60 protein-coding genes (2 of these 60 running past the window's edge) are annotated in these 56159 nt (G+C 74.4%); 29 read left to right on the top strand and 31 right to left on the bottom strand.

The window, feature by feature from the left end:
- From infB to rimP, 4 genes are all read right to left on the bottom strand, one after another.
- Nucleotides 1-491: the beginning of a translation initiation factor IF-2 gene (gene infB / locus DMP17_RS18675; RefSeq protein ID WP_226365943.1), read on the bottom strand. 2536 nt of this gene lie to the left of the window's left edge; the window shows 491 of its 3027 coding nt (coding positions 1-491); its start codon is at nucleotides 489-491; the stop codon falls past the left edge of the window.
- A 97-nt stretch (nucleotides 492-588) separates the two neighbouring features.
- The gene (locus DMP17_RS18680; protein ID WP_083474617.1) at nucleotides 589-975 is read right to left on the bottom strand and encodes a YlxR family protein; all 387 of its coding nucleotides are present in this window, start codon (nucleotides 973-975) and stop codon (nucleotides 589-591) included.
- A gap of 35 nt (nucleotides 976-1010) precedes the next feature.
- Nucleotides 1011-2054, bottom strand: a complete 1044-nt coding sequence (gene nusA / locus DMP17_RS18685; protein ID WP_226355803.1) for a transcription termination factor NusA — start codon at nucleotides 2052-2054, stop codon at nucleotides 1011-1013.
- Nucleotides 2051-2671, bottom strand: coding sequence for a ribosome maturation factor RimP (gene rimP, locus DMP17_RS18690; protein WP_226355802.1), 621 nt, complete (start codon nucleotides 2669-2671; stop codon nucleotides 2051-2053). Before rimP ends, nusA begins: the two co-directional genes overlap by 4 nt.
- A gap of 322 nt (nucleotides 2672-2993) precedes the next feature.
- Between rimP and DMP17_RS18695 the strand changes: the two genes are divergently transcribed.
- Nucleotides 2994-3539: a hypothetical protein gene (locus tag DMP17_RS18695; protein WP_226355801.1), complete on the top strand. Its 546-nt coding sequence runs from the start codon at nucleotides 2994-2996 to the stop codon at nucleotides 3537-3539.
- On the top strand, nucleotides 3536-4018 hold the full coding sequence (locus tag DMP17_RS18700) for a ferritin-like domain-containing protein (RefSeq protein ID WP_062401114.1): 483 nt from the start codon (nucleotides 3536-3538) through the stop codon (nucleotides 4016-4018). The genes DMP17_RS18695 and DMP17_RS18700 overlap by 4 nt, the downstream gene beginning before the upstream one ends.
- Before the next feature lie 13 nt (nucleotides 4019-4031).
- On the opposite strand, the gene DMP17_RS18705 is transcribed toward DMP17_RS18700, so the two are convergent.
- Nucleotides 4032-5099, bottom strand: coding sequence for an aminotransferase class V-fold PLP-dependent enzyme (locus DMP17_RS18705; RefSeq protein ID WP_337830193.1), 1068 nt, complete (start codon nucleotides 5097-5099; stop codon nucleotides 4032-4034).
- Between the two features lie 37 nt (nucleotides 5100-5136).
- Between DMP17_RS18705 and DMP17_RS18710 the strand changes: the two genes are divergently transcribed.
- Both DMP17_RS18710 and DMP17_RS18715 read left to right on the top strand, forming a co-directional pair.
- Nucleotides 5137-5547 carry a secondary thiamine-phosphate synthase enzyme YjbQ gene (locus DMP17_RS18710; protein ID WP_226355798.1) on the top strand — a complete coding sequence of 137 codons (411 nt, stop codon included), beginning with the start codon at nucleotides 5137-5139 and terminating at the stop codon, nucleotides 5545-5547.
- A 95-nt stretch (nucleotides 5548-5642) separates the two neighbouring features.
- Nucleotides 5643-6419, top strand: coding sequence for a hypothetical protein (locus DMP17_RS18715; RefSeq protein WP_337830194.1), 777 nt, complete (start codon nucleotides 5643-5645; stop codon nucleotides 6417-6419).
- A gap of 62 nt (nucleotides 6420-6481) precedes the next feature.
- Here DMP17_RS18715 and DMP17_RS18720 read toward each other — a convergent pair whose 3' ends face one another.
- Nucleotides 6482-8227: a proline--tRNA ligase gene (locus DMP17_RS18720; protein WP_337830195.1), complete on the bottom strand. Its 1746-nt coding sequence runs from the start codon at nucleotides 8225-8227 to the stop codon at nucleotides 6482-6484.
- 65 nt (nucleotides 8228-8292) lie between these two features.
- Between DMP17_RS18720 and DMP17_RS18725 the strand changes: the two genes are divergently transcribed.
- Nucleotides 8293-8715 (top strand): PPOX class F420-dependent oxidoreductase, encoded by a 423-nt coding sequence (locus tag DMP17_RS18725; protein WP_060711411.1) that lies wholly within the window; start codon nucleotides 8293-8295, stop codon nucleotides 8713-8715.
- A 45-nt stretch (nucleotides 8716-8760) separates the two neighbouring features.
- Here DMP17_RS18725 and metX read toward each other — a convergent pair whose 3' ends face one another.
- Complete coding sequence (metX, locus tag DMP17_RS18730; RefSeq protein WP_226356682.1) at nucleotides 8761-9897, bottom strand: homoserine O-acetyltransferase MetX; 1137 nt, start codon at nucleotides 9895-9897, stop codon at nucleotides 8761-8763.
- 25 nt (nucleotides 9898-9922) lie between these two features.
- Complete coding sequence (locus DMP17_RS18735; RefSeq protein WP_226355794.1) at nucleotides 9923-11233, bottom strand: bifunctional o-acetylhomoserine/o-acetylserine sulfhydrylase; 1311 nt, start codon at nucleotides 11231-11233, stop codon at nucleotides 9923-9925.
- Between the two features lie 277 nt (nucleotides 11234-11510).
- On the opposite strand from DMP17_RS18735, the gene yaaA reads away from it, so the two are divergent.
- The 4 genes from yaaA to DMP17_RS18755 all read left to right on the top strand — a co-directional run bounded on the left by yaaA (nucleotide 11511) and on the right by DMP17_RS18755 (nucleotide 15982).
- Nucleotides 11511-12260 carry a peroxide stress protein YaaA gene (gene yaaA, locus DMP17_RS18740; RefSeq protein ID WP_337830196.1) on the top strand — a complete coding sequence of 250 codons (750 nt, stop codon included), beginning with the start codon at nucleotides 11511-11513 and terminating at the stop codon, nucleotides 12258-12260.
- 38 nt (nucleotides 12261-12298) lie between these two features.
- The gene (locus tag DMP17_RS18745; RefSeq protein WP_226355792.1) at nucleotides 12299-12769 is read left to right on the top strand and encodes a hypothetical protein; all 471 of its coding nucleotides are present in this window, start codon (nucleotides 12299-12301) and stop codon (nucleotides 12767-12769) included.
- A 247-nt stretch (nucleotides 12770-13016) separates the two neighbouring features.
- Nucleotides 13017-13943, top strand: a complete 927-nt coding sequence (locus tag DMP17_RS18750; RefSeq protein ID WP_337832698.1) for an RIO1 family regulatory kinase/ATPase domain-containing protein — start codon at nucleotides 13017-13019, stop codon at nucleotides 13941-13943.
- A gap of 248 nt (nucleotides 13944-14191) precedes the next feature.
- A complete protein-coding gene (locus DMP17_RS18755; RefSeq protein ID WP_443217894.1) occupies nucleotides 14192-15982 on the top strand; it encodes a DEAD/DEAH box helicase in 1791 nt (596 codons plus the stop codon).
- Between the two features lie 45 nt (nucleotides 15983-16027).
- Here the strand turns inward: DMP17_RS18755 and DMP17_RS18760 are convergent, their stop codons facing one another.
- A complete protein-coding gene (locus DMP17_RS18760) occupies nucleotides 16028-16456 on the bottom strand; it encodes a LapA family protein (RefSeq protein WP_073578144.1) in 429 nt (142 codons plus the stop codon).
- Nucleotides 16457-16644: 188 nt separating this feature from the next.
- On the opposite strand from DMP17_RS18760, the gene DMP17_RS18765 reads away from it, so the two are divergent.
- Nucleotides 16645-17577 (top strand): SCO6745 family protein, encoded by a 933-nt coding sequence (locus tag DMP17_RS18765; RefSeq protein WP_337830197.1) that lies wholly within the window; start codon nucleotides 16645-16647, stop codon nucleotides 17575-17577.
- Nucleotides 17578-17584: 7 nt separating this feature from the next.
- Here the strand turns inward: DMP17_RS18765 and DMP17_RS18770 are convergent, their stop codons facing one another.
- Nucleotides 17585-18052 carry a GNAT family N-acetyltransferase gene (locus DMP17_RS18770; protein ID WP_226355788.1) on the bottom strand — a complete coding sequence of 156 codons (468 nt, stop codon included), beginning with the start codon at nucleotides 18050-18052 and terminating at the stop codon, nucleotides 17585-17587.
- A 54-nt stretch (nucleotides 18053-18106) separates the two neighbouring features.
- Here DMP17_RS18770 and DMP17_RS18775 point away from each other — a divergent pair, with 54 nt between their 5' ends.
- Entirely contained in the window at nucleotides 18107-19498 is a 1392-nt protein-coding gene (locus DMP17_RS18775) for a mycothione reductase (protein WP_337830198.1), read from the top strand.
- Between the two features lie 3 nt (nucleotides 19499-19501).
- Here DMP17_RS18775 and DMP17_RS18780 read toward each other — a convergent pair whose 3' ends face one another.
- On the bottom strand, nucleotides 19502-20311 hold the full coding sequence (locus tag DMP17_RS18780; RefSeq protein WP_226355786.1) for a lysophospholipid acyltransferase family protein: 810 nt from the start codon (nucleotides 20309-20311) through the stop codon (nucleotides 19502-19504).
- 350 nt (nucleotides 20312-20661) lie between these two features.
- Between DMP17_RS18780 and DMP17_RS18785 the strand changes: the two genes are divergently transcribed.
- Genes DMP17_RS18785 through DMP17_RS18815 form a run of 7 tightly spaced genes read left to right on the top strand, consistent with a single transcriptional unit; the run spans nucleotide 20662 to nucleotide 27424 of the window.
- A complete protein-coding gene (locus DMP17_RS18785; RefSeq protein WP_226355785.1) occupies nucleotides 20662-21390 on the top strand; it encodes an alpha/beta hydrolase in 729 nt (242 codons plus the stop codon).
- Nucleotides 21387-22667, top strand: coding sequence for an NAD(P)/FAD-dependent oxidoreductase (locus DMP17_RS18790; protein WP_226365955.1), 1281 nt, complete (start codon nucleotides 21387-21389; stop codon nucleotides 22665-22667). Before DMP17_RS18785 ends, DMP17_RS18790 begins: the two co-directional genes overlap by 4 nt.
- Nucleotides 22664-23440, top strand: coding sequence for a DUF1365 domain-containing protein (locus tag DMP17_RS18795; protein WP_337830199.1), 777 nt, complete (start codon nucleotides 22664-22666; stop codon nucleotides 23438-23440). The genes DMP17_RS18790 and DMP17_RS18795 overlap by 4 nt, the downstream gene beginning before the upstream one ends.
- Nucleotides 23437-24744: a cyclopropane-fatty-acyl-phospholipid synthase family protein gene (locus tag DMP17_RS18800; protein WP_337830200.1), complete on the top strand. Its 1308-nt coding sequence runs from the start codon at nucleotides 23437-23439 to the stop codon at nucleotides 24742-24744. The genes DMP17_RS18795 and DMP17_RS18800 overlap by 4 nt, the downstream gene beginning before the upstream one ends.
- Nucleotides 24745-24755: 11 nt before the next feature.
- On the top strand, nucleotides 24756-26120 hold the full coding sequence (locus tag DMP17_RS18805; protein ID WP_337830201.1) for a cyclopropane-fatty-acyl-phospholipid synthase family protein: 1365 nt from the start codon (nucleotides 24756-24758) through the stop codon (nucleotides 26118-26120).
- Nucleotides 26117-26926 carry a DUF1295 domain-containing protein gene (locus DMP17_RS18810; protein ID WP_337830202.1) on the top strand — a complete coding sequence of 270 codons (810 nt, stop codon included), beginning with the start codon at nucleotides 26117-26119 and terminating at the stop codon, nucleotides 26924-26926. The genes DMP17_RS18805 and DMP17_RS18810 overlap by 4 nt, the downstream gene beginning before the upstream one ends.
- Before the next feature lie 33 nt (nucleotides 26927-26959).
- Nucleotides 26960-27424 carry a peroxiredoxin gene (locus DMP17_RS18815; protein ID WP_337830203.1) on the top strand — a complete coding sequence of 155 codons (465 nt, stop codon included), beginning with the start codon at nucleotides 26960-26962 and terminating at the stop codon, nucleotides 27422-27424.
- Between the two features lie 24 nt (nucleotides 27425-27448).
- Here the strand turns inward: DMP17_RS18815 and map are convergent, their stop codons facing one another.
- The 9 genes from map to dxr form a co-directional block, all read right to left on the bottom strand.
- Nucleotides 27449-28306, bottom strand: a complete 858-nt coding sequence (map, locus tag DMP17_RS18820; protein ID WP_226355778.1) for a type I methionyl aminopeptidase — start codon at nucleotides 28304-28306, stop codon at nucleotides 27449-27451.
- A gap of 25 nt (nucleotides 28307-28331) precedes the next feature.
- Nucleotides 28332-28739, bottom strand: coding sequence for a DUF3054 domain-containing protein (locus DMP17_RS18825; RefSeq protein WP_337830204.1), 408 nt, complete (start codon nucleotides 28737-28739; stop codon nucleotides 28332-28334).
- Nucleotides 28740-28808: 69 nt separating this feature from the next.
- Nucleotides 28809-30641 carry a penicillin-binding transpeptidase domain-containing protein gene (locus DMP17_RS18830; RefSeq protein WP_337830205.1) on the bottom strand — a complete coding sequence of 611 codons (1833 nt, stop codon included), beginning with the start codon at nucleotides 30639-30641 and terminating at the stop codon, nucleotides 28809-28811.
- A gap of 169 nt (nucleotides 30642-30810) precedes the next feature.
- Nucleotides 30811-31596: a CPBP family intramembrane glutamic endopeptidase gene (locus DMP17_RS18835; protein ID WP_337832700.1), complete on the bottom strand. Its 786-nt coding sequence runs from the start codon at nucleotides 31594-31596 to the stop codon at nucleotides 30811-30813.
- 26 nt (nucleotides 31597-31622) lie between these two features.
- Nucleotides 31623-32456, bottom strand: coding sequence for a GNAT family N-acetyltransferase (locus tag DMP17_RS18840; protein WP_226355774.1), 834 nt, complete (start codon nucleotides 32454-32456; stop codon nucleotides 31623-31625).
- Nucleotides 32457-32501: 45 nt separating this feature from the next.
- Nucleotides 32502-33659, bottom strand: coding sequence for a flavodoxin-dependent (E)-4-hydroxy-3-methylbut-2-enyl-diphosphate synthase (ispG, locus tag DMP17_RS18845; protein WP_337830206.1), 1158 nt, complete (start codon nucleotides 33657-33659; stop codon nucleotides 32502-32504).
- A gap of 55 nt (nucleotides 33660-33714) precedes the next feature.
- On the bottom strand, nucleotides 33715-34206 hold the full coding sequence (locus tag DMP17_RS18850; RefSeq protein ID WP_226365961.1) for a phosphatase domain-containing protein: 492 nt from the start codon (nucleotides 34204-34206) through the stop codon (nucleotides 33715-33717).
- On the bottom strand, nucleotides 34203-35522 hold the full coding sequence (locus tag DMP17_RS18855; protein ID WP_337830207.1) for a M50 family metallopeptidase: 1320 nt from the start codon (nucleotides 35520-35522) through the stop codon (nucleotides 34203-34205). The genes DMP17_RS18850 and DMP17_RS18855 overlap by 4 nt, the downstream gene beginning before the upstream one ends.
- The gene (dxr, locus tag DMP17_RS18860) at nucleotides 35519-36664 is read right to left on the bottom strand and encodes a 1-deoxy-D-xylulose-5-phosphate reductoisomerase (protein WP_226365963.1); all 1146 of its coding nucleotides are present in this window, start codon (nucleotides 36662-36664) and stop codon (nucleotides 35519-35521) included. The genes DMP17_RS18855 and dxr overlap by 4 nt, the downstream gene beginning before the upstream one ends.
- A 73-nt stretch (nucleotides 36665-36737) precedes the next feature.
- Between dxr and DMP17_RS18865 the strand changes: the two genes are divergently transcribed.
- From DMP17_RS18865 to DMP17_RS18875, 3 genes are read left to right on the top strand one after another with little or no spacing between them, the layout of a single operon-like run.
- Nucleotides 36738-37025 carry a DUF2631 domain-containing protein gene (locus tag DMP17_RS18865; protein WP_226355770.1) on the top strand — a complete coding sequence of 96 codons (288 nt, stop codon included), beginning with the start codon at nucleotides 36738-36740 and terminating at the stop codon, nucleotides 37023-37025.
- A 9-nt stretch (nucleotides 37026-37034) separates the two neighbouring features.
- Nucleotides 37035-38015, top strand: coding sequence for a non-homologous end-joining DNA ligase (ligD, locus tag DMP17_RS18870; protein ID WP_226365964.1), 981 nt, complete (start codon nucleotides 37035-37037; stop codon nucleotides 38013-38015).
- Between the two features lie 11 nt (nucleotides 38016-38026).
- Entirely contained in the window at nucleotides 38027-38203 is a 177-nt protein-coding gene (locus DMP17_RS18875; RefSeq protein ID WP_226355768.1) for a hypothetical protein, read from the top strand.
- On the opposite strand, the gene mug is transcribed toward DMP17_RS18875, so the two are convergent.
- Entirely contained in the window at nucleotides 38200-38772 is a 573-nt protein-coding gene (gene mug, locus DMP17_RS18880) for a G/U mismatch-specific DNA glycosylase (RefSeq protein ID WP_337830208.1), read from the bottom strand. The genes DMP17_RS18875 and mug overlap by 4 nt on opposite strands.
- 89 nt (nucleotides 38773-38861) lie before the next feature.
- On the opposite strand from mug, the gene DMP17_RS18885 reads away from it, so the two are divergent.
- Together DMP17_RS18885 and DMP17_RS18890 are read left to right on the top strand one after the other, a co-directional pair.
- A complete protein-coding gene (locus DMP17_RS18885; RefSeq protein ID WP_226355766.1) occupies nucleotides 38862-39926 on the top strand; it encodes an ATP-dependent DNA ligase in 1065 nt (354 codons plus the stop codon).
- A gap of 124 nt (nucleotides 39927-40050) precedes the next feature.
- Nucleotides 40051-40914 carry a type IV toxin-antitoxin system AbiEi family antitoxin domain-containing protein gene (locus DMP17_RS18890; protein WP_226365966.1) on the top strand — a complete coding sequence of 288 codons (864 nt, stop codon included), beginning with the start codon at nucleotides 40051-40053 and terminating at the stop codon, nucleotides 40912-40914.
- 58 nt (nucleotides 40915-40972) lie between these two features.
- Here the strand turns inward: DMP17_RS18890 and DMP17_RS18895 are convergent, their stop codons facing one another.
- Nucleotides 40973-41965, bottom strand: a complete 993-nt coding sequence (locus DMP17_RS18895; protein ID WP_337830209.1) for a LacI family DNA-binding transcriptional regulator — start codon at nucleotides 41963-41965, stop codon at nucleotides 40973-40975.
- Nucleotides 41966-42124: 159 nt separating this feature from the next.
- On the opposite strand from DMP17_RS18895, the gene DMP17_RS18900 reads away from it, so the two are divergent.
- The 4 genes from DMP17_RS18900 to DMP17_RS18915 are packed head-to-tail and all read left to right on the top strand — an operon-like array spanning nucleotide 42125 to nucleotide 46475.
- A complete protein-coding gene (locus DMP17_RS18900) occupies nucleotides 42125-43522 on the top strand; it encodes an ABC transporter substrate-binding protein (RefSeq protein WP_226355763.1) in 1398 nt (465 codons plus the stop codon).
- A complete protein-coding gene (locus DMP17_RS18905) occupies nucleotides 43519-44457 on the top strand; it encodes a carbohydrate ABC transporter permease (protein WP_373324099.1) in 939 nt (312 codons plus the stop codon). The genes DMP17_RS18900 and DMP17_RS18905 overlap by 4 nt, the downstream gene beginning before the upstream one ends.
- Complete coding sequence (locus DMP17_RS18910; RefSeq protein ID WP_178376840.1) at nucleotides 44457-45320, top strand: carbohydrate ABC transporter permease; 864 nt, start codon at nucleotides 44457-44459, stop codon at nucleotides 45318-45320. Before DMP17_RS18905 ends, DMP17_RS18910 begins: the two co-directional genes overlap by 1 nt.
- A 30-nt stretch (nucleotides 45321-45350) precedes the next feature.
- Nucleotides 45351-46475 carry an ABC transporter ATP-binding protein gene (locus tag DMP17_RS18915; RefSeq protein ID WP_208822439.1) on the top strand — a complete coding sequence of 375 codons (1125 nt, stop codon included), beginning with the start codon at nucleotides 45351-45353 and terminating at the stop codon, nucleotides 46473-46475.
- Between the two features lie 39 nt (nucleotides 46476-46514).
- Here DMP17_RS18915 and rlmN read toward each other — a convergent pair whose 3' ends face one another.
- Together rlmN and DMP17_RS18925 are read right to left on the bottom strand one after the other, a co-directional pair.
- Nucleotides 46515-47624, bottom strand: a complete 1110-nt coding sequence (gene rlmN, locus DMP17_RS18920) for a 23S rRNA (adenine(2503)-C(2))-methyltransferase RlmN (RefSeq protein WP_062401040.1) — start codon at nucleotides 47622-47624, stop codon at nucleotides 46515-46517.
- Between the two features lie 31 nt (nucleotides 47625-47655).
- Nucleotides 47656-48234 (bottom strand): hypothetical protein, encoded by a 579-nt coding sequence (locus tag DMP17_RS18925; RefSeq protein ID WP_337830210.1) that lies wholly within the window; start codon nucleotides 48232-48234, stop codon nucleotides 47656-47658.
- A gap of 172 nt (nucleotides 48235-48406) precedes the next feature.
- On the opposite strand from DMP17_RS18925, the gene DMP17_RS18930 reads away from it, so the two are divergent.
- Complete coding sequence (locus DMP17_RS18930; protein ID WP_226355761.1) at nucleotides 48407-48889, top strand: Rieske (2Fe-2S) protein; 483 nt, start codon at nucleotides 48407-48409, stop codon at nucleotides 48887-48889.
- Between the two features lie 22 nt (nucleotides 48890-48911).
- Here DMP17_RS18930 and DMP17_RS18935 read toward each other — a convergent pair whose 3' ends face one another.
- From DMP17_RS18935 to rpsB, 5 genes are all read right to left on the bottom strand, one after another.
- Nucleotides 48912-49664: a class I SAM-dependent methyltransferase gene (locus DMP17_RS18935; RefSeq protein ID WP_226365971.1), complete on the bottom strand. Its 753-nt coding sequence runs from the start codon at nucleotides 49662-49664 to the stop codon at nucleotides 48912-48914.
- Nucleotides 49661-50596 (bottom strand): phosphatidate cytidylyltransferase, encoded by a 936-nt coding sequence (locus DMP17_RS18940; protein WP_374203836.1) that lies wholly within the window; start codon nucleotides 50594-50596, stop codon nucleotides 49661-49663. Before DMP17_RS18940 ends, DMP17_RS18935 begins: the two co-directional genes overlap by 4 nt.
- Nucleotides 50597-50601: 5 nt before the next feature.
- A complete protein-coding gene (gene frr, locus DMP17_RS18945; protein ID WP_020622047.1) occupies nucleotides 50602-51159 on the bottom strand; it encodes a ribosome recycling factor in 558 nt (185 codons plus the stop codon).
- Nucleotides 51160-51260: 101 nt separating this feature from the next.
- Nucleotides 51261-52076 carry a translation elongation factor Ts gene (gene tsf / locus DMP17_RS18950; RefSeq protein ID WP_226355759.1) on the bottom strand — a complete coding sequence of 272 codons (816 nt, stop codon included), beginning with the start codon at nucleotides 52074-52076 and terminating at the stop codon, nucleotides 51261-51263.
- 93 nt (nucleotides 52077-52169) lie between these two features.
- On the bottom strand, nucleotides 52170-53033 hold the full coding sequence (rpsB, locus tag DMP17_RS18955; RefSeq protein ID WP_062401033.1) for a 30S ribosomal protein S2: 864 nt from the start codon (nucleotides 53031-53033) through the stop codon (nucleotides 52170-52172).
- A gap of 374 nt (nucleotides 53034-53407) precedes the next feature.
- Here rpsB and DMP17_RS18960 point away from each other — a divergent pair, with 374 nt between their 5' ends.
- Nucleotides 53408-54298, top strand: coding sequence for a M23 family metallopeptidase (locus tag DMP17_RS18960; protein WP_337830211.1), 891 nt, complete (start codon nucleotides 53408-53410; stop codon nucleotides 54296-54298).
- Here the strand turns inward: DMP17_RS18960 and DMP17_RS18965 are convergent.
- Together DMP17_RS18965 and DMP17_RS18970 are read right to left on the bottom strand one after the other, a co-directional pair.
- Complete coding sequence (locus DMP17_RS18965; RefSeq protein ID WP_226355756.1) at nucleotides 54255-55298, bottom strand: FliA/WhiG family RNA polymerase sigma factor; 1044 nt, start codon at nucleotides 55296-55298, stop codon at nucleotides 54255-54257. The genes DMP17_RS18960 and DMP17_RS18965 overlap by 44 nt on opposite strands.
- Nucleotides 55273-56159 carry the 3' portion of a tyrosine-type recombinase/integrase gene (locus DMP17_RS18970; RefSeq protein WP_226355755.1) on the bottom strand. Its footprint extends 187 nt past the window's final position, so only the last 887 of its 1074 coding nucleotides appear in the window; its start codon lies beyond the right edge, outside the window; it ends in the stop codon at nucleotides 55273-55275. Before DMP17_RS18970 ends, DMP17_RS18965 begins: the two co-directional genes overlap by 26 nt.

Genomic DNA, 56159 nt, shown 5'->3' on the forward strand with positions numbered 1-56159 from the left:
GGCTTCGGCGCGGCGGAACCGGGCCGCGGCGCGGCCGGGGCCTCGGCGGCCGCGGCGGGGGTCTCGACGGCCGGAGCCGCCGGGGCCTGCGGGCCGGGCTTGGGCGCGGCCGGTCCCGGCTTCGGGACGTCGGTGCGCGCCGCGGGCTGCGCCGGCGACGGGGCACCCGGGGTGGGTGCCGCGGGGGCCGGCGGACCCGGACGCGGGCCGGGCTTGGGGGCCGGACCCGGGGTCGGGCGCGACGGCGACGGGGCGCCGGAGCCACCGGCGCGCGGACGACCGCCACCGGGCGCGCCGGAACCGCGGCGCTGACCGCCGGCGGCGCCCCCACCGGAGGCCATCGCGTCGCGCAGCTTGCGCGCGACCGGGGCCTCCACGGTGGAGGAGGGGGACTTCACGTACTCCCCCAGGTCCTGCAGCTTGCTGAGGACCTGCTTACTGCTGATTCCGAGCTCTTTCGCGAGCTCGTGCACGCGGGCCTTGCCTGCCACTGCTCTCCTCATCCTGACCGGAGGCCGGGCGGCAGCATCCCGCTCGACCTCGAACCTAGTGTCGAAGCACGTTCATGGTGCGATCTTCACTGCTGGCTCATGACTGGTCGACCTTGCTTTCTTCCGATGACGGGTCCGAGAGGTTCCCGGGCCCCAGCGGGTCGCGCGGCTCCTGCAGCCACCGCCTGACGGCGGTGACGTCCGGTGCCGAGCGGACGCGTAACGCCCGGGCGAACGCCGAGCGTCGCTCGGCCCTGTCCAGGCACCCCGTCGAGAGGTGCAACCAGGCACCCCGTCCGGGGAGGCGGCGGCGCGGATCCGGAATGCAACGTCCGTTCTCCACGACCACCCGCAACAGTACGTCGGCCCGTTCCCGGGTCCGGCACCCCACACAGGTCCGGATCGGAACCGACCGGGTGTGCGTGGGCGACGGTCCGCGACCGCGGGCCGATGACGAGTGTAGCGCAGGGCGATCGTCGGGCATTCCCTCGCCCGACCCCTGCTGTTGATCTCCGTCGGTCAGGACGGCTCCCCGGCGGGGTCGGCCGGCCCACCGTCGGGGGTGACCGGGTCGCGCGGGTCGGCGTCGCTGCGGATGTCGATCTTCCAGCCGGTGAGCCGGGCGGCGAGACGGGCGTTCTGCCCCTCCTTGCCGATCGCCAGCGACAGCTGGAAGTCCGGCACGACGACGCGGGCGATCCGGGCGCGCTCGTCGAGCACGGTCACCGAGACCACCTTCGACGGCGAGAGCGCGTTGCCGACGAACTCGGCCGGGTCCTCGGACCAGTCGATGATGTCGATCTTCTCGCCGGCCAGCTCGCCCATCACGCCGCGCACCCGGGCACCCATCGGGCCGATGCAGGCGCCCTTGGCGTTGAGCCCGGAGCGGGTCGAGCGCACCGCGATCTTGGAGCGGAACCCGGCCTCACGGGCCACCGAGACGATCTCGACGGAGCCGTCGACGAGCTCGGGCACCTCGAGGGCGAACAGCTTGCGCACCAGGTTCGGGTGGGTCCGGGAGAGCGTGATCGAGGTGCCCCGCGGGCCGCGGTTCACGCCGATGACGAAGCAGCGGATCCGGTCGCCGTGCTTGTAGACCTCGCCGGGCACCTGCTCGGCGGCGGGCAGCACGGCCTCGGTGCCACCGGAGAGCTCGACCACGACGACGCCGCGGGCGTTGGCGCGCGCGTCGCGCTGCACGATGCCCGCGACGACCTCGCCCTCCTTGGTGGAGAACTCGCCGTAGGTGCGCTCGTGCTCGGCGTCGCGCAGCCGCTGCAGGATGACCTGGCGGGCGGTGGTCGCCGCGATCCGGCCGAAGCCCTCGGGGGTGTCGTCGAACTCCGGGCCGGGGGTGCCGTCCTCGGAGGCGTCGGCCGCGTCGCGGACCATGACCCGCACCACACCGGTCTTGCGGTCGATGTCGACGCGGGCGTCCGGGTGGTGGCCGTCGGTGTGCCGGTAGGCGGTGAGCAGCGCCGTCTCGATGGCCGAGAGGACCGTCTCGAACGGGATCTCCTTGTCCCGCTCGATCGCGCGCAGCGCGGGGATGTCGACGTTCACCGGTTCTCCTCGTCGCGGACGGTCTCGACGGCGCCGCCGTCATGGGTCGTGGGGGCCCCGTCGGCCCCGTCGGTGCTGCCGGACAGCGCGTCCGGGTCGAGCAGTGCGGTCTCGGCGGGCGGGGCGGGCTTGAACTCGACCTGCACCTGGGCGTGGCGGATGTCCGCGAGCGGGATGTCCCGCCGTTCCGGCGCCTTCCGGCCGGGGACCGCGACGGCGACCGTGTCGCCGTCGAGCCGGCCGACCCGGGCCTCGACGACGGTGCCGTCGGTCAGGGTGATCCGCGCCAGGCGCAGGTAGGCCCGCCGCCAGTGCCGGGGCTCGGTGAGCGGCCGGTCGATCCCGGGCGAGGTCACCTCGAGCGTGTACGAGCCCTCGATGAGGTGCTCGTGCGGGTCCAGCTCCGCGGCCGCGGAGCGGCTGAGCCGGGCGATGACGTCGAGGTCGATGCCGGTCGCGGGCGAGGACTCGGGCAGGTCGACGACGAGCTTGACCGAGTGCCGTCGCCCGGCGGTGCGGACCTCCACGGCGTCGATCTCCAGCCCGGCCCCGTGGACCACCGGCTCGAGCACGCCGCGCAGCTGGTCTGCCAGCTGTGCGGGGTCCGGACTGCGCATCGGGTGACTCTCCTCGTGTCAGGGTGCCCGCCGTGGTGGTGACCGGTCGGCGGGGCTTCGGGTGGGCGTCGATCGTGGTGCCGCGACCGCCGGTGGGCGGGCACGTCGGACGCTTGCGGACGGCATACGACAGCGGCGCCGCACACCGCGACGCGTCCGGACGGGACCGGACGGTGCCGGTGACGGTGGGGACGGCCGACGAGCCTAGCGCGTCGGCCCGGCGGGCCGCCGGTCGGTGGCCCGTCGGTGGGCGGTCGTCCGCGGCCCGGGCGGGCACGGTCGGTGCCGGGCGGCCCGGCACGTGCTGGCAGCATGACCCGACGTGAACGACCGCGAGCCATCCGTGTCGCCCCGGGTGTCCCCGGCCGGGCCGCCGCCGTCGGTGACCCCGTCGCCGGTGACCGGCCGCGGCGGTGTCCGTCCGACGCGGCGCCAGGTGCTGGTGACCGCGGCCGCGGTGGCCGCGATGGTGCCGCTGGCGGGCTGCTCGAGCGCGACGACGCGCACCGAGGACGCCTCCGACGCCCTGCTCGCGCTCGCCGACGCCGCCCGGTCCGACGCCGCGCTGATCGTCGCCGCGGTGACCGGCGACCCGTCGCTCGCGGGCCGGCTGGAGCCGCTGCGCGCGGCCCGGATGGAGCACGCGGCCGCGCTAGACCAGGCGGGCGGGCGCACCCCGGGCCAGATCGCCGCCCCCGCGACACCGCCGTCGGGTGACCTCGCCGCGGTGCGCGACGCCGTCGCCGGGTCGGCCCGCAGCGCGGGCGAGGTCGTCCCCCGCGCCTCGGCGCTGCAGGTGGGCCTGGTCGCCGAGGTCGCCGCCTGCTGCGCCACCTACGCGGCCGTCCTGACCGGGGCGCCGGCGTGAGCGCGGGTCCGCGGCCGCGGCAGTCCTCCGACGACGAGCCGCAGGTCCCCCAGGTCACCGTCGAGGCACTGCAGCGGGCACTCGCCTGCGAGCACGCGGCGCTGTGGGCGTACAAGATGGCGCTCGCGTTCATCCCCCCGGAGTGGGCGACCCGGGCCCGCGGGGACATCGAGGCCCACACCACCCTGCGCGGCCAGATCACCCAGACCCTGTCCGACATCGGGCAGCGGCCGGTCTCGGCGCAGCCGGCGTACGCGGCCCCGCAGCCCGTCGTCGACGGGGTGTCGGCCGGGGCGCTGCTGGTGTCGGCCGAGACCGACGCGATCGCCGCCTGGCGGTCGGTGACCGAGCGGTCGTCGTCGGTCCCGCTGCGCGAGGCCGGGCTGAAGGCGATGGTCGAGTGCACCGGCCGGCTCGCGTACTGGCGCGGGGTCACCGAGCGGTCCCCGGTCGTGCCGGTGTTCCCCGGCCGCAGCTGAGGGGTCGCGGCGCTCAGCGGAGCGCCGCGGCGGCCGCCTCGACGTCGTCGGGGGTGGTCGACAGGTGGAACGCCAGCCGGGCGGCCCCGTCGCGCACGGCTGCGGTGATCCCGGCCGCGGCCAGCCGGTCGGCCGCCCCTTCGGCGCGCACCGACACGATGGCCGACCCGGCCGGCGGCATCCCGAGCCGCTCGCGCAGGGTGTCGGCGAGACCGACACAGTGCGCGCGCAGGCCGTCGGCGTCGAGCGAGGCCAGCCAGGGCAGCGTCACCGCGGCTCCGGCGTGGGCGAACCAGACCGGGGCCTCCTCGCCGCCGGCCGGTCCGGGCAGCGCGGGCGGGTCCGGGGTGTAGAGCCCGCCGCCCCAGCGGTGCCGGGTGCCGTACCAGCCCGCGGAGTGCGGGACGGGCTCCGGCCAGCGCGACCCGGCGGGCGGCCCGTCCACCCAGGACGGACGCCGGGCCAGCCAGGCGGTGCCGCGCGGCGCGAGCAGCCACTTGTACCCGGACCCGACGACGGCGTCGGCGTCGTGCAGGCGCAGCGGGAGCCACCCGGCGGCCTGGGTGACGTCGAACAGCAGCCGCACGCCGCTGCGGGCGCGGGCGGCGAGCAGCGCGTCGACGTCGGCGATCGCGCCGTCGGCGGACTGCACCACCGACACCGCGACGAGATCGTGGTCACCGGCGTGGGCCGCCAGCTCCGGGAGCGGCACCTCGGTCACCCGGACCCCGCGGTGGGCCTGCACCGCGAACGGCCGAGTCACCGAGGAGAACTCGCCACGGGCGACGAGCACGCGGGTGCCGTCGGGCACCGACGCGGCGAGCGGACCGATCAGGCCGGAGGTCGTGGCGCCCTGCGCGACGTCGGCGACCGGCACCCCGGTGATCGCGGCGAACCCGGCGCGGGCCGCCTCGACGTCGTCGTCGAAGTCCTTCGGCGAGGCCGCGCCGACCGCCCAGCGCGCCACGACGTCGGCGACCACCGCCGACGCCCGGAGGGGCGGGATGCCGATGCTCGCGGTGTTCAGGTAGCCGGGCCGGTGTGGCAGTTCCCACCCGGCGAAGGTGACCGTGTCGTCCACGCTGCCCGAGCGTAGTGAGCGTCCTAGTGTCGGGGGCGTGCACAGCGAGCTGATCGAGATCCGGACCGGTTCCGAGGAGACCGTCGTGGACCTGACGCACCGGATCGAACGCTTCCTGTCCGACTGCGGTGCCGGTGACGGCCTGCTCAACGTCTTCGTGCCGCACGCGACGGCCGGGATCGCCGTCATCGAGACCGGCGCGGGCAGCGACTCCGACCTGCTCGAGCAGCTGCGCGAGCTGCTCCCCGCCGACGACCGGTGGCAGCACCGGCACGGCAGCTCCGGGCACGGGCGCGACCACGTGCTGCCCGCGTTCGTGCCGCCGTCGACGACGGTGCCGGTGATCGACGGCCGCCCCGCGCTGGGGACCTGGCAGTCGATCTGCCTGGTCGACACCAACATCGACAACCCGACGCGGTCGGTGCGGCTGACGCTGCTGCCGGGCTGAGCCCCGCCGCACGCCCCGGACCGCCGGGCGACCGCGGTCGGCCGCCCGCCGGAACACCGCACCGGGGTCGCGCGACACCGCCGTACGCTGCGCCGGTGACCTCCGGCCGGACGACGACGACCGACCGCCCGGCTCCCGCGACACCGTCGCGCCCGGGCGACCCCTCCCCCGGTTCCGGGCGACGGCTGCGTCCCGCGCTGGCCGCCGCCGTCGCCGTGCTGGTCGTGGCCGGCGCGGTGGCCGGGCTCGGCGGCATCCGCCCGGACTCCACCACGGCCACCCCGGCCGGACCGGCCGCCCCCGCACCGGCCCCGGCTCCGGCCGCGGAGCCCGCCGCGTTCGCCGTCACGCCTCCGCCGGGGTGGACGGCCCCGACCGCCGGCGCGCCCGCCCTGGACGTGTTCGGGGTGCCGTTCGCCCGGCTCGCCGAGGCGCCGCCGTTCGCCGCGGGCGACTGCCCCGTCGGCGCCGCGCCGCGCGGGGTCGCCGCGGCCGCACTCGTCGCCGTCCCGGCCGGGACGACCGTCGAGCAGGCCGCGCAGGCGTTCGCCCGCGGCGCCGGGGAGTCGGCCTACGCCGGCTCCGCACCGCAGGTGGCGGTCGGGCCGCCCGGGCCGCGTCCGGGCAGCGGTGAGCCGGGGACGTGGGTCGAGGCCACGGTCCGCACCGACGGCACCGCGTCGGGGGCCGGCGGGTGCCGCGCCACCGACGGCGCGGTCGGTGTGCTGGCGGTCCCCCGCACCCAGGCCCGGGACGGGTCGGTCGGCGTCGCGATGCTGGTCGTCGCCGCGGACGCGGGCGGCGGTCCGGGCGACGCGGTCCCCCGCTCGGCCCTCACCGACCTCGCCGCCTCGGCGGTCCGCCCCGGCTGACCCCGGAACGCACGGAGCGGGCCCCTCCGGCGAGGGACCCGCCCGTGCGGTGGCGGTACGGCTCAGGCCCCGCGGACGATCCCCGCGACGAGCTCGGCGGCACCGGCGCGGTCGATCTCGCTCCGCTCGCCGGTGGCGCGGTCCTTGAGCTCCAGCTTCCCGTCGGCGAGCCCCCGCCCGACGACGACGATCGTCGGGACCCCGATCAGCTCGGCGTCGGCGAACTTCACGCCGGGGCTGGCCTTGCGGTCGTCGAGGACGACCGACAGGCCACGGGCCTCCAGCTCGGCGGCGACGGCCTCGCCGCCCTCCAGCAGCTCCGCGGACTTGCCCGCGACGACGACGTGCACGTCGAACGGCGAGACCGAGCGCGGCCACGCGAGGCCGGAGCCGTCGTGGGACTGCTCGGCGACCGCGGCGACCAGCCGGGACACCCCGATGCCGTAGGAGCCCATCGTGATCCGGACCGGCTTGGAGTCCGGGCCCAGCGCGTCGAGGGAGAAGGCGTCGGCGTACTTGCGGCCGAGCTGGAAGATGTGCCCGATCTCGATGCCGCGGGCGGCCTCCAGCACGCCGGTGCCGTCCGGCGACGGGTCCCCGGCGCGCACCTCGGCGGCCTCGATCGTGCCGTCCGGGGTGAAGTCCCGGCCCGCGACGAGGTCGACGACGTGGTGGTCGGACTTGTCCGCGCCGGTGACCCAGGCGGTGCCGGTGACGATCCGGGGGTCGACCAGGAAGCGGACGCCGTTCGCGGCGAGCGCGCCCGGGCCGATGTAGCCCTTCACGAGGAACGCGTTGCGCGCGAAGTCGGCCTCGTCGAGGAGCTCGACCTGGGCCGGCTCCAGCGCGGCCTCGAGGCGCTTCATGTCGACCTCGCGGTCGCCGGGGACGCCGATGCCCAGCAGCTCCCACTCGGCCGCACCCGGCTGCCGCGTCTTGACCAGCACGTTCTTCAGCGTGTCGGCCGCGGTGAAGGTGCGCTCGGTGTGCGCGTTGAGGAAGTCGACCAGCGACTCGATGGTCGGGGTGTCCGGGGTGTGGTGCACCTGCGCCGCGGGCAGCCCGTCGAGCGGGATCGCCGGGGGCGCGGGCGTGGTGACGGCCTCGACGTTCGCCGCGTAGCCGCCGGGACCGCGGACGAAGGTGTCCTCACCGGTCTCGGACTCGGCGAGGAACTCCTCCGACGCCGAGCCGCCCATCGCGCCCGAGGTGGCCGCGACGACGACGTAGCGCAGCCCGAGCCGGTCGAAGATCCGCACGTAGGCGTCGCGGTGCTTGCGGTAGGACTCGGACAGGCCCTCGTCGGTCAGGTCGAACGAGTACGAGTCCTTCATGAGGAACTCGCGGCCGCGCAGGATGCCCGCGCGGGGCCGCTCCTCGTCGCGGTACTTGTTCTGGATCTGGTAGAGGATGACCGGGTAGTCCTTGTACGACGAGTACTCGCCCTTGACCGCGAGGGTGAACAGCTCCTCGTGGGTCGGGCCGAGCAGGTAGTCACCGCCCTTGCGGTCCTTCAGGCGGAACAGGTTCGGGCCGTACTCGGTCCACCGGTTCGTCGCCTCGTAGGGCTCGCGCGGCAGCAGCGCCGGGAACTGGATCTCCTGGCCGCCCATGGCGTCCATCTCCTCGCGCACCACGTTCTCGATGCGGCGGAGCACCTTGAGACCGAGCGGGAGCCAGGAGTACACGCCCGGGGCCACGCGACGGACATAACCGGCGCGGACCAGCAGCTTGTGGCTGGGTACCTCCGCGTCGGCCGGGTCCTCACGCAGGGTGCGCAGGAACAGCGACGACATCCGGGTCAACACCTGGAGAAGAGTAGCGAGGCACACCGACAGGTCTCATCCCGGTTCCGGGCGGGCAGACTCGGGGCATGGGAGACGAACAGCACGAGCTGCTCGCTGGGGCACGCCAGGGCGTCCTCGCGACGATCAAGCGCAGTGGCATGCCCCAGCTGTCGCCGGTGACGCCGTACTACGACCGCGCGGCCGGCACGGTGCAGGTGTCGATGACCGAGGGGCGGGCCAAGACCGCGAACCTGCGGCGGGACCCGCGGGCGGCGCTGTCGGTGGAGAGCGCCGACGGCCGCTCCTGGGCGACGGCCGAGGGGCCGGTGGAGCTGGTCGGCCCCGACGACTCCCCCGACGGCCCCGCCGTGCAGGCGCTGGTCGACTGGTACCGCGCCGCGGCCGGGGAGCACCCGGACTGGGACGAGTACCGCGAGGTCATGGTCCGGGACCGGCGGGTGCTGATGACGATGCGGGTGCAGCGCGTCTACGGGGAGAACCTGGGCTGACGGCGGTCCGGCCGGGGCCGCGCCCGGTGGCGCGGCCCCGGCGGATCAGACAGCCTCGTCGAGCAGCTCGGCCAGCAGCCGGGCCACCGTCGGCGTCTCCACCAGGAACCCGTCGTGCCCGTACGGCGAGTCGATCACCTTGAGCGGGTCGGCGCCGGGGATGCCGTCGGCCAGCTCCTGCTGCTCGGCGAGCGGGTAGAGCCGGTCGGAGGTGACCCCGGCGACGTAGGTCCTGGCCCGGACCCGCGACAGCGCCGACGCCACCCCGCCCCGGTCGCGGCCCACGTCGTGGTGGTTCATCGCCTGGGTCAGCCGCACGTAGGACGCGGCGTCGAAGCGGTGCACCAGCTTGTGCGCGTGGTGGTCCAGGTAGGACTCCACGGCGTAGCGGCCGCCGTCGAGGGGGTCCTCTCCCGACTGCGGGTCACGGCCGAACCGGGTCGCCAGCTCGAAGCCCGACCGGTACGACAGGTGCGCGATCCGCCGCGCGACGCCCAGCCCGCGCCAGGGCCCCTCGGGCGTGTCGTGGTAGTCGCCGCCGTGCCAGTGCGGGTCGGAGGTGATGGCCTGGATCTGCGGGCTCGCCCAGCCGATCTGGTCCGCCGACGACGCCGCGGGCCCGGCGAGCAGGAACAGCCGCCGTACCCGGTCGGGCTCGGTGGCCGCCCACTCCAGGGACCGCATGGACCCCATCGAGCCGCCGATCACGCAGGCGAACGCGTCGATGCCGAGCGCGTCGGCCAGGTACTGCTCGGCGACGACCGTGTCCCGCACGGTGACCGTCGGGAACCGGCTGCCCCAGGTCCGCCCGTCCGGCGCGCGGGACGCCGGACCGGTGCTGCCCTGGCAGCCGCCGACCGCGTTCGGCGCGACGACGAACCAGCGGGCCGGGTCCAGCGGGCCGCCCGGCTCGATCAGCCCGGGCCACCAGCCGGACGTCGGGTGCCCGGGGCCGGCCGGGCCCTCCAGGTGCGCGTCGCCGGTGAGGGCGTGCAGGACGAGGACGGCGTTGGAGCCGTCCGGTGCGAGCTCGCCCCATGTCTCGTAGGCCAGGCGCACGCCCGGCAGCTCCCCGCCGGCCGCCAGCTTCAGCGGCGCGGGCAGGTCGAGGAAGTGGCGGCGGCCGGGGTCGTCTCCCTCCCGCCAGGCGCCGCTGGCGGGAGGGAGCTCGATGTCGTTCACGGACACCAGGTAATCAGATCCGCTCTCAGGCGCCCTTCGCGGCGCGGAACCCGGCGTCCAGGTCGGCCTTGAGGTCCTCGATGCCCTCGAGGCCCACCGACAGCCGGACCAGGCCCGGGGTCACACCGGAGGCGAGCTGCTCCTCCGCGGAGAGCTGGCTGTGCGTGGTGGACGCCGGGTGGATGACCAGGCTGCGGACGTCGCCGATGTTGGCGAGGTGGCTGTGCAGCTCGAGGGCGTTGACGAACTTCTTGCCCGCCTCGATGCCGCCCTGCAGCTCGAACGCCACGATCGCGCCGCCGCCCTTGGGCAGGTACTTCTGCTGGAGGGCGTGCCACGGGCTGGACGGGAGACCGGCGTAGTGGACCTTCTCCACCTCGTCGCGGGCCTCCAGCCACTCGGCCAGCGCCTGGGCGTTCTGGTTGTGCCGGTCCATCCGCAGCGACAGCGTCTCGATGCCCTGGATGATCAGGAACGCGTTCTGCGGGGAGATCGCCGGGCCGAGGTCGCGCAGCAGCTGCACGCGGGCCTTGATGATGTAGGCGATCGGGCCGACGGCGTCGGTGAACACCGCGCCGTGGTAGCTCGGGTCCGGGCTGGTCAGGCCGGGGAACCTGTCCTTGTTCGCGACCCAGTCGAACTTCCCGGAGTCGACGATGATGCCGCCGACCGAGGTGCCGTGACCGCCGAGGAACTTGGTCAGGGACTCGACGACGATGTCGGCGCCGTGCTCGATCGGCCGCACCAGGTATGGGGTCGGGACGGTGTTGTCGACGATCAGCGGGACCCCGGCGTCGTGCGCGACACCGGCGACGGCGGCGATGTCGAGGATGTTGCCGCGCGGGTTGCCCAGCGTCTCGCCGTAGAGGGCCTTGGTGTTCGGCCGGATCGCGGCCTTCCACTCCTCCAGGTCGTCGGGGTCCTCCACGAAGGTGACCTCGATGCCCATCTTCGGGAAGGTGTAGTGGAACTGGTTGTAGGTGCCGCCGTAGAGCGAGGCGCTGGAGACGATGTGGTCCCCGGCCTCGGCGATGTTCTGGACCGCGAGCGCCTGCGCGGCCTGCCCGGACGCGACGGCCAGGGCCGCGGCCCCGCCCTCCAGTGCGGCGACGCGCTGCTCCAGCACGTCCTGGGTGGGGTTCATGATCCGCGTGTAGATGTTGCCGAACTCGGCGAGCCCGAACAGGTTCGCGGCGTGGTCGGTGTCGCGGAAGACGTAGGACGTCGTCTGGTAGATCGGCGTGGCCCGGGCGTTCGTGGTCGGGTCGGGTGCGGCGCCGGCGTGCACCTGCTTGGTCTCGAACGACCAGTTGGCGGTGGTGTCGGGGTCGGTCACGGTGGGACTCCTCTTCGGGTCGACCGCCGGGTGTGAGCGTGCCGAGGCGGGCCGGGCCCGGGTCGGTCGATCGCGGCGGCTAATGGGCTGTGGCGGGGCGGACGCGTACGTGGGCCCTCGGACGAGCGCGGGTCAGCGGCAGGGGCGACAGGCCGCGCTCGTGATCCGCATGCAGTCGACGTGGATGCGCGCCACCAGGCAGGTCACGGGCCCGAACCTAGTGCGGTCCCCCGGCGGGCACAACGGGCGCGCGCGGCGATCACTACTCTGATGCGCCGTGCTCGTCCTGCTGCCGCCCTCGGAGACCAAGCGTGACGGCGGCGACGGCCCGCCGCTCGACCTCGCCGCGCTCTCCCACGACGCCGACCTCGGCCCCGTCCGCACGGACCTGTGCGACGAGCTCGTCGCGCTGGCCGGCGACCGTCCGGCCGCGCGCGCCGCGCTCGGGGTGTCGCAGCGCCAGGACGCCGAGATCGACCGCAACGCCGCGCTGCGCACGAACCCGACGCTGCCCGCGCTGGACCGCTACACCGGGGTCCTCTACGACGCCCTCGACGCCGGCTCCTTCACCCGCGCCACCCGGGACCGGGCCCGGTCCCGGCTCGCGGTGTGCTCGGCCCTGTTCGGGCTGCTCGGGGCCGACGACCCGATCCCGCCCTACCGGCTCTCGGCGGGATCCAGGCTGCCCGGCTCGGGTACGCTGGCCGCGCGCTGGCGCCCGACGCTCGACCCGCTGCTGGCCTGCATCGCCGACGGCGAGCTCGTCGTCGACCTCCGCTCCGGCGGCTACGCCGCGCTCGGCACGGTCCCCGGCGCGGTGACGGTGAACGTGCTGGCCCAGCGCCCGGACGGGAGCCGGTCGGTCGTCAGCCACCACAACAAGTCGCACAAGGGCGGCCTGGCCCGGCTGCTGGCGACCTCCCGGGCCGAGCCCGCCGACGCCGGCGCGGTGGCCCGGATCGCGCGGCGGGCGGGGCACCTCGTCGAGCGCGACGGCGACCACCTGGATCTCGTCATCCCGGCCTGAACCCGCGCACCGAGTTGGACATACGGCATGATCCGGGCATGGTCGAGCAGCTGAACCTGTGGGTCGACGCCCTGCACCCGGTGTGGCAGTTCCTGGCGGTGTTCGTGATCGGTGTGGTGCCGTTCCTGGAGTCCTACACGGGCACGCTGGTCGGGACGATCACCGGCATGCCGGTGCTCCTCGCCGCCGCCGGGGCGATCGCGGGCAACGTGCTGGCCCTGGTCGTCGCGGTGCGACTGGGCGACCGGGCCCGGCGGGGACTCGGCCGCCGCGCGTCGCGGCCGCCGTCGGAGCGGCGGCAGAAGGTGATCGCCCGGGTGGACCGCTACGGCGTCCCGGTCGCGTCGCTGCTCGCCCCGACCCTGATGGCCATCTCGCTGACCGCGTTCGGGATGGTCGCGGCGGGACTGGACCGGCGGCAGGTCGTGATCTGGCAGGTCGTGGCCGTCGTGGTGTGGGCGGCGCTGTTCGCCGCGATCGGGCTCGGCGCACTCAGCGCCTTCGGCTGAGCGCAGGGCCCGCGCGGCGCGGAAAACCGGTGGCGGGCCGGGACGGCGTCCGGCAGGGTCGCCACCGGCCGGAGGGACCGGTGGCGCGGCAGGGCTGCGCGGTGCGAGCGGGGAGGTGCGTACCGATGGCCGTCCGTCGTGTCCGGGTGCGCAGCGCGTGCCCGCCCGCACCGTCCCCGTCGCGCGGCACGACCGGTCCCTGAGGACCGGCTCCGCGCGGCACTCCCCGCCGCCTCCGGAGCCGCACGTGTACTCCTCCGACCGTCCCGATCCCGTCCGCCGTCGCCGCCGTTTCGACGACGACGAGCCCCGCCCCCGTCCCGGCCGCGCCGACACCGCCGCGCTCGCCCTGGACGGCCGGGCCGGGCACGACCCCGACACCGCCGAGGTCCCCGGCGGTGGTGACCGCTGGTCCACCTGGCCCGGGCTGCCCGCCGGTGCCCGTGGCCCGCACCCCCGCCCCGGCTGGCTGGTGACCGACGCCGGCGCCGTCGACCACGAGCGCGGGGTGCTCAAGACCGGCAAGGAGGCCGACGTGCACCTCGTCGAACGCGGTCTCCCCGGCCGTGACGGGGTGCTGCTCGCCGCCAAGCGCTACCGCGACCCCGCGCACCGCATGTTCCACCGCGACGCCGGCTACCTGGAGGGGCGCCGCGTCCGGCGCTCCCGGGAGACACGGGCGATGGCGCAGCGCACCGCGCTGGGCCGCGACCTCATCGCCGGGCAGTGGGCGGCGGCCGAGTTCGCCGCACTCGCCCGGCTGCACTCCGCGGGCGCCCCGGTGCCCTACCCGGTGTCGGTCGACGGGACCGAGGTCCTGCTGGAGTTCCTCGGTACCCCCGACGGGCGCGCCGCACCCCGGCTCGCCGCGCTGCGCCCGGACGCGGGCGCGCTGACCGCGCTGTGGCACGACCTCGTCGACGCCCTCGGCGTGCTCGCCGACCTCGGCTGGGCGCACGGCGACCTGTCGGCCTACAACGTGCTCGTCCACCACGGCCGGGCGGTGCTGATCGACCTGCCGCAGGTCGTCGACGTCGTCGGGAACCCGCAGGGACCGGAGTTCCTGGACCGTGACGTCCGACGCATCGGCGAGTGGTTCGTCGCCCGCGGGCTGGACCCCGCCGCACCCGGGCGTCTCCTCGCCGAGCTGCGGGAACGCGCCCTGCTGGGCTGACCCGGCCCGCCGCTCCCCCGGGGCGCGACGCGGCGTCACGCGTCGCGTCCCGGCGGCCCGGCACCGGGGAGCACGGGTACGGCGCGTAGTGTGGATCGACGAGCGCCCGGCCGCCAGAGCCGTCGGGCCGAGCCCTTCCATCACGGAGCGCGCACCGCGACGACGCGCCGCCGCGCCCGGGCCCGTCGGCCGAGCACACCTCCCCCGAGGTCTCCGCAGGACGTGCCACGTTCTCGAGGAGACCTGTCTTGACCAGGCCGCAGTTCCGCCCGCCGTCGTCCGACGCCGGCACCACGTCCGACCGTCCCGCCCGCCGGCGGGCCACCCGCCCGTCCGGGCCGTCCGCCGACGGCGGCGCCCACCGCGGGTCCGCCCGGCGCGACGACCGTCGCACCGAGACCCGCGGCGACGACCGCCGCGACCGTCCCACCCGGGACGACGACCGCCGTGACGCCCCACGTCCGGCCCGGGGCGCCCGCACCGGCGGCCCCGCCCGCGGCGAGCGCTCCGGCGCCCCCCGTGGGGACCGCCCCGCCCGGGGCGAGCGCTCCGGCGACGGCGGCGGCAACCGCGCCGAGCGTCGCGAGCACCTCCAGGACGGGAGCCGGGTCGACCGCGGCCCCGCCCGGTCCGCGCAGCGCGGCGGTGACCGTCCGGCCGCGCGCCGCGGCCGCCGCGGTGGTGGCGCCGCGGCGTCCCGTCCGGCCCCGGCCCGCGCCGCCGCCGTCGCCGCCCCTAAGGCGGAGCCGGAGCCGCAGTGGGTCGAGCCCGAGGACGGCATGCCGTCGTTCGCCGAGCTGGGCCTGCCCGAGCGCCTGACCAAGGCACTGGCCGAGCAGGGTTTCACCGCCCCGTTCCCGGTGCAGGCGGCCACGCTGCCCGACACCCTCGCCGGGCGCGACCTGCTCGGACGCGGCCAGACCGGGTCCGGCAAGACCCTCGCCTTCGGGCTCGCGCTGCTGGCCCGCCTGACCGGGGAGCGCTCCCGCCCGACCGCCCCGCGCGGCCTGGTGCTGGTCCCGACCCGCGAGCTCGCCACCCAGGTCGTCGAGGTCCTGAAGCCGCTGGCGAAGGCGGTCGACCTGCGGGTGACCGACATCGTCGGCGGGATGTCGATGAACAAGCAGGTCGCCGAGCTCCGGCGCGGGGTCGATCTGCTGGTCGCCACCCCGGGCCGGCTGTCCGACCACCTGCAGCAGCGCACCTGCGACCTGTCCGAGGTCACGATCACCGCGCTGGACGAGGCCGACCGCATGGCCGACATGGGCTTCCTGCCCCAGGTCCGCGCGATCCTCGACCGCACCCCCGCCGACGGGCAGCGCCTGCTGTTCTCCGCGACCCTCGACGGCGACGTCGACACCCTGGTCCGGCGCCACCTCACCGACCCGGTGACCCGCTCGGTCGCCCCGCCGACCGGCAGCGTCGCGACGATGGAGCACCACGTGCTCGTCGTCGACCGCGACGACCGGTCCCGCGTCGTCGCCGAGATCGCCGCCCGGGAGGGCCGCACGATCCTGTTCGTGCGCACCAAGCACGGCGCCGACCGGATGGTGCGGGTGCTGCGCCGCGAGGGCGTCGCCGCCGGGCCGCTGCACGGTGGCCGCTCGCAGAGCCAGCGCAACCGCGCGCTCGACGACTTCCGCTCCGGTGCGGTGCCGGTACTCGTCGCGACCGACGTCGCGGCCCGCGGCATCCACATCGACGACGTCGGGCTCGTCGTGCACGTCGACCCGCCCGCCGACCCCAAGGCCTACCTGCACCGCGCCGGGCGTACCGCCCGGGCCGGTGAGGACGGCGTCGTGGTGACGCTGGCGATGCCCGAGCAGCGCGCCGAGGTGGACCTGCTCACCCGCCAGGCCGGGGTCTCCGCCGAGGTCTCGACGGTCCGCCCGGGGCACCCTGACCTGGTCCGCGTGACCGGTGCGCGGGAGCCGTCCGGCGAGCCGATCGTCGTCGCCAAGCCGCCGAAGCCGGCGCCCCGCCGCCGCCCGGCCGCGGGCGGGGCCGCGCGCACCGACCGGCCGCGCCGCCGGCGCTGACCTCCCCCGGGTCGCGGCCGCATCCCCGGCCGCGACCCGTGCGGGTCAGCCCCGCCGCGCCTGCCGGCGCAGCTGCAGGATCCGGCCCGTCCCGGGCACGGCGACCAGCAGGATCCCGGCGATCGCGGCGAACAGCAGCGCCACCCCGGTGGGCAGCGTCCCGGTCAGCCACAGGAAGTTGATCGCGACCGGCTCGGTGTTCTGCAGGATGAACACCAGCAGGAAGATCAGCACGACCGCCGAGAGGATCAACGCGGCCCACAGCCCGCCGGTGCGGGTGTGCGGGATCGCGCGCTTCTCGGTGGTGGCCTCGGAGTCCGGGCCGCCGCCCTCCACCGGCACCGCCACGGTCGGCTGATCGGCCGTGGGGTCGGGCGTGCGCAGCGCCGGATGGGTCGCCGGGTCCGCCGTCGGGTCCTCCGGTCCGACCCGCCCCCAGGCCGGGGAGTCGCCGCCCCGTCGGTCGTCGCTCATCCGTTCCGCCTTTCTCTCCCAGCGTGTCCGCTCGTGCACCCTCTGGGTCCGGGCACGCGCGGGAGTATCGCGCACTCGGCGTCCCGGCGACGGCGACGCGCGGGGCACGCCCGCCGTCCGGTCGTGCGCCACCGGCCGAGGAACTACCGTCGGGCCGGCAGCGCCGCCGAACCCCGCGAGGAGCGCACGTGGACCACGCCGAAGCCGTCCGGATCTTCTTCGCCGCCGCACCGGAGGGGATCGAGGTGCCCGGCGCGGTGACCGGGGGCGCACCGGCCCGCCGGCTGCGCGACGCGCTCGAACCGGTCGCCATGCACGACGTCTGGTCCTCCCGGGTCGGCGACGCCGTCGGCGCCCGCGGCCTGGACTTCTTCACCGCCTACGTCGGCGGACGCGGCGGACCGTTCGGCGGCCGGGCGCCCGGGGCGCTGGTCGCCGCCGCGTTCGCCGTGTTCGAGCCCGGGTTCGTCGGCTCCACCTGGGAGGACGCGCTGCGTCTGGTCGACGTCGAGGAGCTGCAGCAGCTGCGCGACGCCGAGACCGCCGCGAGCCTGCGCGCGGTCCTCGGCGACGAGACCGACGCGGGCCGCGTCGCCGAGGTCGCCGGGATCCTGGAGCGCGCCGTCGACGCGGTGTCCGGCGCGGGCAGGCCGCTGTTCTCCGCCCTGCGTGCCCGGCCCCGCCCCCAGGACCCGGCCGGGCGGCTGTGGCGGGCCGCCGACCTGGTGCGCGAGCACCGCGGCGACGGCCACGTGGCCGCCTCCGTCGCGGCCGGGCTGGACCCGGTGCGGATGGGCATCCTCGCCGAGCTGTGGGTCGGCTACCCGCTCGGCGAGTACTCCGGCACCCGCGCCTGGCCGCAGGACATGGCCGACGCGGGCGCCCGCAGGCTCGCCGAGGAGGGCCTGACCACCTCCGCCGGGTCCGACGCCGCCCTCACCGACGACGGCCGCCGCTTCCGCGACCGGGTCGAGGCCGCCACCGACGCGTCCCAGGACGACCTGGTCGCCGCGCTGGGCGACGACCTCGACGGCGTCGCCGCCGACCTGGACCGCTGGTCGCAGGCCTGCATCGACGCCGGGCAGTTCCCGCCGGACCTGCGCAAGCGGGCCGCGGGCTGAGCCCCGCTCAGGAGCGGCGGCGCTCCATCGGGACGTGCGGGATGCCGTCCTCGACGAACCGCTCCCCCGCAGGCACGAACCCGTGCCGGGCATAGAACGGCTCCTGGACCTCCTGGGCGTCGAGCACGCAGGGGCGGTCGCCGACCTCGGCGAGCACCGAGTCCATCAGCCGGTGCCCCAGCCCGCGCCCACGCGCGTCGGCACGGGTGCAGACCCGGCCGATCCGCAGCACCCCGCCCGGGTCGGCCAACAGCCGCAGGGTCGCGACGACCGTGCCGCCGTCGGCCAGCCAGTGGTGCCGGGTGCGCGGTTCGAGGTCGCGCCCGTCGAGCTCCTGGTAGGGGCACTCCTGCTCGACGACGAAGATCGCGGTGCGCAGTGCGAGCAGCGCGTACAGGGTGGCCGGGTCGAGGTCGGCGGCCCAGGCGCGGTGCAGGGTCGGGGTCGTCGCCGCGGCCGGTGTGGGAACGGTCATCTGCAGAGGGGTACCAGAGCGTCGCGGGCCCGCGGAAGCGGTTAGCCTCGCGACGTGGCCCACCATGATCTGGTCGTCATCGGCACCGGTTCCGGAAACACCTTCATCGACGAACGCTTCGCCGGTCTCGACGTCGCGATCGTCGAGCACGGGGTGTTCGGCGGGACCTGCCTGAACGTCGGCTGCATCCCGACCAAGATGTACGTCTACGCCGCGGACGTCGCCGAGAACATCCGGCACGCGCACACCTACGGCGTCGACGGCACCGTCGACAAGATCCGCTGGACCGACATCCGGGACCGGGTGTTCGGGCGGATCGACCCGATCTCCGACGGCGGGCGCTCCTACCGGGTCGACCGCAGCCCCAACGTCACCGTGTACTTCGGGCACGCCCGCTTCACCGGCGAGCGCGAGCTGGGCGTCGAGCGCACCGACGGCTCCGGCACCGACACCGTCAGCGGCGACCGGATCGTGATCGCCGCCGGGTCGCGGCCGAGCATCCCGCCGCTGGTCGGCGACGCCGGCGTGCCGTTCGAGACCTCCGACACCGTGATGCGCATCGACGACGTCCCGCGCCGGCTCGCGATCCTCGGCGGCGGCTACATCGCCTCCGAGTTCGCGCACGTGTTCTCCGCGCTCGGCGCCGAGGTCACCGTGATCGCCCGCGGGCCGAAGCTGCTGCGCCACCTCGACGACACGCTGTCCGACCGGTTCACCGAGGTCGCCACCGCCCGCTGGGACTGCCGGCTGGGCCGCCAGGTCACCGCGCTGTCCGGCGACGGCAGCGGCGGGCCCGGCGAGGTCGAGATCACCCTCGACGACGGCTCCACCGTCGTCGCCGACACGCTGCTCGTCGCCACCGGCCGGATGCCCAACGGCGACCGGATGGACCTGGACCGGGGCGGTGTGACCGTGCACGCCGACGGCCGCGTCGCCGTCGACGAGTACCAGCGCAGCGTCTCCGCCGCGGGCGTGTGGGCGCTGGGCGACGTGAGCTCCCCGCACCAGCTGAAGCACGTGGCCAACCACGAGGCCAAGATCGTCGGGCACAACCTGGCGCACCCGGACGACCTGCGCGCCACCAACCACGACTTCGTCCCGGCGGCGGTGTTCACCGAGCCGCAGATCGCCTCGGTCGGCATGACCGAGACCGAGGCCCGCGACGCCGGGTTCGACATCGCGGTCAAGGTGCAGAACGTCGGCGACGTCGCCTACGGCTGGGCGATGGAGGACCGCACCGGCATCTGCAAGCTGGTCGCGGAGAAGGGCACCGGACGGCTGCTGGGCGCGCACCTGCTCGGGCCGCAGGCGTCGACGCTGGTCCAGCAGCTGATCCAGGCGATGGTGTTCGGCCAGACCGTCTCCGAGATCGCGACCGGGCAGTACTGGATCCACCCGGCGCTGCCCGAGGTCATCGAGAACGCCCTGCTGGGGCTGGAGATCTGAGGCTCAGCCGGCGGCGCGCTCGGCCGGGTCGAGCGGCTCGCCGGGCGCCTCCGGACGCGGCCGCGCCTCCGGGTCGTACGTCGTCGCGGGGCGGGTCTCGCCGCGCAGCTCCTCGAGCAGCCCGGTCACCGCGTCCATGATCTTCGCGGTGGCCGCGTCGAGGGTGGTCTTCGTGAGCGGCTTCCCGGCGAACTCCGAGAGGTCCACCGGCGGGCCGAGCGCGACCGTGACCCGCTTGCGCGGGAACGGCGTCGGCTTCCCGTCGGCGGGCAGGAAGTCCTGGGTGCCCCAGTTCGCCATCGGGATCACCGGGGCGCCGGAGCGCAGCGCGATCCGGGCGACGCCGTTCTTCGGCTTCATCGGCCAGTGCCCGGGGTCGCGGGTGTAGGTGCCCTCCGGGTAGATCGCGACGATCTCCCCGCGCTCCAGGGCGTCGATCGAGCCGGTGAACGACTCCGCCGCCCGCTTCGACGACCGGTACACCGGGATGTGCCCGCCGTGCCCGAGCACCCACTTCACCACCGGCACCGACCACAGCTCGCCCTTGGCCAGGAACCGCGGGATCCGGCCGTGCGCGGTGCCGAAGGCGATGTCGAAGATCGGGTCGGAGAACGAGACGTGGTTGCCGACCAGCAGGGCGCCGCCGGTGCGCGGCAGGTGCTCCGCGCCGCGCCAGCCCAGCCGGGTCCCGAAGACGACGAACGGCCAGATCACCGCGATCGCGAGCCCGAACCAGAAGCCCGACCCGCGACGCCGGCGTCGCACCGTCGCCACGACCTTCTGCCACACCGTCAGCTCCGGTGGCACGCCCATCGTCGTCGTCCTCCCCGCCCGTCCGTCCACGGCGCCCGGTCCCGGGCACACGACCATCTTCGCCCCTCACGACGACCGGGTGCGTCCGTGGTCCTACCCACCCCGGCCGTGACCACGGGAGGTGACGCACACCTCACCCGTTCGAGCGATCCCCGCGTACCGAGATGTCTCGACGAGCGAGATACCGCGGACCCGATCTAGGGTCGACGGGTACGCACCGGTCGCGGACCGTGTCCGGGCCGACCCGATGTGAGGACGGTCCCACCGACCGGCCACCACCGGGCCGCCGGACGAACACGCGCCGAGACCGTTCCGGTGCCCCGTGCACCCCGTCCCCTGCGAGGCGCCCCGTGCCCGATCCGAGTCCGTGGCTGGAGAACGCCGGCGACCGACACCCCGAACCGGCCGGTGTCGTGCTCGTCGCCCACGGCGGGAAGTCGCACTCCACGGCGCCCGCCCGGCGCGGGCTGGCCCTGCTGCGCATGCTGCCGTTCGCGCACTCCCTGGAGCGCGGCGGGCGCGCCCACCGGACCGAGGTGGGCTCGGGCGTCGCAGTGCACCTGCTGCGCTACCGGCTGAAGGGCTGGAACGGCCCGGCCATGGACGCCTACCGCGACGCCGAGTGGGCCGTCCACGAGCTCGCGCGCCGCTACCCGGGACGCCCGGTCGTGCTCGTCGGGCACTCGATGGGTGCCCGCGCGGTGCTGCGGGCGGCGGGCGCACCCGGCGTCGTCGCGGTGTGCGGGCTCGCCCCCTGGCTGGAGGGCTCCGACCCGGTCGACCAGCTCGCCGGACGGTCGGTGCTGATCGCCCACGGCGACCGGGAGCGGATGACCGACCCCGCCGCGTCCTACGCCTACGCCCTGCGCGCCCGGTCGGTGACCGACCGGGTCGCCCGCTTCGACGTGCTCGGCGACGGCCACGCCATGCTCCGCCGCGCCGGTGACTGGACCTCCCTGGTGCGACGTTTCGCACTCGGCGAGCTCGGGGCCGAACCCCGCGACCCGGTCATCTCGAACGCCATGGCGGAACCCGCCCCGGCCGGGCTGCGGGTCGCCCTCGAAGGAGTTGACAGGTGAGTGCACCGCAGGCGCGTCCGACCGTCGCCGTCGTCGGCAGCGGGGTGTCCGGTCTGACGGCCGCCTACCTGCTGTCCCGCAGCCACGACGTGACGCTGTACGAGGCCGACGCCCGCCCCGGCGGGCACGCCCACACCCACGAGCTGGCGTCGTCGGACGGAGGGACCACCCACGTCGACTCCGGGTTCATCGTCCACAACGACCGCACCTACCCGAACCTGCTGCGCCTGTTCGGCGAGCTGGGGGTGTCCACCCAGGACTCCGACATGTCGATGTCGGTGCGCTGCGACGGCTGCGGGCTGGAGTACGCCGGCGCCCGCAAGCTGGGCGGTCTGTTCCCGCAGGCCTCCAACGTGGCCCGGCCGGCCTACCTGCGGATGCTCGGCGAGGTCGTGCGGTTCCACCGGCACGCACGGCGGGTCCTGACCGAGGAGTCCGCCGGCGACGTGACGCTCGGGGCGTTCCTCGCGATCGGCGGCTACTCCCGCTACTTCGTGCAGCACTTCATGATCCCGGTGGTGTCCTGCGTGTGGTCGGCGGGCGCGGCGCTCTCGCTGGACTACCCGGCGCGCTACCTGTTCACCTTCCTCGACCACCACGGCATGCTCGGGATCGGCGGGTCGCCGCAGTGGCGGACCGTCACCGGCGGGTCCCGCTCCTACGTGGACCGTGTCGTCAAGCAGCTCCCGGCGGTGCGCACCGCGACGCCGGTCCGCTCGGTCCTGCGCTCGACCGCGGGCGTCGAGGTCCGCGACGACGCCGACACCGTCGCCGCGTTCGACCACGTCGTGCTCGCCACCCACCCCGACCAGGCGCTGGCGGTCCTCGGCGACGGCGCCACCGCCGACGAGCGGGCCGTGCTGGGGGCGTTCACCTACTCCCGCAACGAGACCTGGCTGCACCACGACACCTCGCTGCTGCCGCGCCGGCGCGGCGCCCGGGCGTCGTGGAACTACCTCAAGCCCTCCTGCGCCGACTCGACCGAGGCCCCGGTGCTGGTCAGCTACGACATGAACCGGCTGATGCGCCTCACCGACCCCGACGACTGGGTGGTCACCCTGAACGGCACCGGGCGGATCGACCCGGACACCGTCGTCGCGCGGATGACCTACGAGCACCCGGTGTACACGCCGGACTCGGTGGCCGCACAGCGCCGCCTGCCGGAGCTGAACACCCCGGTCACCGCCTACGCCGGCGCCTACCACGGCTGGGGCTTCCACGAGGACGGCTGCGCCTCGGGCGTGCGCGCCGCCCGCGCGCTCGGGGTGAGCTGGTGAGCACCCCGGCGCTCTACGACGCCGAGGTCCGTCACGCCCGCCGGCGCGACCTGGAGACGGCGTTCTCGCACCCGATCTACTACTGGCTCGTCGACCTGGACGCGCTGCCGCGGCTGCCGTTCTGGCTGCGCCCGTTCGCCCGCTTCGACGCCCGCGACCACCTCGGGGACCCGGGGCGCGGGATCCGGGAGAACGTCGACGCCTACCTGGCCGCGCACGGCATCGACCTGGCCGGGGGCCGGGTCCTGATGCTCGCCCACGCCCGGGTGCTCGGCTACGTGTTCAACCCGATCTCGGTGTTCTGGTGCCACCGCGCCGACGGCACGCTCGCCTGCGTGGTCGCGGAGGTGCACAACACCTACGGCGAGCGGCACTGCTACCTGCTGCACCCCGACCCGTCGGGGCGGGCGGGCGTGGACAAGGAGTTCTACGTCTCGCCGTTCCTCACGGTCGACGGCCACTACACGATGCGCCTGCCCGAGCCCGGCGACCGGCTCGGCATCGCGATCACGCTGCACCAGGACGGTGCGCCCGCGTTCGTCGCCACCCTGGCCGGGACCCGCAGGCCCGCGACCACCCGGCAGGTGGCGCGCACGGTGCTGCGCCGCCCGCTGGTCACCCAGCGGACCGCGGCGCTGATCCGGCGCCACGGCATCGCGCTGTGGACGAAGCTGCCGGTCGTGCCGAAACCGGCCCGGCCACCACAGAACCGCGCGGGCCTCCCCGACGAACACTCCACACAGGATCAGCACCAGGAAGGGGTCACGCGATGACCATGCAGCACGACGGGATCGCCGTGCCCACCCCCGGTGGCGTGCGCGGCACCCGACCCCGCACGCACGCCGTGCCCCGCCCCAACGAGGGTGTGTGGCCCGGTCTGGCGACACCGCCCGTGGCTCCGGCCAAGGCCCGGATCGCGGAGTCGCTGTTCCGCAACGCCGTCCGGTCGCTGCCGGTCCGTGTGGTGTTCCCCGGCGGGGAGCGCATCGGGTCCGGCGGTCCGTCCTCGCCGGTGATGCGGATCGAGCGGCCCTCGGCCTTCTTCCACCGGCTCGGCGCCGACTCGAAGATCGGTTTCGGCGAGTCGTACATGGTCGGCGACTGGACGACCACCGACCTGCCCGGGCTGCTCACCCCGTTCGCCGCCCGGCTGTCGACGCTGGTGCCGCCCGCCCTGCAGCGGCTGGGCCGCCGGTTCGCCGAGGCCCGCCAACCCACCGCCGAGGTCAACTCGGTCGAGGGGTCGCGGGAGAACATCCACCGCCACTACGACCTGTCCAACGAGCTGTTCTCGCTGTTCCTCGACGACACCATGTCCTACTCCGCCGGCTGGTTCGCCGACGGTTCCGACGACCTCGTCCTCGCCCAGGAACGCAAGATCGACGGCATCCTGGACATGGCGGGCGTCGAGGCCGGGATGCACGTACTGGAGATCGGCACCGGCTGGGGCGGGCTCGCGACGCGGGCCGCGCAGCGCGGCGCCCGGGTCACCACGCTGACGATCTCGCAGGAGCAGAAGACCCTCGCCGAGGCGCGGCTCGCCGAGGCGGGCGTGGCCGACCGGGTGCAGGTGCTGCTGCGCGACTACCGCGAGGCCCAGGGCTCCTACGACGCCGTCGTGTCGGTCGAGATGATCGAGGCCGTCGGCGTCGAGTACTGGCCGACGTACTTCGCCGCGCTGGACCGGCTGCTCAAGCCGGGCGGCCGGGTCGGCCTGCAGTCGATCACCATGCCGCACGACCGGATGATGGTCGCCCGCAACGACTACACCTGGATCCACAAGTACGTCTTCCCCGGCGGGATCATCCCGTCGGTCGAGTCCATCGAGGACAACCTCGCCCGGCACACCGGCGGGCTGCACGTCGCCGAGCGCCGGAGCCTGGGCTACGACTACGCCCGCACCCTGGGCCACTGGCGCACCCGCTTCCTCGAGCGGTGGGACGAGGTCGAGGCGCTCGGCTTCGACGAGACGTTCCGGCGGATGTGGGAGTTCTACCTCGGCTACTGCGAGGCCGGGTTCCGCGTCGGCTACCTCGACGTCTTCCAGTTCTCGCTGCAGCGCCGCCCGTCCTTCTGAGAGGTGCCCCCATGACCACCACCCCCGCGGAGCGTCTCACCTCGCTCCTGGAGGACGTCCTCGGCGCCCCGCTCCCGGTGCGGCTGCGCGCCTGGGACGGCAGCGAGGCCGGCCGGACCGGCACCCCCGACGACCCGACCCCGCCGACGGTGATCGTCAACCGGCGCCGGGCCCTGCGCCGGCTGCTGTGGGCGCCGGGCGAGCTCGGCCTGGCCCGCGCGTTCGTCTCCGGTGACCTGTCCTTCGACGGCGACATCGCCGACGGGCTGTCCCGGTTCTGGCAGCTCGCGAAGCCCGGGACCGGCGCGGTGCGGCTCGACCTGCGCCAGAAGCTCGGCGCCCTGGGCACCGCGGCCCGGCTCGGCGCCGTCGGCACCCCGCCGCGGCCGCCGGCGTCGGAGGCCCGGCTGGGCGGGCGGCGGCACAGCCGTCGCCGCGACCGCGACGCGATCAGCCACCACTACGACCTGTCGAACGAGTTCTACGCCTTCCTGCTCGACCCGCAGATGGCGTACTCGTGCGGCTACTGGACCCGCGACGAGGGGCCCGGCTACACCCTGGTCGACGCCCAGCGCGACAAGCTGGACCTGATCTGCCGCAAGCTCGGCCTGGCGCCGGGGATGCGGCTGCTCGACGTCGGCTGCGGGTGGGCCTCACTGCTCGTGCACGCGGCCGAGCACTACGGCGTGCACGCCACCGGCGTGACCCTGTCCGCCCAGCAGCGCGACTACGGTGTCGAGCGCGTCCGCCGGGCGGGGCTGTCCGAGCGGGTGGAGATCCGGCTGCAGGACTACCGCGAGATCTCCGAGCAGCCCTTCGACGCCGTGTCCTCCATCGAGATGGGCGAGCACGTCGGGCAGGAGAACTACGGCGTCTACGCCGCACAGCTGCACCGCATGCTGCGGCCGCACGGACGCCTGCTGCTGCAGCAGATGTCGCGCGGGTCGGTCGGGGCGAACACCGCACCGGGCGGCGGCGCGTTCATGGAGGCCTACGTCGCGCCGGACATGTACATGCGCCCGCTCGGTGAGACCCTCGGGTTCCTGGAGCAGGCCGGGCACGAGATCGTCGACGTGCACTCGCTGCGCGAGCACTACGTGTGGACGGTCCGGCCCTGGCTGGAGACGCTGCAGGCGCACCGCGACACCGCGGTCCGGATGATCGGCGAGGAGCAGTGGCGGATCTGGCTGCTGTACCTGGCCGGTGCCGCGCTGGCGTTCGAGGAGAACCGGATGGGCGTGCACCAGATCCTCACCGTGCGCCCCGGTGCCGACGGCACCTCCGGGCTCCCGCGCAGCCGCACCGGGATCCTGGGTCTCGACCCGGCCGTCGGGTCCGCCCCGGCGGGCGCGCCGTCGCCGGCCGCGACAGCATGACCGGGGTGAACCCCTTCCCCTGGGCGGCGTGGGCCGTCAACCTCGGCGTCACCGCCGTCGCCGTCGCCGTGCTCATGGCCCTCGCGTACGCGATCGGCGTGCGGCGCGGCCGGCACGACGGCGTCGACGTCGTCTGGGGGCTCGGGTTCGTGTGGGTCGCGCTCGTCACCGCGGTGACCGCGACGGCCCTCGACCCGACCGGCGACGGCTGGCGGCGCGCCCTGGTCGTCGTGCTCGTCGCGGTGTGGGGCGGGCGGCTGGCCCGCCACATCGCGCGGCGCAACCACGGGAAGCCCGAGGACCGGCGCTACGTCGACCTGCGCGAGCGCGGCTCGATCGGCCGGCGCGTCTACCTCACCCAGGGCGCGGTGATGTGGGTCGTCTCGCTCCCCGTCCAGGTCGCCCAGTACGGCACCGCGGCCACGGGATGGCTGGTCGCCGTCACCGTGCTCGGCGTGCTCGTCTGGGCGGTCGGGTTCACCTTCGAGTCCGTCGGCGACGCCCAGCTCGCCCGGTTCACCGCCGACCCCGCGAACCGCGGCGAGGTGATGGACCGCGGTCTGTGGCGGTTCACCCGCCACCCCAACTACTTCGGCGACGCCTGCGTCTGGTGGGGCCTGGGCATCCTCGCCCTGCACCACCCGGCCGGGCTGATCGGCCTCGTCGGGGTCGCCGTGATCACGGCGAACCTGATGAAGGGCACCGGCGCGGCACTGCTGGAACGCGACATCGCCGACCGGCGCCCCGGCTACGCCGACTACGTCCGCCGCACCAGCGGGTTCCTCCCGCTGCCCCCACGTTCCTGACCCACCCCCGCACCCGCGACCCGAGGAGACACCATGGCCGTCGGCGACACCGCCACCGACTTCGAGCTGCCCGACGAGGCCGGCGCACCGCGCCGGCTGTCCGACCTGCTGGCCGCCGGGCCCGTCGTCCTGTTCTTCTACCCGGCCGCGATGACCGGTGGCTGCACCGCCGAGGCCTGCCACTTCCGCGACCTCGCGGCCGAGTTCGCCGAGATCGGGGCGCAGCCGGTCGGGATCTCCTCGGACCGGCCGGACAAGCAGAACATGTTCGCCGCCGCGAACGGCTTCGGGTTCCCGCTGCTGTCCGACGCCGACCACACCGTCGCGAAGTCCTTCGGTGCCTACCGCGCCTGGCTCCCGGGGAACTTCCACACCCGCCGCAAGACGTTCGTGATCGGCCCGGACCGCGCGGTCCTCGCCGAGATCGGGTCCGAGACCGACATGAACAAGCACGCCGACGAGGCGCTGGCCCTGCTGCGCGAGCGCGCCGCCGCATGACCCCGCACGCCGGGCGGCCCCGCCTCAGGGCAGGGTCAGGATCTCCGCGCCGTCGTCGGTCACCACGATGGTGTGCTCGAACTGCGCGACCCACGACTTGTCCTTGGTGACGACCGTCCAGTCGTCGTCCCAGGTGTCGTAGTCGATGCCGCCGAGGGTGATCATCGGCTCGATGGTGAAGGTCATCCCCGGCTCGAGGACGGTGTGCACGTCGGGCTGGTCGTAGTGCAGCACGACCAGCCCGGAGTGGAACTCGTGGGCGATGCCGTGGCCGGTGAAGTCGCGGACCACGCCGTAGCCGAAGCGCTTGGCGTAGGACTCGATGACCCGGCCGACGACGTTCAGCTCGCGCCCGGGGCGGACGGCCTTGATGGCGCGCATCGTGGCCTCGCGGGTGCGCTCGACGAGCAGCCGCGCCTCCTCCGACACCTCACCGGCGAGGAAGGTCGCGTTGGTGTCGCCGTGCACCCCGCCGACGAACGCGGTGACGTCGACGTTGAGCACGTCGCCGTCGTCGATCACGGTCGTGTCCGGGATGCCGTGGCAGATGACCTCGTTGAGGCTGGTGCAGCAGGACTTGGGGAAGCCGCGGTAGCCCAGCGTCGAGGGGTACGCGTCGTGGTCGACGAGGAACTCGTGGACCACGCGGTCGATCTCGTCGGTGGTGATGCCCGGGCGGACGGTCTCCCCCGCGAGCTGCAGCGCCTGGGCCGCGACCTTCCCGGCGTGGCGCATCAGCTCGATCGTCTCGGGCGTCTGGATGTCGCCGCGGCGGCTGCGTGCCGGGGCCGGCTTGCCGACGTACTCCGGACGCGGGATGTGCGACGGCACCTCGCGGATCGGGGTCGGGGTGCCGGGGACGAGCAGCGTGCGGGTCGACATGACCCCCATGGTACGTCCGGGGGCCTCAGCGGGTCGGGGTGCGCGGGGCCCGCATCCGCGCGACGGCGGCGGAGATCCCGCGCCAGCCCAGCAGCAGGACCGCGAGCGAGATCGTCGCGACGATCGCGAACGACAGCGGAAGCCGCCCCAGGAACCCCAGCCGCAGCAGGAGCCCGACGACCACGGCCCCGGCGAGCACGACCGCCCCGGCGCGCAGCGACGCGGGCGCCGACCGCACCCACGGCGTCGCCCAGGCCGCCGCGGCACCCAGCGCGAACGGCAGCGCGGTGCCGAGCAGGCCGAGCACGCTGTCGGCCTCGGCGTGGCTCAGCCTCCCGATGGCGGCGAACACCACGACGGCGACGAGGTCGGCCACGAACGCCAGGGCGGGGATCCGGCTGGGGTGCACGACGACCAGGGTAGGACGCCCCACAAGACGCCGTCCCGCCCCGGCCCGGCGGGCCCCCGCGCGCGGGCCGGGCCAGGGACGGCGTGGCCGTGGTCAGCGCGGGACGCCGGCCAGGAACCGCGCCGTCATCTGCACCGCGGGCCCGGACGACCCGCCGTCGACGATGAGGGTGGCGAAGGCCAGGTCACCGCGGTAGCCGGTGAACCAGCCGTGCGAGCGGTTGCCGCCGTCGGGGCCCGCGTACTCGGCGGTGCCGGTCTTGCCGTACACCTCGCCCTGCCCGGCGGCGGCCCGCGCCGTCCCGGAGGTGACGACGGCGCGCATCATCGGCCGCAGCTGGTCGAGCACCGCGCGGTCCGGGGTGCCGGGCGCGACGGCGGCCTCGGTCGTCGCCCCGCGGATCAGCGACGGCGTGACGGGCGCGCCGTGCTGGACGGTCGCCGACACCAGCGCCATGCCGAACGGGGAGGCGAGGACGTCGCCCTGGCCGAAGCCGTCGCTGGCCCGCTGCAGGTCGTCGGTGGCGGGCGAGACGGTGCCGGTGATCGTCGTCATCCCGGGGATCTTCCAGTCCGCGCCGAAGCCGAGCGCCTTCCCGGCGTCCGGGAGGCCGCCGGCGGGCAGGCCGAGGGCGAGCCGGGAGAACGTGGTGTTGCAGGACTGCGCGAACGCCTCGGTCAGCGGCACGGTGCCGAGCACGAAGGAGTCCTCGTTGGGGATGGTGCGCCCGTCGATGACGGTGGTGCCGGGGCACTCGACCGGGGACTGCGGGGTGAGGTTCTCCGCCGGCATCGCCCCGTACGCGGTGACGATCTTGAAGGTGGAGCCGGGCGGGTAGCGGCCGGTCAGGGCCAGCGTGCCGTCGCGGTCGGCGGCCGCGTTCTGCGCCACCGCGAGCACCGCCCCGGTGGACGGCCGGATCGCGACGATCATCGCCTGCTTGGAGTCGGCGTCGACGGCGGCCTGCGCCGCGTCCTGCACGGTGCGGTCCAGCTCCAGGGTGACCGGCTTCCCCGGCCCGGCGGGCTGCCCGGCCACCGAGCGGACGGTCTCGCCGCGGGCGCCGACGACGTCGACCGACCAGCCGGGCGTCCCGCCGGCGGCCTTCTCGATGTCGGCGCGGGCGCCCTGCATCAGCTGGCCCGCGAAGCCCTGGTCGGGCGGCAGCAGCCGCGTCGAGGACACGAACCGGACGCCGGGCAGGTCGTAGATGCGGTCGCGGACCCGCTGGTAGTCGGGCTCCCGCAGCACGACGACGGTGTAGGCCTGCCCGTCCGGCACGGCGTTCGCGCCCGCGGTGATGCTCGACGCCGTGATCGCGGGGTCGATCGTGCCCAGTGCGGAGCCGAGCCCACCCGCGGCCTGCCCGACCTGCGCCTTGTCCAGGGTGACGGTGACGACCGGGGTGGGCGCGAGCAGCGTGGCCCCGCCGGCGTCGAGGACGGGCGCCGGGGCGGCGGTCACGGTGCGGGTCACCGGGCGCTGGCCGTCGGTGAGCCCCGGCGCGAACGCCGCGGGCGACCAGTCGACCGCCCAGCCGGTGTCGTTGCCCGCGGCGTCGTCGGCGGCGACGAGCGGCAGGTCCAGGGTGTAGTTCCAGGCCCGGCCCTGCCCCAGGTCCCAGGCGACCTCCACCGTCGACGTCGCGCGGTCGCCGTCGGTGCGGGTGCCGGTCACCCGGGCGGTCATGCCGGCCGGGGCGAGGTCGTCGCGGGACTTCTGCAGGTAGGCGCCCGCCGTCTCCGCGTCCGTGGTGTAGACGGCCGCACCCGGCGCGTCCCCCGCGGCCCAGGCCGTGACGTACCGCTCGGCGGTCGTCCCGGCACCACCCCAGGGGCGCAGCAGCGCCACCACGACACCCACCGCGACGAGCACGACGATCGCGGCGGCCAGGACCAGGGGGCGCTTCCGCAGGGTGGCGATCACGATCAGCGAGTATGCCGCGCCCGGTGTGAGGCCCGGGTGTCCGGGCGCCCCGTCAGTCCTGCGCCGCGGCCAGGGTCTCGCGCACGGTGCGGTCGGATGAGCTCCCGGAGCGGGACGTCCTCGTCGGACACGGACCGACGCTGTCAGGCACCTGGTGGATGCCCGTCGCTCACAGCACCCCGGCGAACGCCAGCGCGACGACCTGGGCCATCGCGTTGTGCACCAGGTGCGTGACCACCCCCGGCCACACCGAGCCGCTGCGTCGCCGCAGCTCGCCGGCGACCAGGCCGACCACCAGGGCCGTCACGAACACCGCGTTCAGCCCGTGTGCCAGAGCGAACACCAGCGCGCTGCCCACCACACCGACGACGGCGCCGTAGCGCAGCAGCGCCGAGGTGACCACCCCGCGGAACAACAGCTCCTCGCCCAGCGGGGTCAGCACGGCGAGGAACAGCAGCGACAGCGCCACCGACCAGGCCCCGCCGCTGCCCGCGTCGGTGTAGGAGCCCTGGATGTTCTCCGGTTCCAGCCCGACCAGGACCATGCCGACGGCCAGCAGCCTGCTGACCACGAATGCGAGCAGCGCGCCCGCGACGCCGAGCAGCAGCCACCGCACCGTCGTCGAGCGGATCCCGAACCCGGACAGCGGGCGGCGACGGACGGCGACGGCCGCGGCGAACCCGGCGATGCCCGCGATCCCCGACAGCGCCGCGAGGAACAGGCCCCCGGCGAGCGGACCGGGGTCGAGGGTCCGCAGCACCAGCGGTCCGCCCCCGTAGGCGACGGCGGCCAGCACGACCAGGCCGACGACGACCTCCACCCACCCCGGGCGCGGACCGGTCCCGGTGGTGACCGGCGACGCGGAGCTGGAACGGGACACGACGACCTCCCTGCTCGTGGTGGCGCGGCGGATGTCCGCGACCACGGCCGAGTCGACACCGTGCCGTTGCGGCACGGTCAAGTACCGCCACTCGATCGTGGTCAGAACAGGACGGTGGCGAACCGTGCGACCTGGACGAAGCCCACCCGCTGGTACGCGGCCCTGGCCGGGGCGTTGAAGGCGTTGACGTACAGGCTGGCGCGGCGGCCCATCCCGGCGAGCGCGACGGCGACCGCCGAGGTCCCGGCCGTGCCGAGCCCGTGCCCGCGCCAGGCCGGGTTCACCCAGACCCCCTGGATCTGGCCGACGGTGCGCGACAGGGCGCCGATCTCGGCCTTGAACACGACCTCGCCGTCGTGGAACCGGGCGAACGCCCGCCCGGAGGTGATCAGCTCGGCGACCCGGGCCCGGTAGCCCGCCCCGCCGTCGCCCTCGCGGGGGTCGACGCCGACCTCCTCGGTGAACATCGCGACGGCGGCCGGCAGGTAGCGGTCGAGCTCGGAGATGCGGACCGGACGCACCCGGGTGTCGGGCGCGATCATCGGCGGCCGTTCGAGGGTCATCAGCGGCTGGTCGGGCCGGATCTCGCGGGCCGGGCCCCAGCCCGGTGCGAGCTCCTCCCACAGCGGCAGGACGAGCTCGGCCCGCCCCACCAGCGACGAGCACACCCGTCCGGCCCGGCGGGCCCGGTCGGCGAAGGCACGCAGCGCCGCCCGGTCACCGCGCAGCGGCACCAGGTTCGCCCCGGAGAAGCACAGACCGTCCGCCGGGGCCCCGTGGGACCACAGCTCACCGCCCAGCCGCCACGGGTCGAGGCCGACCGCCTCGATGCGGGAGGCGACCATGCACGCGGCGACCGGGTCGGCGTCGAGCACGTCGTGCACCCCGGAGCGGTGACGATCGTCGAGAAGCCGTGCTCCGGCCACCCTCAGCACGGGTTCATGATGCCACGCCGACGCCCGTCCGGTACCGGCACTCGCTCAGCCGACGGTCACCTGCGGTTCACCCGTCACACCGTCCACGCTGTCGCCCATCTCCTCGGCGAGCCGCGTGGCCTCCTCGATCAGCGTCTCCACGATCTTGTGCTCGGGGACGGTCTTGATGACCTCGCCCTTGACGAAGATCTGGCCCTTGCCGTTGCCGGAGGCGACGCCCAGATCGGCCTCGCGGGCCTCACCGGGACCGTTGACGACGCAGCCCATGACGGCCACGCGCAGCGGGACCTCCATGCCGGTCAGACCGGCGGTGACCTCGTCGGCGAGGGTGTAGACGTCGACCTGGGCCCGCCCGCAGGACGGGCAGGACACGATCTCGAGCTTGCGCGGGCGCAGGTTCAGCGACTCGAGGATCTGCTGGCCGACCTTGATCTCCTCGACCGGCGGCGCGGACAGCGAGACCCGGATGGTGTCGCCGATGCCCTGGCGCAGCAGCGCCCCGAACGCGACGGCCGACTTGATCGTGCCCTGGAACGCGGGCCCGGCCTCGGTGACGCCCAGGTGCAGCGGGTAGTCGCACTGCTCGGCGAGCAGCTCGTAGGCCCGCACCATGACGACCGGGTCGTTGTGCTTGACCGAGATCTTGATGTCGTGGAAGTCGTGCTCGGCGAACAGGCCCGCCTCCCACATGGCCGACTCGGCGAGCGCCTCGGGCGTCGCCTTGCCGTACTTCTCCATCAGGCGCTTGTCGAGCGAGCCCGCGTTGACCCCGATCCGGATCGGCGTGCCGTGGTCCTTCGCGGCCTGCGCGATCTCCTTGACCTGGTCGTCGAACTTGCGGATGTTGCCCGGGTTCACCCGCACCGCGGCGCAGCCGGCCTCGATCGCGGCGAACACGTACTTGGGCTGGAAGTGGATGTCGGCGATCACCGGGATCTGCGACTTCTGCGCGATCGCAGGCAGGGCCTCGGCGTCGTCGGCGGACGGGCAGGCGACGCGCACGATGTCGCAGCCGGCCGCGGTCAGCTCGGCGATCTGCTGGAGGGTCGCGTTGACGTCGGAGGTCAGGGTGGTCGTCATGGACTGGACGGAGATCGGGTGGTCGGATCCGACACCGACCGGGCCGACCTGCAGCTGCCGCGTCCTCCGGCGCGGGGCCAGGGTCGGCGCGGGCGCGGACGGCATACCCAGGGAGACGCTCACGACCTCCACTATCCCACCGCGCCGCGGGACCCGCCGTACCCGGTGAGCAGGGGCACTACGTGCGGCCCTGGTTCTCCTGCGCGTCCTGCAGCGTCGAGCTGTGCGGCAGCCAGGTCGCCAGCTCCACCGGCCACCCGTCGTCGGTCAGCACCCGCACCACGGCGGGGTCGTCGTCAAGGATCATCGCGATCTCCCGCTCACGGGCGAGCAGCCGCAGGACCTCGCGCTTGACGTAGCGGGCGGGGCGGTGGTCGTCGTCGGGGCGCATGAACAGCGGCCCGGTCGGCAGGCCGAAGCCCTTCAGCCAGGTCTCGGTCAGCCTGCGGTTCCGCTCGGGGCGGCCGGTCAGGTAGATGACGTCGTACTCGCCCTGGGCCGCGCGCAGCCGGTCCGCGCCCTCGTCGAGCAGCGGGTCGGCGTGCGCGGCGGCGAAGAACTTCTCCCACCGGTGCACGTCGAGGTAGTGCAGCCGGTGCGAGACGTCGGCGAGGACGCCGTCGATGTCGAAGACCGCCAGCGGGCGTGCGCCCTCGGGTGCTGCGCTCACCCGAACAGCCGCACCGGGTTGACGATGTCGGCGATCGCGACCATGACCGAGAACCCCAGGAAGACGATCACGAAGACGTAGGCGACGGGTAGCAGCTTGGCCGCGTCGACCGGCCCGGGGTCGGGGCGTCCGAGCAGCTTCGCGGTGTTGCGCTTGATCGCCTCCCAGATCGCCGGGACGATCTGGCCGCCGTCCAGCGGCGGGACCGGCAGCAGGTTCAGGAAGAACAGCGACAGGTTCACCGCGGCGAGCATGTTCAGGAACAGCGACACGTCCTGCTGCCAGGGCACGTTCTGCTGGGCGAGGATCTCGCCACCGATCCGGGAGACGCCGACGACGCCCATCGGGCTGTTCTCGCCCCGCTCCTCACCAAGGAACGCGGCGCCGAACAGCGCCGGGATCCGGGCCGGGATCTGGGTGATCGCCTCGGCGGTGCGGGCCATGCCGTCGCCGATCCGCCCGACCGTCTCCCCCGCGGTGAGCGGCTGGTAGTTCGTGTTCAGCAGCACGCCCAGGTAGCCGGCGGTGATCGTGGCGTTCGGGTCGTCCGACTCGCGGTCCGGCAGCGTGTTGGGGATGACGTCCACGGTCAGCGGGATCTGCTGCCCGTTGCGCTCGACGACGATCGGCGTGGGCCCGGACGACGCGCGGATTGCGTCCTGCACGGCCTCGCCCTCGTCCGCGCCGAACTCGCGGCCGGCGACGGCGACGATCCGGTCGTCGGGCTGCACGCCCGCGGCCAGCGCCGGGGCCCGCGGGGCGCCCGCCGGGCAGCGGTCGGGCGCGCCGTTCTGCACCGCGGTGACCGGGAGGACGCACTCCTCGAGCGCGGAGATCTGGGTGGTCGGGGTGAGCACCCCGACGCCCATCAGCGTCACGAAGAACAGCGCGATCGCCAGGATCAGGTTCATGAACGGCCCGGCGAACATGACGATGATCCGCTTCCACGGCGACCGGGTCCAGAACTGCCGGTCCGCGTCCTGCGGGAGCACGTCGGCCTGCGACTGGCGCCGCGCGTCGTCCATCAGCCCCTGGAAGGGACCGGTGCGACGGTTGCGGCCGAGCGTCCCGCCCTTCGCGGGCGGCAGCATCCCGATCATCCGGACGTAGCCGCCCAGCGGGATCATCTTGATGCCGTACTCGGTCTCGCCGCGCCGCACCGACCAGAGGGTGCGGCCGAAGCCGACCATGAACTCCGGGACCTTGATCCCGAACCAGCGGGCCGTGGTGAAGTGCCCGAGCTCGTGCCAGGCGATCGACAGCAGCAGCCCGAAGAAGAAGATCGCGATACCGACGACCGTCCAGACGATGGTCACGTTCCCGCCTTCTCGCGCGCGTGGGCGCGGGCCCAGGTCTCGGCAGCCAGCACGTCGTCCACGGTAGCCGGGTCACCCGTCCAGGCGTCGGCCGCCTCCAGTACCCCGCCGAGCAGGTCGGTGACGTCGGTGTAGCCGATCGCCCCGGCGACGAACGCCTCGACGAGCTCCTCGTTGGCCGCGTTGAGCACCGCGGGCAGGCAGCCGCCCGTGGTCCCGGCGGCGCGGGCCAGCCGCACACCGGGGAACGCGTCGTCGTCGAGGGGCTCGAAGGTCCAGCTCTGCGCGGTGTCCCACCGGCACGGCGCCGAGGCGCCGGCGATGCGGTCCGGCCAGCCGAGCGCCAGCGCGATCGGCAGCCGCATGTCCGGCGGCGACGCCTGCGCGATCGTCGAGCCGTCGGTGAAGGTGACCATCGAGTGCACGATCGACTGCGGGTGCACGGTGACGTCGATGCGGTCGTAGGGCACCCCGAACAGCAGGTGCGCCTCGATCACCTCGAGGCCCTTGTTCACCAGCGTCGCCGAGTTGATCGTGATGACCGGGCCCATGTCCCAGGTCGGGTGCTTGAGGGCCTGCTCGACGGTCACGTCCCGCAGTGACGCGCGCGACCGGCCGCGGAACGGGCCGCCCGAGGCGGTGAGGACCAGCCGGTCGACCTCGGACTCCCGTCCGCCGCGCAGGCACTGCGCGAGCGCGGAGTGCTCGGAGTCGACCGGCACGATCTGGCCCGGCGCGGCCGCCGCCGACACCAGCGGGCCGCCCGCGACCAGCGACTCTTTGTTCGCCAGCGCGAGCCGGGCGCCGGTGGCGAGCGCGGCCAGGGTCGGGCCGAGGCCGCGGGAGCCGGTGATGCCGTTCAGGACGATGTCGGCGCCGCAGGCGGTGACCAGCTCGGTCGCGGCGTCCGGGCCGTCGAGCACCTCGACGCCGGGCAGCTCCTCCCGCAGCCGCACCGCCGCCGCGGCGGACGCGACCGCGACCCGCCCGACCCGGTGCGCGCGGACCTGGGACACCAGCAGGTCCACGTCCGATCCGCCCGCGGCCAGCCCGGACACCGTGAACCCGCCGGCGCGGGTGATCACGTCCAGGGCCTGGGTGCCGATCGACCCGGTGCTGCCCAACACGACGAGTGACTTCATCACGGCACATCATCCTCGCCCCGCGAGCTGTGCGACGATGACCCCGCACGGAGCCGGACCAGGAGGAACCCCAGTGGCCAGCAAGGCAGTGGCGAGCAACGCAGTCCCGAGCAGGACGCGCGAGATCGCGATCAGGTCCGGCGTCGACCCGGCGGACGAGCCGTCGGTCGACTGGGGTTGGCACCAGAACTTCTCCAAGGGTCTGCCGATCGCGGCCGCCGTCGCCGGCATCGCGCTGCTGCTGTTCACGATCGGCCACCCGACCAGCTGGACCGAGTTCCTCTTCTCGGCCGTGCCCGCCGTCGTCTGCCTGATCGGTGCGGTCGCGCTCCCGGTCTACCGTCGGCGTCGCCGGCTCTGACCCCGTCGGGTGGCCGCGCGCGGTGCGGGTGAGCCGGTCGAGCTGACGATCGGCGACCGCGTGGTGCGGCTGTCCAGCCCCGACCGCGTCTACTTCCCGGAGCGGGGCGAGACCAAGCGGGACCTGGCCGACTACTACACCGCCGTCGGCGACGGCGTCGTCCGCGCGCTGCGCGACCGGCCGTGCATGCTGCACCGCTTCCCCACCGGCGTCACCGGGGAGAAGGTGCACCAGAAGCGGCTGCCGCGCGGCGCCCCCGACTGGGTCCGCACCGTCCGCGTGACCTTCCCGCGGTACAACCGCACCGCCGACGAGCTGTGCGTCGCCCACCCGGCCGACGTCGTCTGGGCGGTCCAGATGTCGACGGTCGAGTTCCACCCCTGGAACTCCCGCGCCGCCGACGTCGAGTCCCCCGACGAGTGGCGCATCGACCTGGACCCGATGCCCGACGCGTCCTGGGCCGACGTCCGCCGCGTCGCCGGTGTGGTGCACGAGGTGCTCGACGAGCTGGGCGCGACCGGGTTCCCGAAGACCTCCGGCGGCTCCGGGCTGCACGTCTACGTGCGCATCCCGCCCGACCACGGATTCGCCGACGTCCGCCGCGCCGCGCACGCGTTCGCCCGCGAGGTGGAGCGACGCTGCGACCGCGTCGACCTGTCCTGGTGGCGCAAGGACCGCGACCCGTCGACGGTCTTCGTCGACTACAACCAGAACGCCCGCGACCACACGATCGCCTGCGCCTACTCGGTGCGCGGCACCCCCGACGCGCGGGTGTCGGCCCCGGTGACCTGGGACGAAGTCGACGACTGCGAGCCCCGGGACTTCACGATCGCCACCGTCCCGGCCCGCTACGCCGAGCTGGGCGACCTGCACGCCGGCATCGACGAGGCCGTGTTCGGCATCGAGCCGCTGCTGGAGTGGGCCGACCGCGACGAGCGCGACGGCGCCGAGACGCCCGATCTGCCCGATCTCGACGGAGGCGGCCGCTAGGCTCGGCGCCCATGGACGACGGGCCACGCAAGGACAGGTTGAACCGACTCGGGTACGGGATCGGCGGCGGTCTCGCCGTCGGGTCCGCCGTGTGGGTGCTGTCCGGCACGTGGTGGTGGCTGCTGGTCTTCCTCGCCGTCGGCCTGGCGCTCGGGCTGTTCCTGCGCGCGACGACCCCGGGGGCCTAAACCGGCCCCTGCTCCCGGGCGCGGGCCCGCAGCCGCGCGAACTCGGCGACCATCGCCGCGCGCGACCAGTGCGCGTTGAGCCCCGAGGGGTTCGGCAGCACCCAGATCCCGGTCGCCCCCAGCCGGTCGGTCTGCTCCCCCACCGCCGCGTCGCGCCGCCCGAACGCGGTCCGGTAGGCCCCGATCCCGACGACGGCCAGCCACCCCGGCTCCCGCGCCGCGACCAGCGCGCGCAGCCGCTCCCCACCGGCGACGACCTCGTCGTCGGACAGCTCGTCGGCCCGCGCGGTGGCCCGGGGCGCCATGTTCGTGATGCCGAGCCCGAGCCGCGCCAGCTCGCCCTGCTCGGCCGGTGCCAGCAGGCGCGGGGTGAACCCGGCCCCGTGCAGCACCGGCCAGAACCGGTTGCCGGGACGGGCGAAGTGGTGCCCGGTCGCCGCCGACACCAGGCCGGGGTTGATGCCGCAGAACAGCACCCGCAGCGGCGGGTCGCCGGGCCCGGGCAGGACGTCGTCGATCGTCGCGTCCCGCGCCCGCTCCAGCGCCTCCCGGTCGGGCAGTCGTCCCACACCGATCAGTCTGGCCCACCCGGCCGGTCCCCCCTCGGACGGGCGAGCCGGGATGCTCGCGCCGACGATCGAGAGGAGACTCGTCCGCCGTGGACCTGCCCGTGATGCCCCCGGTGAAGCCGATGCTGGCCAAGCCCGCCCCGTCGATCCCCGAGGGCAGGCTCTACGAGCCCAAGTGGGACGGCTTCCGCTCGATCGTCTTCCGCGACGGCGACGAGGTCGAGATCGGCTCCCGCAACGAGAAGCCGATGACCCGCTACTTCCCCGAGGTCGTCGAGGCGGTGAAGGCGCACTTTCCGCCGCGCGCGGTCGTCGACGGGGAGATCGTCGTCGCCTCCGGGAACGCGCTGGACTTCGAGGCGCTCCAGCAGCGGATCCACCCCGCGGCCAGCCGGGTGACGCTGCTCTCGACCGAGACGCCGGCGTCGTTCGTGGCCTTCGACCTGCTGGCCCTCGGCGACGACGACCTCACCGCGCGCCCGTTCGCCGAGCGCCGCGCGCTGCTGGAGGAGGCGTTCGCCGGCGTCGCCCCGCCGGTGCACCTCACCCCGCTCACCGACGACACCGGCACCGCGCGCCGCTGGTTCGAGAAGTTCGAGGGCGCCGGGCTCGACGGGCTCATCGCGAAGGACCCGGCCGGGACCTACCAGCCCGACAAGCGCGTCATGACCAAGGTGAAGCACGAGCGGACCGCGGACTGCGTCGTCGCCGGGTACCGGGTGCACAAGTCCGGTCCGGACGCCGTCGGGTCGTTGCTGCTGGGCCTGCACGACGCCCGCGGGGTGCTCGTGTCGGTCGGGGTCGTCGGGGCGTTCCCGATGGCACGCCGCCGCGAGCTCATGACCGAGCTGCAGCCGCTGGTCACCGACTTCGACGACCACCCGTGGGCCTGGGCGAAGCAGCTGGAGGGCGAGCGCACCCCGCGCAAGTCCGAGACGAGCCGGTGGAACGCCGGCAAGGACCTGTCCTTCGTCCCGCTGCGCCCGGAGCGGGTGGTCGAGGTCCGCTACGACTACATGGAGGGCGAGCGGTTCCGCCACACCACCCAGTTCGTGCGGTGGCGCCCGGACCGCGAGCCCGCCTCGTGCACCTACGAGCAGCTGGAGCGCCCGGTGACCTTCGACCTCGCGGAGGTGCTCGCCGGGCGCGGGTGATCCTTCTCCGTGGAACCCGCACCGCCCTGCGGGGGACCCCGGACTCCGCGGAGAAGGATCACTACTGCGAACGGCTCCCCGCGTTCGCCCGTGGCGCGCGCGGCTCCCGGCCAGGGTGCGCCGCATGGACCTCGACACGGTGCTGCGCGGTCAGGACGGCGTGTTCTCCCGGGGGCAGGCGCTGGCGTGCGGGGTCTCGGCGAAGGCACTGCGCGGCCGGGTCGCCCGCGGCGCCCTGGTGGTCGTGGCACCGGGGGTGTACCGGGCGTCGTCGCACCGGCCCACCGCATGGGGACGGGTGGTGGCCGCCGCGTTGTGGGCCGGGCCGGGCGCCGTCGTCGACGGGCCCGCAGCGGCGTTCCTGCACCGGATGTCGGTGCCCACCACCGCGTTCCCGGTCGTGGGGGTGACCGTGCCCGCGCACGCGCGGCGCACACCGCCGGACGGGATCCGGGTCCGCCGGCGCACCCTGGACGCGGCGGACCGGACGGAACGGCGCGGTGTCGCCGTCACGGCACCGGCCCTGACCGCGCTGGAGACGGCCGTCGCCCTCGCCGACGGCGCCACCTTCCTCGACCGGGTGCTGCAGCGGGGACTGCCCTTCCCCGAGCTGCTCGCCGCGTTCCAGCGCGGGGTCGGCACCCACGGCTGGGCTCGGGCCCGCGAGCTCGTCGTCGAGGCCGCCGACCGGGCCGACTCGCGGGCCGAGCGGCGCCTCGTCGTGCACCTGCGACGGGCGGGGCTCACCGGGTTCGTCCTCGGATGGCCCTTCGGTCCGTGGCTGGTGGACGTCGCGTTCGTGGCGGAGCGGCTCGCGGTGGAGATCGACGGCTGGGCGTTCCACTCGGACCCGGCCCGATTCCGGGCCGACCGGCGCAAGCAGAACGCCCTGGTCGCCGCGGGGTGGACGGTGCTGCGGTTCACCTGGCAGGACGTCAGGGACAGGCCGGGCGACACGGTGGGTCGGATCCGGTCGGCGCTGCGGTGATCCTTCTCCGCGGAGCCCGGCGCACCCTGCGGGGTATCGCACGCTCCGCGGAGAAGGATCATGGTCGGCAGCCGCAGGACTCCCGGTGCACGAAGGTCGTCGGCAGCCGCAGCGAGCGCCGCTGCGCCTCGGGCTCGGCCATGCGGCGCAGCAGCAGCCGGACCGCCTCGCGCCCGATGTCCGCGAACGGCTGCGCGACGACGGTGAGGCGCGGGCTGAACGCATCGGCCCACGGGAAGTCGTCGAACGCGGCCAGTGCGAGGTCCCCGGGGATGCGCAGGCCCAGGTCGTGGGCGGCCTGGACGGCGCCGATCGTCATCGCGTTGTTGCCGGTGACCAGCGCGGCGGGCCGCCCGGGCGAGGCCAGCAGCTCACGCACGACGGCGCGGGCGGGCTCGCTGTCCGAGCGACCCTCCACCACCGGCCCGGGCGGGAGGCCGGCCCGGCGCATCCCGAGGCGGTAGCCCGCGAGGCGCTCGACGGTCGTCGCGAGCCCGGCCAGGCCTGCGACGAAGCCGATGCTCGCGTGCCCGGCCTCGGCCAGGTGGGTGACCAGCCCGGCGACGGGCTCGACGTTCTCCGAGCCGACCTCGTCCAGCTCGCCGTCGAGCATCCGGTCGACCAGTACCGTCGGCACGCCCTGCGCGGCGAGCGCCTCCAGGGTCGCGGTGGAGTTGCCCGAGGGGGCGAACAGCACGCCGTCGACGCGGCTGCGGAGCTGTGCGACGGCCGTCGCCTCGTAGCCCGGGTCATCGTGCGGGTCGGCGAGCAGCAGGGTGTGCCCGGCCGCGGCGGACTCGTCCTCGATCGCGTGCAGCAGCTCGCCCAGGTACGGGTTGGAGATCGCCGACAGCGCGAGCCCGACGGTCCGGGTGCGCGCGGTCGCGAGCGAGCGGGCGGCGGCGTTGGGCGTGTAGTGCACCTGCGCCATCGCGGCCAGCACCTGCTCGCGGGTGGTCTCCCGGACGGGCCGGGTGCCGTTCAGGACGTGGGACACGGTCGCGGTGGAGACCCCGGCGAGCCGGGCGACCTCGGCCATGGTCGCGATCACACACCTCCGAGGCGGGTCACGGGTTGGCGACAGCGTACAGGCAACCGGTTGCGCAAGCGGTTGCTCCACGCATACCGTGCACCGGTCATACCGGACGGACGTGTCCCGGACCACACCGTTGCACACCCGTCGGAGCCCTCGACGACGAGGAGAGTGCCCGTGCGCCCGAGAACCAGGTCGCGTCCCGCCGTCCTCACCGCGCTGCTGGCGGTCATCGGTCTCGCCCTCACCGGCTGCGCCGGGGCCGGCACGTTCGGCCTGCCCGAGGGCACGCGGATCGTGACGATCGCGATCGTGTCCAACCCGCAGATGGAGGACGCGATCGAGCTCAGCCCGCGGTTCGAGGCCGAGAACCCCGGCATCACCGTGCGCTTCGTGAGCCTGTCGGAGAACGAGGCCCGCGCGAAGATCACCGCGTCGGTCGCCACCGGCGGCGACGAGTTCGACGCCGTGATGATCTCGAACTACGAGACCCCCCAGTGGGCCCGCAACGGCTGGCTGGTCGACCTCGACCCGCTGATGGACGCCACCCCCGGCTACGACCGGGACGACTTCACCCCGACCATCCGCGGCGCCCTGTCCGGCCCCGACGGACACATGTACTCGGTGCCGTTCTACGGCGAGTCGGCGTTCCTGATGTACCGCAAGGACCTGTTCGAGCAGGCCGGGCTGACCATGCCCGCGAAGCCGACCTGGGACCAGGTCGCGCAGTTCGCCGACCGCCTCACCGACCGCGAGCAGGGCCGCGGTGGCATCTGCCTGCGCGGCAAGCCCGGCTGGGGCGAGGTCATGGCCCCGGTCGACGCGATGATCAACTCCTACGGCGGCCGCTGGTTCGACGACCAGTGGAACGCCCAGCTGACCTCACCCGAGGTGCGCAAGGCGGTCAACTTCTACGTCGACCTCGTCCGCCGCGACGGCCAGGCCGGCGCCGCGGGCTCCGGGTTCTCCGAGTGCGGCAACCAGTTCAGCCAGGGCAACACCGCGATGTGGTTCGACGCCACCGTCGCCGCGGGCCTGCTGGAGGACCCGGCCCAGTCCAACGTCGCCGGGAAGGTCGGCTACGCGCCGGCACCGACCGGCGTCGACGGCCTGTCCTCGGGCTGGCTGTACTCGTGGGCGCTGGCCATCCCCCGCACCACCGCGGAGAAGGGCCCCGAGCAGGTCGACGCGACCTGGAAGTTCCTGTCCTGGATGACGTCCAAGCCGTACCAGAAGATGGTCGGCGAGGAGCTCGGCTGGACCTCGGTCCCGCCCGGCGCCCGCCAGTCGACCTACCGGATCCCCGAGTACGTCGCGGCGTCGAAGGCCTACGCGCCGCAGACCATCGCCGCGATCAACGCCGCGGACCAGGACCGGCCGACCCGCGACCCCGTCCCGTACACCGGGCTGCAGTTCGTCGGGATCCCCGAGTTCCAGGACCTGGGGACCCGGGTCAGCCAGCAGATCTCCGCGGCCATCGCCGGGCAGCAGACCGCGGACGAGGCCCTCGACCAGGCCCAGCAGTACGCCGAGACCGTCGGCGAGTCCTACCAGCAGAGCGGGGGCGACCGGTGACGACCACAGAGGCACCACCGCAGGCGGCACCGGAACGGCAGACCTCACCGGCCGCGGAGCGCCGCGACGGCTGGATCCGCCGGGCCCCGCTGCTGCCCGCGCTGATCTTCACGATCATCGTCACGCAGCTGCCGTTCCTGGTGACGATCTGGTACTCGCTGCAGTCCTGGAACCTGGTGCGCCCCGGCAGCCAGCGCTTCGTCGGGCTGGAGAACTACGCGACGGTGTTCACCGACTCGCAGTTCCGCGGCGTCGCGCTGAACTCGATCCTGCTGACCCTGGGCGCGGTCGCGATCGCGATGGTGCTCGGGCTGCTGATCGCGCTGCTGCTCAACCGCGCGTTCCTCGGCCGCGGCATCGTCCGGACGCTGATCATCACGCCGTTCCTGATCACCCCGGTCGCCGGTGCGCTGCTGTGGAAGTCGGTGCTGTTCGACCCCACCTACGGCCTGGTGAACTTCCTGCTCTCGCCGTTCGGCGCCGGGCAGACCGACTGGGTGTCCACCTTCCCGCGGGCCGCGGTGATCATCGCGCTGGTGTGGCAGTGGACGCCGTTCATGATGCTGCTGATCCTCGCCGGGCTCGGCTCCCAGCCGCAGGAGGTCCTCGAGGCCGCCCGGATGGACGGGGCGACCGGGTTCGCGGTGTTCCGCGAGGTGACGCTGCCGCACCTGCAGCGGTTCATCGAGCTGGGTGTCGTGCTCGGCGCGATCTACCTGGTCAACACGTTCGACACGATCTACATGATGACCCAGGGCGGTCCGGGTACGGCGTCGGCGAACCTGCCGTTCTACATCTACCAGCGGGCGTTCCTGGGCTTCGACATCGGCGAGTCCGCCGCGATGGGCGTGGTCACCGTGGTCGCGACGATCATCGTCGCCACCCTGGCGCTGCGCCTGATCTTCCGCAGCTTCTCCGCCGCCGAGGAGGCGTGATGACCGCAGTCGCCGAACGGACCTCCACCCCCGCGACGACGCCGCGGAAGGCCCCGCGCGGGGCCGGGCCGCTGCTGAGCGTGCTGGCCTGGATCGTCGGGCTCGGGTTCTTCTTCCCCGTGCTGTGGATGGTGATGACCGCCTTCAAGACCGAGGCGCAGGCCGTCACGATCCCGCCGACGGTGTTCTTCGTCCCCACGTTCGACAACTTCGCCGAGGTGTTCGGCGGCGGGGTCGGGCCCTACCTGCTCAACTCGCTGTTCGCGACGGTCGCCTCGACGGTCCTGGTGCTCCTGCTGGGCACCCCGGCCGCGTTCGCGCTGTCGCTGCGGCCGGTGAAGAAGACCCAGGACGTGCTGTTCTTCTTCATCTCGACCAAGATGCTGCCGGTCGTCGCGGCGATCGTGCCGATCTACGTCGTCGTGAACTACCTGGGCGCGCTGGACAACATCTGGACGCTCGTCGTGCTCTACACGGCGATGAACCTGCCGATCGCGGTGTGGATGATGCGGTCGTTCTTCCTGGAGGTCCCCAAGGAGCTCCTGGAGGCCGCGAGCATGGACGGGGCGTCACTGTGGCGCTCGCTGCGCGAGGTCGTGCTGCCGATCATCTCGCCCGGCATGGCCGCCACCGCGCTGATCTGCATGATCTTCGCCTGGAACGAGTTCTTCTTCGCGGTGAACCTGACCGCCTCGCGGGCCGCGACCGTGCCCGTGTACCTCGTCGGGTTCATCACCTCCGAGGGCCTGTACTTCGCCAGTCTCTGCGCGGCGGCCACCGTAGCCGCGCTGCCGGTCGTCATCGCCGGCTGGATCGCCCAGAACAAGCTGGTCCAGGGCCTGTCCTTCGGGGCCGTCAAGTGATCGTGTTCGTGAACAGGATGGGAGCCCGCCGTGGCTGACGTGGTGTTCGACCAGGCATCTCGGATCTACACCCCCGGAGCCAAGCCGGCCGTCGACCGGCTGGACCTGACGATCGAGGACGGCGAGTTCGTCGTGCTCGTCGGGCCGTCCGGATCGGGCAAGTCGACGGCGCTGCGGATGCTCGCGGGCCTCGAGGAGATCGACGGCGGCTCGATCCGGATCGACGGCGAGAACATGGTCGGGGTCGCCTCCCGGGACCGGGACATCGCCATGGTGTTCCAGAACTACGCGCTCTACCCGAACAAGACCGTCGGGGAGAACATGGCGTTCCCGCTGAAGATGGCCGGGATCGACAAGGCCGAGCGTGCGGTCAAGGTCAAGGAGGCCGCCGAGATCCTCGGCCTGACCGACTACCTCGACCGCAAGCCGCGTGCCCTGTCCGGCGGTCAGCGTCAGCGCGTGGCGATGGGCCGGGCGATCGTGCGCGAGCCGCGGGTCTTCCTGATGGACGAGCCGCTGTCGAATCTCGACGCGAAGATGCGGGTGCAGACCCGCACCGAGATCGCGGCGCTGCAGCGACGCCTGGGCGTCACCACCGTCTACGTCACCCACGACCAGGTCGAGGCCATGACGATGGGCGACCGCGTCGCGCTGCTCGCCGACGGGAAGCTGCAGCAGTTCGCCAGCCCGGCCGACCTGTACGACCGGCCGCAGAACGCGTTCGTCGCCGGGTTCATCGGTTCGCCGGCGATGAACCTGTTCACCGCGAAGGTGACCGAGCGCGGGGTGACCCTCGCCGGGCGGGAGGTCGCGCTGCCCCAGGACGTCCGGTCGACGATCGGGGCGCACCAGCTCACCGAGGTGACCCTGGGCATCCGTCCCGAGCAGTGGACGGTCTCCCCCGACGGCGGCGAGGGCATCCCGGCCCGGGTCGACGTCGTCGAGGAGCTCGGGTCCGACGCCTACCTCTACGGCACCCTGGCCGAGTCCTCCGGTGACCTGTCGGCGACGGCGTCGCTGACCGGCTCGCGCGACGACGCCGTCGTCGTGCGGACCGCGGGGCGCACCGGGGCGCGGCGCGGGGACCGGGTGGCGCTGACCCCGTCGACCGAGGGGCTGCACCTGTTCCACCCGGAGAGCGGCGACCGGCTCTGAGCGGGTCCGCCCGGCGACGCGAGGGGGTCGCCGGGCGGGTCAGCCCGGGTGCGACGCGGCGAGCTGCCCGCAGGCCGCGTCGATCTCCTGGCCGCGGGTGTCGCGGACGGTGCAGGCGACGCCGGCAGCGCGGACCCGGCGCACGAACTCCTCCTCGACGGGCTTCGGCGAGGCGTCCCACTCGCTGCCCGGCGTCGGGTTCAGCGGGATGAGGTTGACGTGCACCCGGGACGTGCCGATGTGCTGCCGCAGGACCTTCGCCAGCATGTCGGCGCGCCACGGCTGGTCGTTCACGTCGCGGATCAGCGCGTACTCGATGGAGACGCGGCGGCCGGTCGTGGTGGCGTAGCGGCGGCCCGCGTCGAGGACCTCGGCCACCTTCCACCGGTTGTTGACCGGGACGAGGGTGTCGCGCAGCTCGTCGTCCGGGCAGTGCAGCGAGATGGCCAGCGTGACCGGGATGCCCTCCTCGCGGAGCCGGTCGATCGCCGGGACGAGCCCGACGGTGGACACGGTGACCCCGCGCGCGGAGATGCCCAGCCCGTCCGGGGCCGGCTCGGTGATCCGGCGGACGGCGGCGACGACCCGCTTGTAGTTGGCGAGCGGCTCGCCCATCCCCATGAACACGACGTTCGACAGCCGGGTCGGCTCGTCCAGCACGCCGTCGCGGGCCTGGGCGGCGGCGCGGCGGACCTGGTCGACGATCTCGGCGGTCGACAGGTTGCGCTGCAGGCCGCCCTGGCCGGTGGCGCAGAACGGGCACGCCATCCCGCAGCCGGCCTGGCTGGAGATGCAGACCGTCGCCCGGTCCGGGTAGCGCATCAGCACGCTCTCGGCGAGCACGCCGTCGTGGCCGCGCCACAGCGTCTTGCGGGTGGCGCCGCCGTCGCAGGCCTTCTCGGTCAGCGGCGTGACCAGCGGCGGGAGCAGCGGGCGCAGCTTCTCCCGGACGTCACCACCGAGGTCGCTCATGGTGTCGAGGTCGTCGGTGAGACGACCGAACCAGTGGCGGGCCAACTGGTCGAGGCGGAACCGCGGTACGCCGAGCTCCTGCGCGACGGCGGCACGGTCGGCCGGGTCGACGTCGGCGAGGTGGCGGGGCGGAGTACCGCGGCGGGGTGCGTCGAAGACGAGCGGGAGGCTGGACATGGCACCTCCAGTGTGCCAGCCCGGCCGCGGGTCAGCGGATCCCGGGGATCCGCACGTTGTAGCGCCGGGACAGGTCCTCCAGGATCCCGAGCCTGCGCGCGGCCGCGACCCACAGCACGATCCCGGCGCAGAGCCCGGTCACCGGCACCGCGGACCCGGTCCCCTGCCCCTGGTAGGTCAGGGCCAGGAAGGCGCCGAACGCGGCGATGAGCAGCACCAAGCCGCCGGTCGCGACGAGGCTGCGCTCCTCCAGCACGGTCGACGCCTGGATCAGCAGCACGCCGACGAGGGCGGCGGACAGGGCGGTGGCCAGCTCGCCGTAGTCGACCAGGGACAGCAGCGACGGCAGCAGCACGACCCCGGCGACGCCGATCACGACCAGCCGCTGCATCCGCCGCTTCCGCTCGGGGTGCAGGGTCACCGCCATCGCCGCGTTGCGCCGGCGCACGATCCACAGGTACGCGGTCAGGAAGATCCCGAGCGCGACGAGGACGGTGGCGAACCCGTTCCCGAGACCACCCGCACCGACCACCCAGGCCAGCAGGCCCAGGACGATCTCCAGGCTCGGCACGGGAACGCCCAGCGACGGCTGGCGCATCGTGTACGGCATGCACCCACGGTAGCGAGAGCGGCCCGGGACACGGCGCGGGTGTGGCGGAACGACACACCCGCCCCACCTCGAACCGGACATCATGGGAGGCTCGTCACGTGCCCGGGTCCCCGAACCCCGGGCCGCCACCACCACACCGCCGGGCCCCCGCCCGGCCTCCCCCAGGAGAGCCATGACCCTCCCCACGACGTCCTCCACCGAGCCCGACCCCGCCCCGCGCGCCGGCGGGCCCGCCCTCGGCCGCCGCGCGATGATCGCCGGTGCCGGCGTGGCCGCGATCGGCGCGGTCGCCGCCTGCGGTGGCGGCGGTTCCACCACCACCGACAACGGCGGGCAGGCCCAGACCGGGGACGCCCCGCAGGGCTCCCCCGGCACCGTCCTCGGCCCGGCGTCCGCGGTGCCGGTCGGCGGCGGCGCGATCTACGCCGACGCGCAGGTCGTCGTCACCCAGCCGCAGCAGGGGACGTTCACCGGGCTGTCCGCGATCTGCCCGCACCAGGGCTGCACCGTCAGCCAGGTCACCGACGGGCAGATCATCTGCCCGTGCCACAACAGCCGCTTCTCCCTCGACGGCGCCGTCGTCGACGGGCCGGCCCAGCGGCCGCTCGACCCGCGGCAGGTCACCGTCGCGGACGGGTCGATCACCCTGGCCTGAGGCCGCTCCCGGCGCCGCGGGCTCAGGACGGCAGGACGAGGCCGTCGGCGCGGCGCCGGGTGTGGAGCCGGTAGCCCACGCGCACGGTGCGGTCGGCGACGTCGTCGATCGCCCGGCGCGCGGTACGGGCGGAGAACTCGATGCGCAGGACCTCCTCCAGGTCCGCGCGGGTGTCGAACCGCCAGGTCGAGGTGACCCGGCGCAGCGCGAAGCCGTGGGCGGCGAAGAACCGGTCGACCGCGGGCGGGTCGTAGCGGGGCAGGTCGGCACGCAGCCACGTCCCGTACGGCCGCACCGTGAAGTCCAGGTCGACGACGGCGAGCACCCCGCCCGGGCGCAGCACCCGCTCGGCCTCGGCGAGCCCCGGTTCGCAGCCCGGCCCGAAGAAGTACGCGGTGCGGGCGTGGACCAGGTCCGCGCAGGCGTCGGGCAGCGGGAGCCGCTCGGCGCCCGCGGTGTGCAGGGTGATGCGGTCGTCACCGGCGACGCGCCGTCGTGCCCGCTCGACCAGCGGCGGGTGCGGCTCGACACCGGTGACGGTGGCGGCCTGCTCGGCGAAGCGCGGCAGGTGGAAGCCGTCCCCGCAGCCGACGTCGACGACGTCGGCCCCCGCCCAGCCGCCGGTCCCGTCCCACAGCGCGGCCCAGAGCTCGCCGTCGGCGTCCTGGGCGCGGTTCTCGGTCTCGTAGACCTCGGGCCAGTTCCAGATGTTCGGGCTGGGGATGGCCGGGCCGGGCTTCGGCTGGCCGCCGAACCCCTGGTAGGTGCGCTTCACGCGAGCGGGACGACGATCCCGAGGATCGCCCAGGCGACGAACGCGGTCGGCAGCAGCGAGTCCAGGCGGTCCATCAGACCGCCGTGCCCGGGCAGCAGGTTGCCCATGTCCTTGACGCCGATGTCGCGCTTCACCAGCGACTCGACCAGGTCGCCCAGGGTGGCCGTCGCGACGAGCAGCGCACCGACGAGCGGCCCCCAGTACCAGGGCGCGTCGAGCATCAGCCCGATACAGAGCGAGCCCGCCGCCATCCCGGCGACCAGCGAGCCCGCGAAGCCCTCCCAGGACTTCTTCGGGCTGATCGTGGGGGCCATCGGGTGCCGGCCCGCGACGACGCCCGCCGCGTACCCGCCGACGTCGGAGGCGACCACGCAGAGCAGGAAGGTCAGGACCCGGCCCACGCCGTCCGGGGCGACGGTCAGCTGCACGGCGAAGGCCACGAGCAGCGGGACGTACACCGCGACGAACAGCGAGGCGCTGATGTCGCGCACGAAGTGCGCCGCGCCGGTCCGCATCCGCCACAGCAGGCAGCCCAGCACCGTCGCGGCGAGGGCGACCGCGGCCCCGTGGAGGCCGAACGGCCAGGACAGCCAGACGACGGCCTGGCCTCCGACCAGCAGCACCGGCAGCGAGACCCGGATGTCGGCGCCCCGGCGCAGCGCGCCCGCGAGCTCCCACGTGCCCACCGCGGTGACGCAGGCGAGCACCAGGACGAAGCCCTGACGCTGGATCAGCAGGCTCAGCAGGATGATGACGCCGAGCCCGACGCCGACCGCGATCGCCGCGACGAGGTTGCGGCCCAGCCGGGACCGCTTGTACCCCTTCTGTCCCCGGACGGGCTTCGGCACGTCCGGGTTCGCCGACACACCGGCCGGCCCGTCACCGGGGAGGTCGGAGGTCACGGGGACGGCGGCGTCGAAGGAGGAGGGCACCGGTCTCAGACCTCGAGGAGCTCGGATTCCTTGTTCTTGACCAGCTCGTCGATCTGCGCGACGTAGCGGTCCGTGACGCCCTGCAGCTCCTTCTCGGCGCGGGCGACCTCGTCCTCGCCGGCCTCGCCGTCACGCTGGATGCGGTGCAGCTCGTCCATCGCCTTGCGGCGCAGGCCGCGGAGCACGACGCGCGCGTCCTCGCCCTTGCCGCGGGCGACCTTGACCATGTCCCGGCGCCGCTCCTCGGAGAGCTGCGGGATGATCACGCGGATGATCTGCCCGTCGTTCGACGGGTTGACCCCGAGGTCCGAGTCGGCGATCGCCTTCTCGAGCTGCTTGAGCTGGCTGGCGTCGTAGGGCTTGATGACCGCCATCCGCGCCTCGGGGATCGACACCGAGGCGAGCTGGTTCAGCGGGGTCCACGCGCCGTAGTAGTCCACGACGATCCGGGAGAACATGTTCGGAGTGGCCCGGCCGGTACGCACCGACGCCAGATCGTCACGGGCGACCGTGACAGCCTTCTCCATCTTCTCCTCGACGTCGAAGAGGGTTTCCTCGATCACGGTTGCATCCCCCGGCCTGGTCGTACTCGCTGGCGGTCACGATCCTCTCACCCTCCGCCCGGGCGGTGCGCGGAGCACCACCCGGGCGGGGGTGGGAAGGATCAGTTCTGGCCGACCTCGAAGCGCACGAAGTCGTTGATGGTCAGACCCGCCTCGTCGGCGACGGCCTTGACCGACTTCTTCGGGTCGACGACGGAGGCCTGCTCCAGGAGCACGACGTCCTTGTAGTAGCCGTTGACCCGGCCCTCGACGATGCGGGGCAGGACCTGCTCGGGCTTGCCCTCCTCGCGGGCGGTCGCCTCCGCGATCTTCTTCTCGTTCTCGACGATCTCGGCGGGGACCTGCTCACGGGTCAGGTACTCCGGCCGGGCCGCCGCGACCTGCATCGCGAGACCGCGGGCGGCCTCGGCGTCGTCGCCCTCGTAGGCGAGCAGGACGCCGATCTGCGGGGGCAGGTCGGTGGCGCGCTTGTGCAGGTAGACGGCCGCCTGGCCGGCGACCTGCGCGTAGCGCTTCAGCTCGAACTTCTCGCCGATGCGGGCCGACAGCTCCTGCACGGCCTCGCCGACGGTGGTGCCCTCGAGCTTGGCCTCACGGAGGGCCTCGAGGTCGGCCGGCTTCTGCTCGACGGCGGCGGCGAGGATCTTCTCGGCCAGCGCGATGAAGTCGTCGGACTTGGCGACGAAGTCGGTCTCGCAGTCCAGCTCGACCAGGGTGCCGCCCTCGGCGACGACCAGGCCGTTGGCGGTGGCGCGCTCGGCGCGCTTGCCGACGTCCTTCGCGCCCTTGATGCGGAGGAGCTCGACGGCCTTGTCGAAGTCGCCCTCGGACTCCTCGAGCGCCTTCTTGCAGTCCATCATCCCGGAGCCGGTGAGCTCACGGAGCCGCTTGACGTCGGCGGCGGTGTAGTTCGCCATCGGGTGTCTCTCGTCCTCTGGGTCGTGACGGGAATGGATCACCGGGTCGCGCCCGGCGGGCCCGCGGTGTGCGGGCCCGCCGGACGCGCGCACTCAGTTCTGGGTGCCGTTGCTGGTGGAGGCGGGGGCGGCCGCAGCCGCCGCACCGTCGCCACCGGCGGCGGAGAGGCTGGCACCGTCGGAGCCGACCTCGTTGCCCGCCAGGACGTCCTGCTCCCACTCGGCGAGCGGCTGCTCGGCGGCGGCCTCGCCACCCTCGCCCCGGCGCTGGCCACGGGAGACCAGACCGTCGGCGGCGGCCTTGGCGATGACCTTGGTCAGCAGCGCGGCCGAGCGGATCGCGTCGTCGTTGCCCGGGATCGGGAAGTCGACCTCGTCCGGGTCGCAGTTCGTGTCCAGGATGGAGACGACCGGGATCTTGAGCTTCCGGGCCTCGCCGACGGCGATGTGCTCCTTCTTGGTGTCCACGATCCAGACGGCGGACGGGACCTTGGACATGTCGCGAATACCGCCGAGGGTCTTCTCGAGCTTGTCCTTCTCACGGGTCAGCGTGAGGATCTCGCGCTTCGAGCGGCCCTCGAAGCCACCGTTCTGCTCCATCGCCTCGAGCTCCTTGAGGCGCTGCAGGCGACGGTGGACGGTCTGGAAGTTGGTGAGCATGCCGCCCAGCCAGCGCTGGTTGACGTACGGCATGTTGACCCGGGCCGCCTCCTCGGCGATGACCTCCTGGGCCTGCTTCTTGGTGCCGACGAACATGATCGTCCCGCCGTGCGCGACGGTCTCGCGCACGAACTCGTAGGCGCGGTCGATGTACGACAGCGTCTGCTGGAGGTCGATGATGTAGATGCCGTTGCGCTCGGTGAGGATGTAGCGCTTCATCTTCGGGTTCCAGCGACGGGTCTGGTGCCCGAAGTGCACGCCGCTGTCGAGCAGCTGCTTCATGGTGACGACGGCCATGGCCTGCGATCACCTCTCGGTCGGGCGCGGCGGATGCCGCGCAGGCGGTTCGTGGGCCCACCGGTCGGTGGACCACCCTGGCGCCCGCGGCGGAGCCGGACCTGCTCCCCCTGGTCACACGTGAGCGTGACGTCGGGATCGCAGGACCGCCCGGCCTCCGCTCCCGACGCCGTACCCTGGGGGAACGGCGCAACGGGCGAGCGGGCGCGCGAAGTCACCACGACGGACGTGGTGCGGGCTCCAGTGTACGCCGGGGCCTCCGGGCCGATCGCGGCGGAGCCCGGTTCCGGCGGCGGCTGTCCACAACCGGCCGGTACGTCCACAGGACGACGGTCCACCCCGGCGACGAGCGGTCGTCGCCGCAGGCTGGACGGGTGCCTCTCCCCTCGCCGTCCGCTCCCCCGCCCCGGGGCCCCCGTCACCTGTCCCGCCCGGGATGGCGGGCCGGGCTGCGGGCGGGCGCGGTGCTGCTCGCCGTGGTGGTGACCGGAGTGGCGCTCGTGCCGCCGGGGGCGGCGGTCGCCGCACCGGTGGTCCCCGCACCGGTGATCCCCGCACCGGTGGTCCCTGCACCGGTGGTCCCTGCACCGGCGGACGCGGCACCGGTGGTCGCGGCGCGGGAGACCGCCGTCCCGACCCCGGAGCCGCCTCCCGGGGCCGGCGGCCTCCCGCCTCCGCCCGGCGGCGGGCCCGCTCCGGGCGGGCCCCCGGACGGGACGGGCCCGGCGCCCGCGCCGCCGCGGCCGCCCGGAGCGGGGATCCCGGCCCCGGGGGCGGACTACGCGTGGCCGCTGCTCCCGCCCCCGGCGGTCACCGCGGTGTTCCGCAGGCCCGCGTTCCGCTACGGCCGCGGGCACCGCGGCGCCGACCTCGCCGGCTCCCCCGGGCAGGCGGTGCTCGTCGCACGGGAGGGGGTGGTGGTGTTCGCCGGGCGGATCGCCGGGCGCGGCGTCGTCTCCGTCGACCACCCCGACGGGCTGCGGAGCACCTACGAGCCGGTGACCGCCGCCGTCGTCGCCGGGGCGCGGCTCGCCGGGGGCGATCCGGTGGGGACGCTGGAACCCGGGCACACCGGGTGCCCGGTCGCGGCCTGCCTGCACTGGGGCGTGCGCCGGGAGCGGCTCGACCACCTGGACCCGCTGGTCCTGCTGCGGCCTCCCCGGGTGCGGCTGCTGCCCTGGGAGGGGGCGCCGGAGCCCGCGGAGGGCGCTCCGGACGGGGTCAGCCCGCCAGCGCCGGCTCCATCGTCGCCCGCAGCCGGGTGATCATCCGGGCGTGCAGCTGGCAGACCCGGGACTCGGTGACCCCGAGGACCCCGCCGATCTCGGCCAGCGTCCGGTTCTCGACGTAGTAGAGGCGCAGGACCAGCCGGTCCCGCTCCCCCAGCAGCCCGATCGCGGCACGCAGCTCCGCCCCGGTCTCCCTCCGGACCGCCGCGGTCACCGGGTCCACCGAGTCGTCGGCCGGGAGCGTCGACAGCGGCGAGCCCGCCGGGCCGCCCGCGCCGAGGTCCTCGGCGCTGACCAGGTACATCGGCCGCCGGGCCTGACGGAGGTCGCGCACCGCGACGCCCAGCTCCGCGGCGAGCTCGCCGTCGGTCGCGGGGCGCCCGGCGCGGAACTGCACCGCCTCACGGGCCCGTTCGACCTCGCGGCTGCGCGCCCGCACGGTGCGGGGCACCCAGTCCTGGGCACGCAGCTCGTCGAGCATGGCGCCCCGGACCCGCTGGGCCGCGTAGGCCTCGAAGCGGATCCCGCGTGCGGGGTCGAACCGGTCGACGGCCTCCATCAGGCCGAACGTCCCGGACTGCAGCAGGTCGGCGAGCTCGATCGACGACGGCAGCCGCACCGCCAGCTTCGTCCCCACGCCGCGCACGAGCGGGGCGTGGTGCTCGACCAGGCGTCGTCGCGCGGCGGGGGCGCGGGTGGCGAGGAACTCGCGCCACAGCGGCACGACCGCCGGCTCTACGGTCTCGTTCAGGTGACCCGGTGCGCCGTCGGGCGTGTCGCGGGGCGCCCGGACCGTCGCCGGGACGAGCGCGATGCACGCCGGGGCCGCGCCCGCCGGCGGTCGTCCGGTGGTGGCGTCGAGGGGGCCGCGGCGCGGGTGCCCGGGTGGGTCGGGGACCGGTCCGAGGACGGCCGCGCGGGGCGTGTCGGCCCCCGCGGCCCTCCGGTCGAGGGCCGTGGCCAGGGCGGTGGGGAACGCGTCGGGACGGCGGGACGTCGTGGGGGACGCCTCAGGCCCGAGGGTGCGCCTGGTCATGAACCACCTTCAACCGGTCGACGGTCACATGCGTGTAGAGCTGTGTCGTCGACAGCGTAGCGTGACCGAGTAACTCCTGTACGTAACGAAGGTCGGCTCCGCCCTCGAGCAGATGGGTCGCCGCGGCGTGCCGCAGACCGTGCGGTCCGACGTCGGGGACGCCCGGTACCGCCCGGATCGCGCGGTGCACGACGGTCCGTGCGACGCGCGGGTCCAGCCGCCCGCCCCGCACGCCCAGCAGCAGCGCCGGCGGCGACGACGGGGTCGCCAGCGCCGGTCGGCCGTGGTCGAGCCAGCGGCGCAGGGCGCGTGCGGCGGGGACCCCGAACACGACGGTCCGTTCGCGGTCGCCCTTGCCCCGGACCCGCAGCGTACGGGCGGACTCGTCGACCGCCCCGACGTCCAGCCCGCACAGCTCCGCGACCCGGATCCCGGTCGCGTAGAGCAGTTCGAGGACCAGCAGGTCGCGCAGCGCCTCCGGGGCGTCCTCCGCCGCTCCGGAGGTCACGGCGGCCAGCACCGCCGCGGTCTCCGCCGCGCCGGGCACCTCCGGCAGGACGGTGCCCGCGCGCGGCGACCCGAGCCGGGCGGCCGGGTCGTGGTCGAGCCGCCCGGTGCGCACCGCCCAGGCGCAGAACGTGCGGGCCGCGGCGGTGCGCCGGGCGACGGTGGCCCGCCCGGCGCCGGCGGCGTGCGTCGCGCCGAGCCGCCGGCGGAGGTGGTCCAGGTCGAGCGCTCCGAGGCCGGGGAGCCCGCGGAGCAGGTCGGTGAGGTCCGAGCGGTAGCCGCGGACGGTGTGCGGCGAGCGGTTCCGCTCGTGGCGCAGGTGCCCGGTGAACTCCTCGAGCGCGGTGGCGACGT

The organism is Pseudonocardia sp. TMWB2A, from assembly GCF_017312135.1.

Bases quoted from the DNA above. Each gene is read 5' to 3' on its own strand.
- DMP17_RS18925 (WP_337830210.1), bottom strand. From the start codon at position 48,234: ATGCCGTACACGATGCGCCAGCCGTCGCTGGGCGTTCCCGTGCCGAGC.
- DMP17_RS18680 (WP_083474617.1), bottom strand. From the start codon at position 975: ATGCCCGACGATCGCCCTGCGCTACACTCGTCATCGGCCCGCGGTCGC.
- DMP17_RS18770 (WP_226355788.1), bottom strand. From the start codon at position 18,052: ATGACCGTTCCCACACCGGCCGCGGCGACGACCCCGACCCTGCACCGC.
- tsf (WP_226355759.1), bottom strand. From the start codon at position 52,076: ATGGCGAACTACACCGCCGCCGACGTCAAGCGGCTCCGTGAGCTCACC.
- DMP17_RS18910 (WP_178376840.1), top strand. From the start codon at position 44,457: ATGACCGCAGTCGCCGAACGGACCTCCACCCCCGCGACGACGCCGCGG.
- dxr (WP_226365963.1), bottom strand. From the start codon at position 36,664: ATGAAGTCACTCGTCGTGTTGGGCAGCACCGGGTCGATCGGCACCCAG.
- DMP17_RS18810 (WP_337830202.1), top strand. From the start codon at position 26,117: ATGACCGGGGTGAACCCCTTCCCCTGGGCGGCGTGGGCCGTCAACCTC.
- DMP17_RS18800 (WP_337830200.1), top strand. From the start codon at position 23,437: ATGACCATGCAGCACGACGGGATCGCCGTGCCCACCCCCGGTGGCGTG.
- DMP17_RS18760 (WP_073578144.1), bottom strand. From the start codon at position 16,456: ATGAGCGACGACCGACGGGGCGGCGACTCCCCGGCCTGGGGGCGGGTC.
- DMP17_RS18725 (WP_060711411.1), top strand. From the start codon at position 8,293: ATGGGAGACGAACAGCACGAGCTGCTCGCTGGGGCACGCCAGGGCGTC.
- rlmN (WP_062401040.1), bottom strand. From the start codon at position 47,624: ATGTCCAGCCTCCCGCTCGTCTTCGACGCACCCCGCCGCGGTACTCCG.
- DMP17_RS18930 (WP_226355761.1), top strand. From the start codon at position 48,407: ATGACCCTCCCCACGACGTCCTCCACCGAGCCCGACCCCGCCCCGCGC.
- map (WP_226355778.1), bottom strand. From the start codon at position 28,306: ATGTCGACCCGCACGCTGCTCGTCCCCGGCACCCCGACCCCGATCCGC.
- DMP17_RS18875 (WP_226355768.1), top strand. From the start codon at position 38,027: ATGGACGACGGGCCACGCAAGGACAGGTTGAACCGACTCGGGTACGGG.
- DMP17_RS18965 (WP_226355756.1), bottom strand. From the start codon at position 55,298: ATGACCAGGCGCACCCTCGGGCCTGAGGCGTCCCCCACGACGTCCCGC.
- rimP (WP_226355802.1), bottom strand. From the start codon at position 2,671: ATGCGCAGTCCGGACCCCGCACAGCTGGCAGACCAGCTGCGCGGCGTG.
- DMP17_RS18780 (WP_226355786.1), bottom strand. From the start codon at position 20,311: ATGGGCGTGCCACCGGAGCTGACGGTGTGGCAGAAGGTCGTGGCGACG.
- DMP17_RS18745 (WP_226355792.1), top strand. From the start codon at position 12,299: ATGGTCGAGCAGCTGAACCTGTGGGTCGACGCCCTGCACCCGGTGTGG.
- DMP17_RS18890 (WP_226365966.1), top strand. From the start codon at position 40,051: ATGGACCTCGACACGGTGCTGCGCGGTCAGGACGGCGTGTTCTCCCGG.
- DMP17_RS18805 (WP_337830201.1), top strand. From the start codon at position 24,756: ATGACCACCACCCCCGCGGAGCGTCTCACCTCGCTCCTGGAGGACGTC.
- rpsB (WP_062401033.1), bottom strand. From the start codon at position 53,033: ATGGCCGTCGTCACCATGAAGCAGCTGCTCGACAGCGGCGTGCACTTC.
- DMP17_RS18815 (WP_337830203.1), top strand. From the start codon at position 26,960: ATGGCCGTCGGCGACACCGCCACCGACTTCGAGCTGCCCGACGAGGCC.